This window comes from Pseudogulbenkiania ferrooxidans 2002 (assembly GCF_000174355.1).
Lineage (GTDB): Bacteria > Pseudomonadota > Gammaproteobacteria > Burkholderiales > Chromobacteriaceae > Pseudogulbenkiania > Pseudogulbenkiania ferrooxidans.
In genome coordinates this window covers 112,880-168,921 of record NZ_ACIS01000007.1, presented here as the reverse complement: position 1 = coordinate 168,921, position 56,042 = coordinate 112,880, and the positions used below count along the sequence as shown (strand labels likewise).

The 56,042-nt window shown below is 66.9% G+C and carries 53 protein-coding genes (2 of these 53 running past the window's edge); 14 read left to right on the top strand and 39 right to left on the bottom strand.

All coding sequences use genetic code 11. The features are described from left to right. From FURADRAFT_RS13470 to FURADRAFT_RS13455, 4 genes are all read right to left on the bottom strand, one after another. Positions 1 to 2,104 carry the 5' portion of an efflux RND transporter permease subunit gene (locus FURADRAFT_RS13470; RefSeq protein ID WP_008954719.1) on the bottom strand. It extends 929 nt beyond the left edge of the window, so 2,104 of the gene's 3,033 nt are visible here — the first part of the coding sequence; the start codon lies at positions 2,102 to 2,104; its stop codon lies beyond the left edge, outside the window. A 5-nt stretch (positions 2,105 to 2,109) separates the two neighbouring features. After that, a complete protein-coding gene (locus FURADRAFT_RS13465; RefSeq protein ID WP_008954718.1) occupies positions 2,110 to 3,204 on the bottom strand; it encodes an efflux RND transporter periplasmic adaptor subunit in 1,095 nt (364 codons plus the stop codon). Between the two features lie 275 nt (positions 3,205 to 3,479). Continuing rightward, a complete protein-coding gene (gene pyrC / locus FURADRAFT_RS13460; protein WP_008954717.1) occupies positions 3,480 to 4,508 on the bottom strand; it encodes a dihydroorotase in 1,029 nt (342 codons plus the stop codon). A gap of 102 nt (positions 4,509 to 4,610) precedes the next feature. After that, positions 4,611 to 4,841, bottom strand: coding sequence for a sulfurtransferase TusA family protein (locus FURADRAFT_RS13455; RefSeq protein WP_008954716.1), 231 nt, complete (start codon positions 4,839 to 4,841; stop codon positions 4,611 to 4,613). A gap of 127 nt (positions 4,842 to 4,968) precedes the next feature. Between FURADRAFT_RS13455 and FURADRAFT_RS13450 the strand changes: the two genes are divergently transcribed. The 3 genes from FURADRAFT_RS13450 to FURADRAFT_RS13440 all read left to right on the top strand — a co-directional run bounded on the left by FURADRAFT_RS13450 (position 4,969) and on the right by FURADRAFT_RS13440 (position 7,222). Next, entirely contained in the window at positions 4,969 to 5,748 is a 780-nt protein-coding gene (locus FURADRAFT_RS13450; protein WP_008954715.1) for an NRDE family protein, read from the top strand. Next, positions 5,745 to 6,260: a CNP1-like family protein gene (locus tag FURADRAFT_RS13445; RefSeq protein WP_008954714.1), complete on the top strand. Its 516-nt coding sequence runs from the start codon at positions 5,745 to 5,747 to the stop codon at positions 6,258 to 6,260. The genes FURADRAFT_RS13450 and FURADRAFT_RS13445 overlap by 4 nt, the downstream gene beginning before the upstream one ends. A 74-nt stretch (positions 6,261 to 6,334) precedes the next feature. After that, positions 6,335 to 7,222: a DMT family transporter gene (locus tag FURADRAFT_RS13440; RefSeq protein WP_008954713.1), complete on the top strand. Its 888-nt coding sequence runs from the start codon at positions 6,335 to 6,337 to the stop codon at positions 7,220 to 7,222. A gap of 45 nt (positions 7,223 to 7,267) precedes the next feature. Here the strand turns inward: FURADRAFT_RS13440 and FURADRAFT_RS13435 are convergent, their stop codons facing one another. The 22 genes from FURADRAFT_RS13435 to gatC form a co-directional block, all read right to left on the bottom strand. Next, entirely contained in the window at positions 7,268 to 7,969 is a 702-nt protein-coding gene (locus tag FURADRAFT_RS13435) for a ParB-like protein (RefSeq protein ID WP_008954712.1), read from the bottom strand. Between the two features lies 1 nt (position 7,970). Then, on the bottom strand, positions 7,971 to 8,444 hold the full coding sequence (gene moaC, locus FURADRAFT_RS13430) for a cyclic pyranopterin monophosphate synthase MoaC (protein WP_008954711.1): 474 nt from the start codon (positions 8,442 to 8,444) through the stop codon (positions 7,971 to 7,973). Between the two features lie 233 nt (positions 8,445 to 8,677). Next, entirely contained in the window at positions 8,678 to 8,860 is a 183-nt protein-coding gene (locus FURADRAFT_RS13425; RefSeq protein WP_008954710.1) for a hypothetical protein, read from the bottom strand. A 34-nt stretch (positions 8,861 to 8,894) separates the two neighbouring features. Beyond that, positions 8,895 to 9,806: a UDP-3-O-acyl-N-acetylglucosamine deacetylase gene (gene lpxC, locus FURADRAFT_RS13420; RefSeq protein WP_040652947.1), complete on the bottom strand. Its 912-nt coding sequence runs from the start codon at positions 9,804 to 9,806 to the stop codon at positions 8,895 to 8,897. A 100-nt stretch (positions 9,807 to 9,906) separates the two neighbouring features. After that, positions 9,907 to 11,097, bottom strand: coding sequence for a cell division protein FtsZ (gene ftsZ / locus FURADRAFT_RS13415; protein WP_008954708.1), 1,191 nt, complete (start codon positions 11,095 to 11,097; stop codon positions 9,907 to 9,909). A 111-nt stretch (positions 11,098 to 11,208) separates the two neighbouring features. Further along, positions 11,209 to 12,423 carry a cell division protein FtsA gene (ftsA, locus tag FURADRAFT_RS13410; RefSeq protein ID WP_201441956.1) on the bottom strand — a complete coding sequence of 405 codons (1,215 nt, stop codon included), beginning with the start codon at positions 12,421 to 12,423 and terminating at the stop codon, positions 11,209 to 11,211. A 42-nt stretch (positions 12,424 to 12,465) separates the two neighbouring features. Then, entirely contained in the window at positions 12,466 to 13,194 is a 729-nt protein-coding gene (locus FURADRAFT_RS13405) for a cell division protein FtsQ/DivIB (RefSeq protein WP_008954706.1), read from the bottom strand. Then, complete coding sequence (locus FURADRAFT_RS13400; protein WP_008954705.1) at positions 13,184 to 14,095, bottom strand: D-alanine--D-alanine ligase; 912 nt, start codon at positions 14,093 to 14,095, stop codon at positions 13,184 to 13,186. The genes FURADRAFT_RS13405 and FURADRAFT_RS13400 overlap by 11 nt, the downstream gene beginning before the upstream one ends. Positions 14,096 to 14,148: 53 nt before the next feature. Continuing rightward, complete coding sequence (gene murC, locus FURADRAFT_RS13395; RefSeq protein WP_008954704.1) at positions 14,149 to 15,540, bottom strand: UDP-N-acetylmuramate--L-alanine ligase; 1,392 nt, start codon at positions 15,538 to 15,540, stop codon at positions 14,149 to 14,151. 43 nt (positions 15,541 to 15,583) lie between these two features. Beyond that, the gene (gene murG, locus FURADRAFT_RS13390; protein ID WP_236261589.1) at positions 15,584 to 16,654 is read right to left on the bottom strand and encodes an undecaprenyldiphospho-muramoylpentapeptide beta-N-acetylglucosaminyltransferase; all 1,071 of its coding nucleotides are present in this window, start codon (positions 16,652 to 16,654) and stop codon (positions 15,584 to 15,586) included. A gap of 182 nt (positions 16,655 to 16,836) precedes the next feature. Next, positions 16,837 to 17,994, bottom strand: coding sequence for a putative lipid II flippase FtsW (ftsW, locus tag FURADRAFT_RS13385; protein WP_008954702.1), 1,158 nt, complete (start codon positions 17,992 to 17,994; stop codon positions 16,837 to 16,839). Then, the gene (gene murD, locus FURADRAFT_RS13380; RefSeq protein WP_008954701.1) at positions 17,991 to 19,358 is read right to left on the bottom strand and encodes a UDP-N-acetylmuramoyl-L-alanine--D-glutamate ligase; all 1,368 of its coding nucleotides are present in this window, start codon (positions 19,356 to 19,358) and stop codon (positions 17,991 to 17,993) included. The genes ftsW and murD overlap by 4 nt, the downstream gene beginning before the upstream one ends. Positions 19,359 to 19,367: 9 nt before the next feature. Further along, positions 19,368 to 20,453, bottom strand: coding sequence for a phospho-N-acetylmuramoyl-pentapeptide-transferase (gene mraY, locus FURADRAFT_RS13375; RefSeq protein WP_008954700.1), 1,086 nt, complete (start codon positions 20,451 to 20,453; stop codon positions 19,368 to 19,370). A gap of 12 nt (positions 20,454 to 20,465) precedes the next feature. Next, on the bottom strand, positions 20,466 to 21,827 hold the full coding sequence (locus FURADRAFT_RS13370; protein ID WP_008954699.1) for a UDP-N-acetylmuramoyl-tripeptide--D-alanyl-D-alanine ligase: 1,362 nt from the start codon (positions 21,825 to 21,827) through the stop codon (positions 20,466 to 20,468). Continuing rightward, a complete protein-coding gene (locus FURADRAFT_RS13365; protein ID WP_008954698.1) occupies positions 21,811 to 23,304 on the bottom strand; it encodes a UDP-N-acetylmuramoyl-L-alanyl-D-glutamate--2,6-diaminopimelate ligase in 1,494 nt (497 codons plus the stop codon). The genes FURADRAFT_RS13370 and FURADRAFT_RS13365 overlap by 17 nt, the downstream gene beginning before the upstream one ends. Next, the gene (locus FURADRAFT_RS13360; RefSeq protein WP_008954697.1) at positions 23,301 to 25,049 is read right to left on the bottom strand and encodes a peptidoglycan D,D-transpeptidase FtsI family protein; all 1,749 of its coding nucleotides are present in this window, start codon (positions 25,047 to 25,049) and stop codon (positions 23,301 to 23,303) included. Before FURADRAFT_RS13360 ends, FURADRAFT_RS13365 begins: the two co-directional genes overlap by 4 nt. Next, entirely contained in the window at positions 25,049 to 25,321 is a 273-nt protein-coding gene (gene ftsL / locus FURADRAFT_RS13355; protein ID WP_008954696.1) for a cell division protein FtsL, read from the bottom strand. Before ftsL ends, FURADRAFT_RS13360 begins: the two co-directional genes overlap by 1 nt. After that, complete coding sequence (rsmH, locus tag FURADRAFT_RS13350) at positions 25,318 to 26,280, bottom strand: 16S rRNA (cytosine(1402)-N(4))-methyltransferase RsmH (RefSeq protein WP_008954695.1); 963 nt, start codon at positions 26,278 to 26,280, stop codon at positions 25,318 to 25,320. The genes ftsL and rsmH overlap by 4 nt, the downstream gene beginning before the upstream one ends. Then, positions 26,277 to 26,723, bottom strand: a complete 447-nt coding sequence (mraZ, locus tag FURADRAFT_RS13345; RefSeq protein WP_008954694.1) for a division/cell wall cluster transcriptional repressor MraZ — start codon at positions 26,721 to 26,723, stop codon at positions 26,277 to 26,279. Before mraZ ends, rsmH begins: the two co-directional genes overlap by 4 nt. A 310-nt stretch (positions 26,724 to 27,033) precedes the next feature. Then, positions 27,034 to 28,461, bottom strand: coding sequence for an Asp-tRNA(Asn)/Glu-tRNA(Gln) amidotransferase subunit GatB (gene gatB, locus FURADRAFT_RS13340; protein WP_008954693.1), 1,428 nt, complete (start codon positions 28,459 to 28,461; stop codon positions 27,034 to 27,036). Positions 28,462 to 28,628: 167 nt separating this feature from the next. Beyond that, positions 28,629 to 30,080 (bottom strand): Asp-tRNA(Asn)/Glu-tRNA(Gln) amidotransferase subunit GatA, encoded by a 1,452-nt coding sequence (gatA, locus tag FURADRAFT_RS13335; RefSeq protein WP_008954692.1) that lies wholly within the window; start codon positions 30,078 to 30,080, stop codon positions 28,629 to 28,631. Between the two features lie 84 nt (positions 30,081 to 30,164). After that, positions 30,165 to 30,452, bottom strand: a complete 288-nt coding sequence (gatC, locus tag FURADRAFT_RS13330) for an Asp-tRNA(Asn)/Glu-tRNA(Gln) amidotransferase subunit GatC (protein WP_008954691.1) — start codon at positions 30,450 to 30,452, stop codon at positions 30,165 to 30,167. A 216-nt stretch (positions 30,453 to 30,668) separates the two neighbouring features. On the opposite strand from gatC, the gene FURADRAFT_RS13325 reads away from it, so the two are divergent. Genes FURADRAFT_RS13325 through rodA form a run of 5 tightly spaced genes read left to right on the top strand, consistent with a single transcriptional unit; the run spans position 30,669 to position 36,236 of the window. Continuing rightward, the gene (locus FURADRAFT_RS13325; protein WP_008954690.1) at positions 30,669 to 31,712 is read left to right on the top strand and encodes a rod shape-determining protein; all 1,044 of its coding nucleotides are present in this window, start codon (positions 30,669 to 30,671) and stop codon (positions 31,710 to 31,712) included. 43 nt (positions 31,713 to 31,755) lie between these two features. Further along, positions 31,756 to 32,643: a rod shape-determining protein MreC gene (gene mreC / locus FURADRAFT_RS13320; protein WP_008954689.1), complete on the top strand. Its 888-nt coding sequence runs from the start codon at positions 31,756 to 31,758 to the stop codon at positions 32,641 to 32,643. Between the two features lie 2 nt (positions 32,644 to 32,645). Beyond that, positions 32,646 to 33,149, top strand: a complete 504-nt coding sequence (gene mreD, locus FURADRAFT_RS13315; RefSeq protein ID WP_008954688.1) for a rod shape-determining protein MreD — start codon at positions 32,646 to 32,648, stop codon at positions 33,147 to 33,149. A gap of 14 nt (positions 33,150 to 33,163) precedes the next feature. Then, positions 33,164 to 35,161: a penicillin-binding protein 2 gene (mrdA, locus tag FURADRAFT_RS13310; protein WP_008954687.1), complete on the top strand. Its 1,998-nt coding sequence runs from the start codon at positions 33,164 to 33,166 to the stop codon at positions 35,159 to 35,161. Next, entirely contained in the window at positions 35,142 to 36,236 is a 1,095-nt protein-coding gene (gene rodA / locus FURADRAFT_RS13305; protein WP_008954686.1) for a rod shape-determining protein RodA, read from the top strand. Before mrdA ends, rodA begins: the two co-directional genes overlap by 20 nt. Positions 36,237 to 36,493: 257 nt before the next feature. Here rodA and FURADRAFT_RS20345 read toward each other — a convergent pair whose 3' ends face one another. From FURADRAFT_RS20345 to FURADRAFT_RS13280, 5 genes are all read right to left on the bottom strand, one after another. After that, positions 36,494 to 37,039, bottom strand: coding sequence for a hypothetical protein (locus FURADRAFT_RS20345; protein ID WP_008954685.1), 546 nt, complete (start codon positions 37,037 to 37,039; stop codon positions 36,494 to 36,496). 291 nt (positions 37,040 to 37,330) lie between these two features. After that, a complete protein-coding gene (locus FURADRAFT_RS13295; protein WP_008954684.1) occupies positions 37,331 to 37,645 on the bottom strand; it encodes an AzlD domain-containing protein in 315 nt (104 codons plus the stop codon). After that, positions 37,642 to 38,343, bottom strand: a complete 702-nt coding sequence (locus tag FURADRAFT_RS13290) for an AzlC family ABC transporter permease (protein WP_008954683.1) — start codon at positions 38,341 to 38,343, stop codon at positions 37,642 to 37,644. Before FURADRAFT_RS13290 ends, FURADRAFT_RS13295 begins: the two co-directional genes overlap by 4 nt. 43 nt (positions 38,344 to 38,386) lie before the next feature. Continuing rightward, positions 38,387 to 39,241: an AraC family transcriptional regulator gene (locus tag FURADRAFT_RS13285; RefSeq protein ID WP_008954682.1), complete on the bottom strand. Its 855-nt coding sequence runs from the start codon at positions 39,239 to 39,241 to the stop codon at positions 38,387 to 38,389. A gap of 130 nt (positions 39,242 to 39,371) precedes the next feature. Then, positions 39,372 to 40,019 (bottom strand): MarC family NAAT transporter, encoded by a 648-nt coding sequence (locus FURADRAFT_RS13280; protein WP_008954681.1) that lies wholly within the window; start codon positions 40,017 to 40,019, stop codon positions 39,372 to 39,374. A 153-nt stretch (positions 40,020 to 40,172) separates the two neighbouring features. Here FURADRAFT_RS13280 and FURADRAFT_RS13275 point away from each other — a divergent pair, with 153 nt between their 5' ends. From FURADRAFT_RS13275 to dinB, 4 genes are all read left to right on the top strand, one after another. Continuing rightward, positions 40,173 to 40,631, top strand: coding sequence for a copper chaperone PCu(A)C (locus tag FURADRAFT_RS13275; protein WP_008954680.1), 459 nt, complete (start codon positions 40,173 to 40,175; stop codon positions 40,629 to 40,631). A gap of 315 nt (positions 40,632 to 40,946) precedes the next feature. Next, positions 40,947 to 43,652, top strand: coding sequence for a bifunctional diguanylate cyclase/phosphodiesterase (locus tag FURADRAFT_RS13270; protein WP_236261588.1), 2,706 nt, complete (start codon positions 40,947 to 40,949; stop codon positions 43,650 to 43,652). A 239-nt stretch (positions 43,653 to 43,891) separates the two neighbouring features. Further along, positions 43,892 to 44,236, top strand: coding sequence for a SelT/SelW/SelH family protein (locus FURADRAFT_RS13265; RefSeq protein WP_008954678.1), 345 nt, complete (start codon positions 43,892 to 43,894; stop codon positions 44,234 to 44,236). Between the two features lie 19 nt (positions 44,237 to 44,255). Continuing rightward, positions 44,256 to 45,335: a DNA polymerase IV gene (gene dinB, locus FURADRAFT_RS13260; RefSeq protein ID WP_008954677.1), complete on the top strand. Its 1,080-nt coding sequence runs from the start codon at positions 44,256 to 44,258 to the stop codon at positions 45,333 to 45,335. 84 nt (positions 45,336 to 45,419) lie between these two features. On the opposite strand, the gene FURADRAFT_RS13255 is transcribed toward dinB, so the two are convergent. From FURADRAFT_RS13255 to bioB, 8 genes are all read right to left on the bottom strand, one after another. Next, the gene (locus tag FURADRAFT_RS13255) at positions 45,420 to 46,076 is read right to left on the bottom strand and encodes a glutathione S-transferase family protein (RefSeq protein ID WP_008954676.1); all 657 of its coding nucleotides are present in this window, start codon (positions 46,074 to 46,076) and stop codon (positions 45,420 to 45,422) included. Between the two features lie 130 nt (positions 46,077 to 46,206). Beyond that, on the bottom strand, positions 46,207 to 47,118 hold the full coding sequence (locus FURADRAFT_RS13250; protein ID WP_008954675.1) for a patatin-like phospholipase family protein: 912 nt from the start codon (positions 47,116 to 47,118) through the stop codon (positions 46,207 to 46,209). A gap of 61 nt (positions 47,119 to 47,179) precedes the next feature. Further along, positions 47,180 to 48,094 carry a malonyl-ACP O-methyltransferase BioC gene (bioC, locus tag FURADRAFT_RS13245; protein WP_008954674.1) on the bottom strand — a complete coding sequence of 305 codons (915 nt, stop codon included), beginning with the start codon at positions 48,092 to 48,094 and terminating at the stop codon, positions 47,180 to 47,182. Continuing rightward, on the bottom strand, positions 48,091 to 48,855 hold the full coding sequence (gene bioH / locus FURADRAFT_RS13240) for a pimeloyl-ACP methyl ester esterase BioH (RefSeq protein WP_008954673.1): 765 nt from the start codon (positions 48,853 to 48,855) through the stop codon (positions 48,091 to 48,093). Before bioH ends, bioC begins: the two co-directional genes overlap by 4 nt. Before the next feature lie 23 nt (positions 48,856 to 48,878). After that, positions 48,879 to 49,535: a class I SAM-dependent methyltransferase gene (locus tag FURADRAFT_RS13235; protein WP_008954672.1), complete on the bottom strand. Its 657-nt coding sequence runs from the start codon at positions 49,533 to 49,535 to the stop codon at positions 48,879 to 48,881. A 97-nt stretch (positions 49,536 to 49,632) separates the two neighbouring features. After that, positions 49,633 to 52,467, bottom strand: coding sequence for an EAL domain-containing protein (locus tag FURADRAFT_RS13230; protein WP_236261587.1), 2,835 nt, complete (start codon positions 52,465 to 52,467; stop codon positions 49,633 to 49,635). Positions 52,468 to 52,531: 64 nt separating this feature from the next. Beyond that, a complete protein-coding gene (gene bioF / locus FURADRAFT_RS13225) occupies positions 52,532 to 53,680 on the bottom strand; it encodes an 8-amino-7-oxononanoate synthase (RefSeq protein WP_008954670.1) in 1,149 nt (382 codons plus the stop codon). 83 nt (positions 53,681 to 53,763) lie between these two features. Continuing rightward, entirely contained in the window at positions 53,764 to 54,747 is a 984-nt protein-coding gene (gene bioB, locus FURADRAFT_RS13220) for a biotin synthase BioB (protein ID WP_008954669.1), read from the bottom strand. A 385-nt stretch (positions 54,748 to 55,132) separates the two neighbouring features. Here bioB and FURADRAFT_RS13215 point away from each other — a divergent pair, with 385 nt between their 5' ends. After that, entirely contained in the window at positions 55,133 to 55,843 is a 711-nt protein-coding gene (locus FURADRAFT_RS13215) for a ComF family protein (protein WP_008954668.1), read from the top strand. A gap of 39 nt (positions 55,844 to 55,882) precedes the next feature. Next, positions 55,883 to 56,042, top strand: partial view of a tRNA (uridine(34)/cytosine(34)/5-carboxymethylaminomethyluridine(34)-2'-O)-methyltransferase TrmL gene (trmL, locus tag FURADRAFT_RS13210; protein WP_008954667.1) — the beginning only. 305 nt of this gene lie beyond the right edge of the window; the window shows 160 of its 465 coding nt (coding positions 1–160); its start codon is at positions 55,883 to 55,885; its stop codon lies off the right edge, out of view.

Genomic DNA, 56,042 nt, shown 5'->3' with positions numbered 1-56,042 from the left:
GCTTCGGCAGGCGGTTTTCGGCACGGCGGTCGAAGCTGCCGAGCGCCGGATAGCGCGCCAGGTGGTTGGCGAAATCGTCCGCCAGCCGCCCGACCTCGTCCAGGTTCGGCCCCACCACGTTGAACTTGAACTGGCCGCCGCTGCTCTCCCCGGCGCGCGGGTAGGGATAGGCGGTGACCTTGACCCCCGGCACGCTGCGCGCCTTCTTGCGCGCCTCCTTCATCACCGCGTCCTGGCTGTGCCGCCGTTCGGCGCGCGGCTTGAGCCTGACCACCAGGCGCGTATCGTAGGCGTTGCGCCCGCTGAAGCCGCCGACCACCGCCAGCACCGCGTCCACTTCGGGGATCTGGGCCAGTTTTTTCTCGATCAGACGGGTACGGTCGTCGTTGTACGCCAGGCTCGCGCCGACCGGGACCTTCACCGACATCTGGAAGCGCCCCTCGTCCTCCTTGGGATAGAACTCGACCTTGATCTGGCTCAGCGAGGTCAGCCCGGCCACCACCAGCAGCAGGGCCGCGACGAGCACGCTCCAGGGGTGATGGAGCGCCCACGACAACATCACCTTGTAGACCCGCTCCAGGCCCTCGAACACCTGCTCGAAACCGCGGAACACCCGGCCGTGGCGCGGCTGGGCCTTGAGAAAGCGCGAACACAACATCGGCGTCAGCGTCACCGCCACCAGCAGCGACACCAGCACCCCGCACGACACCACCACGGCGAAGGTGTTGAACAGGCGGCCGACGGTGCTCGACAGGAACACCACCGGCAGGAAGATCGCCACCAGCGCCAGGGTGGCGGCCACCACCGCGAACACCACCTCGCGCGCGCCATGGATCGCCGCCGGCACCGGGTCCTCGCCGTTTTCCTCGCGGCGGTGGATCGCCTCCAGCACCACGATGGCGTCGTCCACCACCACCCCGATCAGCAGCAGCAGCGCCAGCAGCGAAATGGCGTTGAAGGTATAGCCGAGGAAATACATCACCGCGACGGCGCCCAGCAGCGACACCGGGATCGCCAGCGCCACGATCAGCGTGGCGCGCCAGTTGCGCAGGAACACCCACACCACCAGCGCCGCCAGCAGCGTGCCTTCCAGCAGGTGCTCCTGCAGCGCGCGCACCATCTCGCGGATGAAGTCGGCCGAGTTGCCGGCGATGTCGAGCCGCAGCCCGGGCGGCAGCGTCGGCCGGATCTGGGTGTCGAGCCGCTTCAGCACCGCATCGACGATGGCCACGGTATTGGTGTTGGGGATGCGCACGATGCCGATGGTGACGCAGGGCTGATGGTTGAAACGGCTCAGGGCGCGCACGTCGGCCTCGCCGTCGATCACCCGCGCCACGTCGCCCAGCTTGACCGGCGCCTGGCCGTACCAGCCGATCACCAGCCCCTTGAGCGCCGACACGCTGTGGAATTCCTGGTCGAGGTCGACCAGGTATTCGCGCGGGCCGTCGGTGAGGTAGCCGCCGGCTTCCTGGCGGTGTTCGCGCGCGAAGGCGGTCTGCACTTCCTTGGCGGTCAGCTTGTAGGCGGCCAGCTGCACCGGGTCGAGCTCGACCCGGATCACCCGCTCGCCCCGCCCGCGGATGCCGACCTCGCCGACGCCGTCGATGGTTTCCAGCTGCTTCTTCAGCACGTTGTTGGCGAACAGGTAGAGCTCGCGCTCGGTGCGGTCGCCGGTCAGCGCCAGGAACAGGATCGGCGAGGCGTTGTCGTCGGTCTTGCTGATCACCGGCGATTCCGCCTGTTCGGGCAGGCTGCGCCGCACCTGCTCGATCTTGCTCTGCACCTCGGCGAAGGCGACGTTGATGTCCTTGTCGAGATCAAACAGGATGGTCACCGAGGAACGCCCGGTGTAGGAGGTGGAATCCAGGATATCGACACCCGGTATGCCGTTGACCGCGGCCTCGATGACCTGGGTCACGCTCTGATCGATCACCTCGGGCGAGGCGCCGGGCAGGCGGGTGCTCACGGTCAGCACCGGCTGCTCGATCGCCGGGTAGCGGTCCACCCCGATGCGCTGGTAGGCCACCACGCCGAACAGCACCACCACCGCCGACAGCACGAAGGCCAGCACATGGCGCCGCACGAACAGTTCGATCAGGCGCACCTGGCTTACCCTCCGCCCGAGGCTGGCGCCGGAGCGTCAGCCGTGCCCGTCGGCTTGACGCGGGCCTGGTCGCTCAGGAATCCGGCGCCGTCCACCGCCACCGTCTCCCCCGCTTTGAGGCCGGAGACGATCTCGACCCAGTCGCCGGCTTGCAGCCCGGTGGCGACGGCCCGTTCGCGCGCCTTCCCCTTCTGCACCACGTACACCACCACCCCCTTGGGCCGCTCGACCAGCGCCGGCAGCGGTACCGCCAGCGCGGTCTTTTCGGCCAACGTCAGCTCTCCGTCGAGGGCATCGCCGACACGCCACGCGGTGTCGCCCGGCAACGGCGCGTAGGCGACGCGGGCGCGGCTGGCGACGTCGAAGCCGGCGCGCACCTCGCTCAACCTGACCTCGCGCTGGCGCGTGCCATCGCTCAGGCGCAGCGCCTGCCCGGGCTGCAGGCGCTGACCGGCTTCGCCGCCGACCGCCAGCCGGACGCGGCGCGCGCCGCTGGCGTTGATGCGGAACAAGACCTTGCCGACGCCGACGAAATCGCCGACGTTGACCAGGCGCGCCTCCAGTTGCCCGGAGAGCGGCGCCACGATCACCGCCTTGCCGGCGTCGCGCGCCTTGATCGCGGCGGCCGCCTCGGCCGCGGCCAGCTGCTGCTGCAGCGCCGCCAGCGCCGACGACGACGACTCCATCGCCGAGGGCGAGATGAAGCCGCGCTCGACCAGCATGCTGTCGCGCTTGACCTGCGACATCTGCTGCATCACCAGCGCCTGCAGGCGTTCGACCTCGGCATTGGCCATGCGCCGGGCATCGACGAGATTGGCGGCATCCAGCCGCGCCAGCGGCTGGCCGGCCGTCACCGCCTGCCCTTCCTCCACCAGCACCGCGGTGACCTGCCCGCTGACCTCGGCCGCCACCTCCGGCGCCACCGCGGCCTCGACTTCCGCATACACGCGCAGCGTCTCGTCCAGCTCGCGCGGCACCACCGTCAGCGTGCTGATGTTGAGCGCCGGTTTGTCGCCGTCGCCCGCCGCCTTGCCCGCCGGCTCGCGGCCGCATGCAGCGGCCAGCAGCAAGGCCAGCGCCATATAAACCCGAACGCGCATCGTGAATGCTCACCCCACGTGAGTTGCCGGTATTGATAAGCACAGTATGGTTCATTTCGGCTGCACTCGTGACAGGCATAAAAAAACCCGGACACGTCCGGGTTTCAGGCTGCTGGCAAAGTGCTTTGATGCGTTCTTACAGGACCCGGCAAAGCCGGGCCTCTCCACTAAGGTTGTTGATTCCGCAGCCTCCCGATCCATTCCCAATCCCCCCGCCCTTGCCCTGCAAGGGAGCCTCGCTACGCTCGAGAAGGGTTATCAAGAGGGAAAAGAACTTAGATCAGCTTCCAGCCGATGCTCTCGCCGGCACGCAGCGGCACCAGTTCCTGGTCGCCGTAAGGCAGGCTGGCGGGCACGGTCCAGCTCTCCTTCACCAGCGTGATGGTGTCGGCGTTGCGCGGCAGGCCGTAGAACGCCGGGCCGTGGAAGCTGGCGAAACCCTCCAGCTGGTCCAGCGCATCGGCGGCCTCGAACGCCTCGGCGTAGAGTTCGATGGCGGCGTTGGCGGTGTACATGCCGGCGCAGCCGCAGCTGCTCTCCTTGGTGTGGCGGGCGTGCGGCGCACTGTCGGTGCCGAGGAAGAACTTGGCGCTGCCCGAGGTGGCGGCCTTCACCAGCGCCTGGCGATGCAGTTCGCGCTTCAGTACCGGCAGGCAGTAGTGATGCGGACGGATGCCGCCAACGAAGAGGGCGTTGCGGTTCATCAGCAGGTGATGCGCGGTGATGGTGGCGGCGACATTGGCCGGCGCGGCGGCGACGTACTCGGCGGCGTCCTTGGTGGTGATGTGCTCAAACACCACCTTCAGCTGCGGCAGGCGCGCCAGCAGCGGCTGGAACACGCGCTCGATGAACACCGCCTCGCGGTCGAACACGTCCACCGCCGGGTCGGTGACTTCGCCGTGCACCAAGAGCGGCAGGCCGATCTCGGCCATCGCCTCGAGCGCCGGCATGGCCTTGTCGATGCTGGTGACGCCGGCGTCGGAGTTGGTGGTGGCGCCGGCCGGGTACAGCTTGACGCCGTGCACGAAGCCGCTGGCCTTGGCCTTGCGCACTTCCTCGGCCGAGGTGTTGTCGGTCAGGTACAGCGTCATCAGCGGCTCGAAGGCGCTGCCGGCGGGACGCGCGGCGAGCACGCGCTCGCGGTAGGCGGCGGCGGCCTCCACCGTGGTCACCGGCGGCTTGAGGTTGGGCATGATGATGGCGCGGCCCATCTGGCGACAGGTATCGGGCAGCACCGCCGCCAGCGCGACGTCGTCGCGTACGTGCAGGTGCCAGTCATCGGGGCGGGTCAGGGTCAGCTTCACGGGCAGGTCTTTCTCGGTCGGGTCCGGCCTTCTCTGGCGCCGGACGCGGGGGGTTCAGGGTAGCGACGGGGCGTCAGGGCAGAACCCCTGCGCCCGGCACGCTCACTTGCGGCGGATCACCATGCGGAACTTGCCTTCCGCCGTGGTTTCCGAAGCCAGCAGCGCGTTGCCGGTCTGGCGACAGAACGCCTCGAAGTCCTTGGGCGCCCCGGGATCGGTGGCGATCACTTCCAGCACCGTGCCGCTGTCCATCTCGGCCAGGGCTTTCTTCGAGCGCAGGATGGGGAGCGGACAATTCAGTCCGGAAAGGTCGATCAGTCTGTCTGGCTGCATAGCGGCTTCTCCGCGCCATTCACGTTACAATAATCCGCTTATTTTACGCCGTGTTGGGCACGGCCCCAAGCCTGGTTCCGCCGGACCCAGCGCTTCGGCACCGTGCCCGCCGCTACGGATTCCCGCCATGTGCCTGATCGCCTTCGCCTACAAGACCCCCGCCCTCGGCCCGCTGGTGCTGCTCGCCAACCGTGACGAATACTACGCGCGCCCGTCGGCGCCGCTCGACTGGTGGGCGCCGGAACACCCGGACACGCTGGGCGGACGCGATCTGCAGGCGGGCGGCAGCTGGCTGGCGCTCGACAAGCGCGGCCGCTTCGCCGCCATCACCAATATCCGCGAGGGCCTGGCGCGCCGCGGCGAGCGCACGCGCGGCGAACTGGTGGCACGCTTCGTCACCGGCGAGGACAGCGCGCTGGCGTTCGCCGCCTGGCTCAAGGCCGAGCACGGCCGCTACGCCCCGTTCAACCTGCTGTTCGGCCAACTCGACGACCTCTACCACTTCCACAGCCGCGGCGCACGCCTCACCCGTCTCACCCCCGGCATCCACACCCTGTCCAACGCCACGCTGGACACGCCCTGGCCCAAGGCGCAAAGGTTGGCCGAAGCCCTGCGCGGCCTGCCCCGCCCGCCCTCCGAGGCCGAGGCCTTCCGCTGGCTGGCCGACGACCACATGCCGCCGGTGGAGCAGCTGCCCAACAGCGGGGTCGGGCTGGCCATGGAAAAGCGGCTCGCCCCGATCTTCATTAATGACCGCGACTACGGCACGCGCAGCTCCATGCTGTTGACCGTGGCCGGGCGCGGCGATGTACACTTTTCGGAATTGACCTGGAGCATGGCCGGCCGCGAGGCCGGACGCCGGCACTACAGCCTGCGCCCGCTCCAGTCCCCCAGGAGACCCCTTTGAAACGACTGATCACGTTGCTGGCGCTGAGCGCCGGCACGCTTGCCGCCGGCGCCAGCGCGGGAGAAATCAAGCGCCCGAACACGAACTACGCCCTGGACGACCTGCCGGCATGGGAAGAAGGCGCGTACGCCCTGCCCGCCTACCCGGTCGACGCCGACTGGGTAGGCTTCTTCGTGCACCATACGCTGCAAAACCAGTACTTCATCGATGCCAAGAGCGTCAACGTGGCGGATGAGCAACTGGTGCGCTACGTCGTCAAGGTGGTAAGCCCGTCCGGTGCGGTCAACCTCAGCGCGGAAGGCCTGCAGTGCCGGCAGAAGCAGATTCGCAGCTACGCCTTCGGCGACACCGTGAACCGGCGCTGGATCGAATCGATGAAACCCGCATGGCGCAACATCGAATACGACGATCTGCTGCATCGCCGCCTGCGCGAAAACCTGTGTCAGGACAACTGGGCGCCCAAAACGGCCGAGGAAGCGGTGGTGCTGATGCGCAAGGCGCCGTGGCGCTGAGCCGGCCGGCCACATGACAGCACGCTGAAAAACCGGCAGCATGGCGGGATCGTTGTTTCCCCCGTGCTGCCCCGATGCCTCCCTCGCTGATCGGCCTGATCCAGGTCCTGCTTTCCGCCGTCGCCTTCGGCACCATGGCCATCCTGGCCCGTTTCGCCTACGCCGACGGTACCTCCACCACCACCCTGCTGCTGCTGCGCTTCGTCATCGCCGGCCTGGTGCTGCTGCCCTGGGTGGCGCTGCAACGCCTGCCTTGGCCGACCGGCCGTCCGCTGCTGGCGCTGATCGTGATGGGCGCGGTGGGCTACGCCGGCATGTCGGCGTGCTACTTCAACGCGCTCAACCATGCCTCGGCCGGCACCGTGGCGCTGCTGCTCTACCTCTACCCGGTACTGGTGCTGCTGCTGTCGATGCTGCTGGGCGAGCGCCTCACCACCCTGCGCCTGATCGCCCTGCTGCTGGCGCTGTCCGGCCTCGCGGTGACCATCGGCCTGGAGTTCTCGGCGCGCCCGCTCGGGCTGGTGCTGGGCGTGGGGGCGGCGCTGATCTATTCGTGCTACATCCTGATCGGCAGCCGCTTCACCGCCGGCACCCACCCGCTCGCCGCGACCTGCGTGGTGATCCTGTCCGCCGCCGCCAGCTATGCGCTGCAGAGCACCTGGCAGGGCTGGGGGCCGCCGCACTCGGCGCGCGGCTGGCTGGCGATCGGGATGATGGCGCTGATCTGCACCGTGGCGGCGGTGGCCTTGTTTCTCAACGGACTGGAAAAAATCGGCGCGACGCGCGCCTCGCTGGTCTCCACGGTGGAGCCGGTCGTCACCCTGTTGCTGGCCTGGGGGCTGCTGGGCGAGCCGATCGGGCTGTCGCAGGCGCTGGGCGGGCTGCTGATCCTGGGCGCGGTGCTGCTGGTCAGCCGCGAGGCCGACCCCAAGCGCACCGAACTGACCGAACTGCACGACTGAGGCGGCCCCCGCCCGCCTGCCGCGGCAGCCGGGCGGCAGGCCTGCTCATGGCTGGGAACAGGCCCGCCCGGGGTAACCCGGCAAGCCGGCGGCGTCCGACTGGCACGCCAGTCGGCTGGCTTCGCGCAGGCGCTGCGCCAGCGTGGCGCGCGTCACCGGCGCCCAGTGCAGCCGCTCGCCGAGGTAACGCGCCCAGGCGAACTCGACGAAATAGACTTCGTCGCGCTTGTCGAACAGCCCGGCACGCTGGGCAAACCCCGCCAGCGAACGGTAGGGATAATCGGGCAGGTCCTGGATGCGACGCGGCAGCGTCTCGGGGAGCACCGGCCTCCCCTGCTGGTCGGCCAGCCAGGCCCAGTGATGCGCCTGCATCTCGGGCCAGAACGTCGCCGGGTTCTCTAAGCGCCCCTCGATCACCACCGGCACCTCGCGCTGGCCCAGCGTCCACAGCTCGCGCGTCAGGTGATGGCCGTCCACCAGGTAATAGCCGGCATCCGGCCCGATCACCACCGGAATGCGCTTCTTGAGCATGTACTTGTGCAGCTTGGCGCGCGGCTTCTTGCCGAGATGGGCCAGGTCCTGCTCCACCTGCAGCAGGCCGATGCCGGGCTGGGTCGGGTGCAGCGCGGCGATCGCCAGCTGGCACACCGTGCCTACCGGCGTGTCGGGGGTACAGGCGTCTTCCGCCGCGGCCAGCGGTGCCGCGACCAGCAGCGCCAGCCACAGCAACAGAATCTTCAGCCGCATCTCACGCCTTCCAGTGACCCGACTTGCCGCCCTCTTTTTCCAGCAGGCGCACGCCGGTGATTTCCATGCCGCGGTCCACCGCCTTGCACATGTCGTAAATGGTCAGGAGGCCGACGTTGACCGCGGTCAGCGCCTCCATCTCGACGCCGGTGCGGCCGACGGTTTCGGCGGTCACCTCGAGGCGCACCGCCGACTCCGCGTCGAGCAGGGTGAACTCGGTGCCGACCCGGGTCAGCGCGATGGGATGGCACAGCGGAATCAGGTCGGCGGTGCGCTTGGACGCCATGATGGCGGCGATACGGGCGATGCCCAGCACGTCGCCCTTCTGGTGGCCGCCGTCGCGGATCAGCGCGAAGGTGGCGGGCAGCATGCGAATCACGCCCTCGGCCACGGCACGACGGCGGCTCTCGCTCTTGGCGCCGACGTCCACCATATGGGCCTGGCCCTGGGAGTCGAAATGGGTCAGTTCGGACACGGGGGTCTCCTGGGAATGGAAAGGGCTGGCCAGCGCGCGGCCAGGTTGGCCGAAGGCTTGGCGCAGCCGGTTAGAACCTGTTTACGATCTGCTGCGCGTCGGCGATACGACGTTAAAAACGTCTTCGGAAGGCTCATTGACCACGGGTAAACGCCGCTTCCTCAGCCGTTTTTGCCTTGTCTCGCGCTAGCTCGCGAGATCGTAAACAGGCTCTTGGAGCCGAGAGTGTGGCGCTAGCGCAAGAAACGCGCAATCAGCCAGAAGAAGGTGATCGCCCCCGCCAACAGGCCGGACCAGCGGATCAGCCGGCCGGCGCGGTGCAGGTAGTCGCGGTTGCGCGTCAGCGCGTAGCTGATCAATGCCCAGCCCAGCACCAGGATGGCGCCGTACAGCCACAAGCGCAGCACCCACAGCATCAGCCGCGCCCGCTCCGCAAGGCCGGGGCCGCCATCACACCACCTCGGGCAGGCGGTGGAAGCTCGACGGCACCTCGGCGGGGTCGCTGAAGCTGACGTACTCCCAGGCGCCGGGGGTGGCGAGCAGGCTACGCAGCAGCTGGTTGTTGAGGGCGTGGCCGGACTTGCGCCCGGAGAACGCCGCAATCAGCGGATGACCGACGATGTAGAGGTCGCCGATGGCGTCGAGAATCTTGTGGCGCACGAACTCGTCCGGGAAGCGCAGGCCCTCCGGGTTCAGTACGTATTCGTCGTCGATGACGATGGCGTTGTCGAGGCTGCCGCCCAGGCCCAGGCCGTGCTGGCGCATGTACTCGACCTCGTGCATGAAGCCGAAGGTGCGGGCACGGCTGATTTCGTCGATGTAGGAGCGCCGGGAAAAATCGATCTCCACCGTCTGCGGCGCGCGGTTGAACGCCGGATGGTTGAACTCGATGGCGAGCTCGACCTTGAAGCCGTCGTACGGCTCGAGGCGCACCCACTTGTCGCCGTCGCGCACTTCGACCGGCTTCAGCACCCGGATGAAGCGCTTGGGCACCGCCTGCTCGACGATGCCGGCGGACTGCAAGAGGTAGATGAAGGGGGCCGCGGAGCCGTCCATGATGGGCATTTCCGCAGCGGTCACCTCCACCACCAGGTTGTCGATGCCGAGCCCGGCAAAGGCCGACATCAGGTGTTCGATGGTGCCGACACGCACGCCGGTCGGGGTGACCAGCGTAGAGGAGAGGCGCGTGTCGTTCACCAGCGAGGGATCCACCTTCACGTCTTCCGACCCGGGCAAGTCGGTGCGACGGAATACGATCCCGCTGTCGGGCGCGGCAGGCAGCAGGCTGAGCTTCACCCGCTCGCCGGAATGCAAACCGACGCCCGTGGCGCTAATCGCTTGTCGTAGCGTGCGCTGCAATATCATCAGTGACTTCCTACCTGCTATCCGGACGCAAGCATTCTAGCACAGCGAAAAGCTGAGCTTTATTGATTACCCGGACCACATCGATAGCTTATGACAATCAGTCGGCCTGCTTGCGCAGGAAGGCCGGGATGTCATACGACTCGCTCACTTCCGGGTTGGAGAAGTCGGTCGAGGTCGGCGTGCGACGGCCGCGCTGGCGCATGATGGCCGGGGTATCGAAGTCGTCGTAGTTCAGCGAGTCGCCGACGCGGTCGTCGGTGCCGGTCTTGACGATCTTGATGTACTCCGGACGCTCCTCGCGCGGGGCGGCCTTCTTGGCGCTGCCCAGGCCGGTCGCGATCAGGGTCACGCGGATGGTGTCTTCCGGCATGTCTTCCACTTCGGCGGTACCGAACTTGATCTGCGCCTCGTCGTCGGCGTAATGACGCACGATGCCCATGATCTCGCGGTATTCGCTCATCTTCAGGCAGCCCGGGGCGGTGGAGATGTTCACCAGCACGCCGCGCGCACCTTCCAGCGTGATGTTGTCGAGCAGCGGGCTGGCCACGGCCTGTTCCGCGGCGACGCGGGCACGGTCGATGCCGGAGGCGTAAGCGGAGCCCATCATCGCCAGGCCCATCTCGCCCATTACAGTACGCACGTCGGCGAAGTCGACGTTGATCAGGCCCGGGCAGGTGATCACTTCGGCGATGCCGGCCACGGCACCCTTGAGCACGTCGTCGGCGGCGCGGAACGCTTCGCGCATGGTGACGTCTTCGCCCAGCACTTCCATCAGCTTCTCGTTGGGGATGACGATCAGCGAGTCGACGTGCTTCTTCAGGTCCTCGATGCCGTTCTGCGCCACTTTCTGACGCTTGCCCTCGTGGTCGAACGGACGCGTCACCACGCCCACGGTGAGGATGCCCAGCTCGCGCGCCACTTCGGCCACCACCGGTGCCGCGCCGGTGCCGGTGCCGCCGCCCATGCCGGCGGTGACGAACACCATGTTGGACCCACGCAGCATCTCGGCGATGCGCTCGCGGTCTTCCAGTGCGGCGCTGCGGCCCACTTCCGGATTGGCGCCAGCGCCCAGACCCTTGGTCAGGTTGTTGCCCAGCTGCAGCTTCTGCGAAGCGCGGTTGCGCTTGAGCGCCTGCGCGTCGGTGTTGGCGCAGATGAACTCGACGCCGCGCACGTTGTTGTCGATCATGTTGTCGATGGCGTTGCATCCGCCGCCGCCGACCCCGATGACTTTGATGACAGCCTCTTGGGCGGTCTCCTGCATTACTTCGAATACCATCGTGCTCATTTCCCTCTCCTCAATAAAGATGAGCTAACCCAAACGATTTACTGCTTGCCCGTACTGCACCGGCCCGCCCCGCCACGCGCCGACCCGCAGTCGGCACACGTGGCCAGGCCCTTAGAAGTTGCCGGCAAACCATGCCTTCATGCGCGAGATCATCTGACCCAGCCCGGCGGACTCGGTCTTGCTTCCCACGTAACTGCTGTGAATCTGCTCCTTGCCGTGCAGCAGCAGGCCGACCCCGGTGGAGAAGCGCGGCGTCTTCACCACCTCGGCCAGGCCGCCGACGTACTTCGGCACGCCGATGCGCACCGGCAGGTGGAATACCTCTTCGGCCAACTCGACCATGCCCGGCATCAGGCTGGCGCCGCCGGTCAGCACCATGCCGGACGACAGCATTTCCTCGAAACCGCTGCGGCGCAGTTCCTGCTGCACCAATTGAAAGAGTTCCTCGACGCGCGGCTCAATCACTTCGGCCAGGGTCGAGCGCGACATCTGGCGCGGTCCGCGCTCGCCCACTCCCGGCACCTCGATCATCTGGCCCGGATCGGCCAGGCTGACCAGCGCCACGCCGTGCTGGATCTTGATGTCCTCGGCCTCCTTGGTCGGGGTGCGCAAGGCCATGGCGATGTCGTTGGTGATCTGGTCGCCAGCGATCGGGATCACCGCGGTGTGCCGGATGGCGCCGTTGGCGTACACCGCGATGTCGGTGGTGCCGCCGCCGATGTCGATCAGGCACACACCCAGGTCCTTCTCGTCCTCGGACAGCACCGCCAGCGCCGAGGCCATCGGCTGCAGCACCAGGTCGGAGGTTTCCAGGCCGCAGCGCCGCACGCACTTGGTGACGTTCTGCGCCGCCGACACCGCGCCGGTGACGATGTGCACCTTGGCTTCCAGGCGCACGCCGCTCATGCCCAAGGGCTCGCGCACGCCTTCCTGGCCGTCGATGCTGTATTCCTGGGTCAGGATGTGCAGCACCTGATGGTCCGGCGGGATGGTCACCGCGCGTGCGGTTTCGATCACGCGGTCGATGTCCATCTGCATCACCTCGCGGTCCTTGATCGCCACCATGCCGTGCGAGTTGACGCTCTTGATGTGGCTGCCGGCGATGCCGGTAAACACCTCGTGGATCTTGCAGTCGGCCATCAGCTCGGCCTCTTCCAGCGCGCGCTGGATGGCCTGCACGGTGGATTCGATGTTGACCACCATGCCGCGCTTCAGACCGCGCGACGGCGTCTGCCCCATGCCGATGATGTTGAGCTGTCCGTCCTCAAGGACTTCCGCGACGATCGCCACGATCTTCGACGTGCCGATGTCGAGGCCAACCAGCATGTTCTTGCTTTCTTTCGGTTTGCTCACCTGTCGCTCCAACTGCTATTGCTTCTGTCCGTGAGCCGGCGGTGCCTTGTAATCGGGCATCCGCACGGCGAATCCATTGGGATAACGCATGTCCACGCTCTCGATGTGGTACGGCAGCGCGGCCAGCGTTCCCTTCCAGTGGGTGGCGAACAGGCCGGCGCGCTTTTCCACGTCGCCGCGTCCCAGTTCCACCTGCACCCCGTTATCCAACTCCACCCGCCATGCCCGGCGCGGCGACAGCCACAGCCGCTGCGGCTTGAGGCCGGCCGGCTGCAACACCGGCTTGAGCGCCGCCAGCATGGCGACCATGTCCTTCTGCGCCCCGGCGGGGCCGTACAACACCGGCAACGGCTGGTCGCTGGCGGCGTCGAACCACTCGCCGCGGCTGTTCACCAGGCCGTTCTCGCCCCAGCGCGCGATCGCCACATGTTCCTCGACCTCGATCTGCAGCGTGTCCGGCCACTGCCGCCGCACCTGCGCCTCGCGCACCCACGGCAGCTTGCCGAAGGCGGCACGGGTCTTGTCGATGTTCAGTGTGAAGAACGTGCCCAGCAACTCGTGCTCGGCGATATAACGCAACTGCTCCGGCGTCACCCTCTTCATCTGGCCCTGGATCTGGATCTTCTTCACCGGAAACACCGGTGAATGGGTGAGCCAGAATCCGGCGGCGTACAGCACCATCATCACCGAGCTCCCCAGCAGCAGATTCGCCAGGGTCCTGAGTGCCCGGTGGTTATCCCACATGGGCCATGTCCAGAATTGCCAGACACAGCTCCTCGTAACTCAAGCCTTCCACCCGCGCCGCCATCGGCACCAGGCTGTGGCTGGTCATGCCGGGCGAGGTGTTCACCTCGAGCAGGTAGATGCCGCCCGCCTCGTCCATCAGGAAATCCACCCGGCCCCAGCCGCGCCCGCCCAGCACCTTGAACGCGGTCAGCGCCAGTTCGCGCGCGCGCAGCTCCACCTCCGCACTCAGGCCGGACGGGCAGCGGTACACCGTGTCGTCGCGGAAATACTTGGCCTGGTAGTCGTAGAACTCGGTAGCCGGTTCGATCTTGATGGTCGGCAGCGCCTTGTCGCCGATGATGGCGCAGGTGTACTCGCCGCCGCCGACGAAGGCCTCGGCGATCACCAGCTTGTCGTAGCGGCGCGCCTCTTCGTAGGCGGCACGCAATTCGCCCGGATGCTTCACCTTGGTGACGCCGATGCTGGAACCCTCGGTGGCCGGCTTGACGAACAGCGGCAGGCCGAGCTGGGCTTCCACCGCGGCGAAATTGCTGTCGTCGGCGAGCAGCACGAAGGCCGGAATCGGCAGCCCGGCACCCTGCCACAGCAGCTTGGTGCGCCACTTGTCCATGCCGATGGCCGACGCCATCACGCCACAGCCGGTGTACGGCATGCCCATGGTCTCGAGCGCGCCCTGCAGCGTGCCGTCCTCGCCGAACGGGCCATGCAGCGCGATGAACACGCGCTCGAATCCCTCGTCCTTCAGCGCGGCGAGCGGCTTCTCGGCCGGGTCGAAGGCGTGCGCGTCCACGCCCTGGCTCTGCAGCGCCTTGAGCACCCCGCCGCCGCTCATCAGCGACACCTCGCGCTCGGCCGAGGTGCCACCCATCATCACTGCCACTTTTCCGTACTGCTTCATCGTCTATCCTTCTGCGCCCGCTGCTCGGCGGGCATCTTTATACCTTGGTCCGATCAAGCCTGAGCCGCGAGCTTGCCCGGTACCGCGCCGATCGAGCCGGCTCCCATGGTGATCACCACGTCGCCGTCTTGCACCGTGTCGAGGATGACCTGCGGCAGGTCGGCGATGGCCTCGATGAACAAGGGCTCGACCTTGCCGGTGACGCGCACGGCACGGGCCAGCGCGCGGCCGTCGGCGGCGACGATGGGGGTCTCGCCGGCGGCATAGACCTCCGACAGCAGCAGCACGTCCACCGTCGACAGCACCTTGACGAAATCCTCGAACAGGTCGCGGGTGCGGGTGTAACGGTGCGGCTGGAACGCCAGCACCAGGCGCTGGGCCGGGAAGGCGCCGCGCACCGCCGCCAGCGTGGCGGCCATTTCCACCGGGTGGTGGCCATAGTCGTCGACCAGGGTGAAGTGGCCGCCGGACGGACAGGCCACCTCGCCGTAGCGCTGGAAGCGCCGGCCGACGCCGGCGAATTCAGCCAGCCCCTGCTGGATCGATGCCACGTCGGCGCCGCATTCCAGGCCGATGGCGATGGCCGACAGCGCGTTCAGCACGTTGTGCCGCCCCGGCAGGTTGAGCACCACCGGGAAATGCAGCTGATTGCCGTTCCTGGCCACCACGTCGAAGTGCATCTGGCCGCCCACGGCGCGCACGTTGGCGGCCTGCACGTCGGCATCGTCGGAGAACCCGTAGGTGGTCACCGGCTTGGTGACGCGCGGCAGGATCTCGCGCACGTTGGCGTCGTCGAGGCACAGCACGGCGCGGCCATAAAACGGCAGGCGGTGCAGGAAGTCGACGAAGGCCTGCTTCAGCTTGTCGAAGCTGTGCTCGTAGGTGTCCATGTGGTCGGCGTCGATGTTGGTCACCACCGCCATCACCGGGGCCAGGTGCAGGAACGAGGCGTCCGACTCGTCGGCCTCGGCCACCAGAAATTCGCCCGAGCCCAGCTTGGCGTTGGTACCGGCGGCGGTCAGCTTGCCGCCGATGACGAAGGTCGGGTCGAGCCCGGCCGCCGCCAGCACCGAGGCGGTGAGGCTGGTGGTGGTGGTCTTGCCGTGGGTGCCGGCGATGGCGATGCCCTGCTTGAAGCGCATCAGCTCGGCCAGCATCATGGCGCGCGGAATCACCGGGATATGGCGTGCCTTGGCTTCGACCACTTCCGGGTTGTCGGCCTTGACCGCGGTCGAGGTCACCACCACGTCGGCGCCCTGCATGTAGGCGGCGTCATGGCCGAAATGCACCACGGCGCCCTGCGCCACCAGGCGCTTGGTGGCGGCGCTCTCCGCCATGTCGGAGCCGGACACGGTGTAGCCGAGGTTCAGCAGCACCTCGGCGATGCCGCACATGCCGACACCACCGATGCCGACGAAATGAATGTGTTTGACTCTGTGTTTCATTGCTGCTCGCTTGTCAGGGCCGCTTTCACCAGAAAACGGCCGGTCATTCTTGTACCAGGGCTTCGCACACGTCGGCGACGCGCTGTGCCGCATCGACGATGGCCAGTTGGCGCGCCTTCCTGGCCATCGCCAGACAGTCCTCGCGCGTCAGTTGCGTCAACAGTTCCGCCAGGCCGGCGACGCTGAGTTCGCTTTGCGGCAGCAGCCGCGCCGCGCCCGCGTCGGCCAGGTAACGCGCATTGCCGGTCTGGTGGTCGTCCACCGCGTGCGGATACGGCACCAGCACGCTGCCCACCCCGACCGCGGCCAGCTCGGCCACGGTCAGCGCGCCGGCACGGCAGATCACCAGGTCGGCGGCGGCGTACTCGGCCGCCATGTCGTCGATGAAGGCGCGGCAATCGGCGCTCACCCCGGCCTTGGCATAGTTGTCCTTCAGCGCCTCGATCTGCTTGGCGCCGGCCTGGTGCACCACCTGCGGCCGCCGTTCGGCCGGGATCAGCGCCAGCGCCTGCGGCAGGGTGTCGTTGAACACCTTGGCGCCGAGGCTGCCGCCGACCACCAGCACGCGCAGCGGACCGCTGCGGCCGGCAAAGCGTGGCTCCGGCGCCGGCACCTTGGCGATCTCGGCTCGCACCGGGTTGCCGACCAGCCCGTCCGGCCCGGGAAACGCGCCGGGGAAGGCGAACAAGGTACGGTTGGCGATGCGCGCCAGCAGTTTGTTGGTCAGGCCGGCCACCGAGTTCTGCTCGTGGATCACCAGCGGCTTCCACAGGAAGCGGCTCATCAGCCCGCCGGGGAAGCCGGTGTAGCCGCCGAAGCCCACCGCGATGTCCGGCCGGCGGCGGAAGATCACCGCCAGCGTCTTGGCCAGCGCCGCCGTCAACGTGAACGGCAGCAGCAGCCAGCGCTTGAGGCCGTTGCCGCGCACGCCGCCAATCTTCACCGTCTCGATGGCGAAGCCGTGCTGCGGCACCAGGCGGCTTTCCATGCCGCCGCTGGCGCCGAGCCAGAACACCGTCCAGCCGCGCGCCTGCAGTTCGTGCGCCACGGCCAAGCCCGGGAAGATATGCCCCCCGGTGCCGCCGGCCATCACCATTACCGTTCGCTTCGTCATCGTCTTTCTTGTTTCCGGCCGGCCTTCGGCCAACCTTTCGTCATTTCGTCATGCAGGCAGGACTAACCTTCTAGCCCCACCTAATCCGGCGGTTTTAGCTGTGCCCCTTACGGGGCTCCGCAGAAACAGGCGAACACGGTGCTTCGTACCTGGCCACGCCTCTGGCGTGGCTTCATGAAGGACTAAACCTTATAGCCCCTCATGATTCGCCTGTTTTCCCAATCCACGCGCAGCAGGATCGCCAGTGCCGCCATGTTGAGCAGCATCGCCGAACCGCCGAACGACATCAGCGGCAGGGTCAGGCCCTTGGTCGGCAACAGCCCCATGTTCACGCCGATGTTGAAAAAGGTCTGGATGCCGAGCCAGATGCCGATGCCCTGCGCCACCAGCGCCTGGTAATAGCGCTCCAGCTTCTTCGACTCCACGCCGATGTGGAAAGCGCGCCGCACGATCCAGGCGTAGAGCCCGAGCACCACCAGCAGGCCGGCAAAACCGAATTCCTCGGCGATCACCGCCATGATGAAGTCGGTATGCGCCTCGGGCAGGTAGAACAGCTTCTCCACGCTGCCGCCCAGCCCCACCCCGAACCATTCGCCGCGGCCGAAGGCGATCAGCGAGTGCGACAACTGGTAGCCCTTGCCGTAGGGATCGTCCCACGGGTCGAGAAAACCCAGCACGCGCTTGAGCCGGTACGGCGAGGTGATGATCAGCGTCGCCACCGCCACCACCGCCATGGCGGCCAGGCCGGTGAAGATGCGCATATTGATGCCGCCCAGGAACAACAGCCCCATGGCGATGCTCATCACCACCATCAGCGCGCCGAAGTCCGGCTCGCGCAACAGCAGGAAGGCCACCACCACCATGGCGCCGAACACCGGGGCGAAGCCTTCCTTCAGGCTGTGCAGCTTGTGCGACTTGCGCACCGTGTAGTCGGCCACGTACAGCACGGTGGCGAGCTTCATCACCTCGGACGGCTGCAGATTGATGACGAACAGCCCGATCCAGCGCCGCGCCCCGTTCACCACGCGGCCGATGCCGGGAATCAGCACCAGCACCAGCAGCACCACGCCGATGATGAACACCTTGCCGGCGTACTTCTGCCAGAACGCGGTCGGGAACTGGAACACCGCGTAGGCGCCGGTCAGCCCGATGCCCATGAAGATCATGTGGCGGATCAGGTAGAAATAGCGGTTCTGCGTCGCCGCATCCGCCTCGGCGTAGGCGATCGACGCCGAGTACACCATCACCAGGCTGATCGACAGCAGCAACGCGATCGCCCACCCCAACGCCTCGTCGAACGGCGTGATGGGGGCGTAACGGCGGGCGCTGTTGCCGATCATGCGGCGTTCCCCGCTTGCAGCGCGCGCACGCCGTCGATGAACACCTGGGCGCGGTGGGCGTAGTTCTTGAACATGTCGAGGCTGGCGCAGGCCGGCGACAGCAGCACCACGTCACCGGCTTCGGCCAACCTGGCGGCTTCGCGCGTGGCCTCTTCCAGCGTGGCGCAGTCGACTATCGGCAGCGGCAGCCCTTCCAGCACGGCGCGAATCTTGCCGGCGTCACGGCCGATCAGCAGCACGGCGCGGGCGATGCGCGCGCACGCCGGCTTCAGCGGCGAAAAATCCTGGCCCTTGCCGTCGCCGCCGGCGATCAGCACCACCGGCCGGGTCATGCCGTTGAGCGCGGCCTCGGTGGCGCCGACGTTGGTGCCCTTGGAGTCATCGATGTAGCGCACGCCGTGCACCTCGGCGACAAACTCGACGCGGTGCGCCAGGCCCGTGAACGTCTTGAGTCCCTCCAGCAGCGCCGCGCGCGGCAGGCCGATGGCCTCGGTGAGCGCCAGCGCGGCGAGCGCGTTGGCAGCGTTGTGCAGGCCCTGCAGGCTCATCTCGGCGCAGTCGAACACCGCCTCGCCGGCGACGGTCAGCCAGTAACGCCCGGCGTCCTGGCGCAGCGCGTAGTCGGCCGTCTCTTTCAGCGAGAACCAGCGTTGGGCATGGCCGGGACGCACCATGGCGCGCACCAGCGCGTCGTCGCGGTTCAGCACCTGCACGCCGCGGCCGTTGAACACCGCGGTCTTGCTATGGGCGTAGTCGAGCAGGTCGGCGTAGCGGTCGAGGTGGTCCTCGGAGATGTTGAGCACGGTGGCGGCGTCGGCATTCAGGCTGGTGGTGGTTTCCAGCTGGAAACTCGACAGTTCCAGCACCCACACGTCCGGGCGCTTGCCGCTGGCCTCGCGCTCGCCCAGGGCATCCAGCACCGGCAGGCCGATGTTGCCGGCCAGCACGGTGTCGAGCCCGGCCTGACGGCACAGGTGGCCGACCAGGCTGGTGACGGTGCTCTTGCCGTTGGAACCGGTGATGGCGATGACCTTGCTGCCCGAGCCGGCGATGGCGCGCGCGAACAGTTCCACGTCCCCCACCACCTCGCCACCGGCACGGCGGAACGCGGCGATCGCCGGGGTAGCCACCGCCACGCCTGGGCTCACCACCAGCATCTCGGCGCCGGCAAACGTCGTCGCGTCGAAGGCGCCGGTCTTCAGCGCCACGCCGGGCAGGCTTTCGGCCAGGGTCGCGGCGTTGGGCGGGTTGTCACGGCTGTCGGCTACGGTGACCGTCGCGCCGTGCGCGGCAAGCCAGCGCGCGGCGGACAACCCGGTGTCTCCGAGCCCGACGACGACGATGTGACGGTTGGCGAAGCGCATCTTCGGTCCTCAGCGCAGTTTCAGGGTGGTCAGGCCGGCCAGCACCAGCATCATGGTGATTATCCAGAAACGCACCACCACCTGCGTTTCCTTCCAGCCCTTGAGCTCGTAGTGGTGATGCAGCGGCGCCATGCGAAACACGCGCTTGCCGGTGAGCTTGAACGAGGCCACCTGGATCATCACCGACAGCGCCTCCATCACGAACAGGCCGCCCATGATGAACAGCACGATTTCCTGGCGTACGATCACCGCCACGGTGCCGAGCGCCGCGCCCAGCGCCAGGGCGCCGACGTCGCCCATGAACACCTGCGCCGGGTAGGCGTTGAACCACAGGAATCCGAGGCAGGCACCGCAGATGGCGGCGCAGAACACCACCACTTCGTGCGCGCCGGGGATGTGCGGCAGGCCGAGGTAGCGCGCGAACACGATGTTGCCGGCGACGTAGGCGAAGATCGCCAGGGCGCCGGAGACCAGCACCGTCGGCAGCGCCGCCAGGCCGTCCAGGCCGTCGGTGAGGTTGACCGCGTTGGAGGTGCCGACGATGACGAAATAGGTCAGGATGCAAAAACCGATCGCCCCCAGCGGATAGACCACGTTCTTGAAGAACGGCACGATGAATTCAGTCGACGCCGGCAGCTTGGCGGTGGTGATCAGGAACACCCCGGCACCGATGGCGATGGCAGACTGCCAGAACATCTTGGCGCGCGCCGAAATGCCTTTCGGGTCGCGGTACACCACCTTGCGCCAGTCGTCGTAGAAACCGATGGCGCCGGTGCCGAACAGCACCGCCAGCAGCAGCCAGACGTATTTGTTGGTCCAGTCCGCCCACAGCAGCGTGGTGACGCCGATCGCCAGCAGGATCAGCGTGCCGCCCATAGTCGGGGTGCCGGTCTTGACCAGATGGCTCTGCGGGCCGTCGGAACGCACCGCCTGCCCCACTTTCAATTCGGTCAGGCGCCGGATCACCCACGGCCCCATCAGCAGCGAGATGCCGAGCGAGGTCAGCGCCGCCATCACCGCGCGCAGGGTGACGTAGTTGAGGACGGAAAACGCCCGGACGTAATCTTTCAGCCAATCGGCCAGCCAAAGCAGCACGGCTACACTCCCTTAATGTTCTTGTCGTTGCCCGGTCAGATGCTCGACCACCCGCTCCATGCGCATGAAACGCGACCCCTTTACGAGCACGGTGGCATCTGCCGGCAGATGGCTGTCGAGATAGGAGAGCAGCGCATCCAGCGTATCAAAATGGTTTGCCGTGGCGCCGAAGGCGGCGGCGGCGTGACGGCTCAAATCGCCCAGCGTCAGCAGGGCGTCGAGCCCGCGTTCCCGGGCGTAGGCGCCGACCTCGGCGTGCAGTGCGGCGGCGTTCTCGCCCAATTCGCCGATGTCGCCCATCACGAACCAGCGCGGCGCCAGCGCCTGCAGCAGCACGTCGATGCCCGCCTTCATCGAGTCCGGGTTGGCGTTGTAGGTGTCGTCGATCAGCGTCGCGCCGTTGCCGGCGTGTTTGCGCTGCAGCCGGCCCCTGACCCCGGCGAAGCCGGCCAGACCGGCGGCGATGGCCGCCAGCGGCACCTCCAGCGCCAGCGCGGCGGCGGCGGCGGCGAGCGCGTTGCGCACGTTGTGTTCCCCCGGCGCCGGCAGCGCGACCGCCACGTCTCCCTGCGGCGAGCACAGGACGAAATGGGCAGCGGTATCGGACAGCGTCACGTCGCGAGCGTTCACATCGGCCTCGCCCAAACCGAAACTGAGCAGGCGACGGCCGGCGGCGGCGGCGCGGAAGATGGCGGCGTGGGGATCGTCGGCATTGATCACCGCCACGCCGTCTTCGGCCAACCCTTCGAAGATTTCGCTCTTGGCACGGGCGATGTCGGCCGTGCCGGAGAAGCCGCCGCCCAGGTGGGCGCGCAGCGCGTTGTTGACCAGCGCCACGCGCGGCCGGGCCAGCCCGGTCAGATAGCGGATTTCGCCGAAATGGTTCATGCCCATCTCGATCACCGCGTAGCGATGACCGGCATTCAGGCCGAGCAGCGTCAGCGGCAGACCGATGTCGTTGTTGAAGTTGCCGGCGGTGGCGAGCACCGTGTCGCGCCCGGCATGGGCAGCGAGGATCGCCGTCAGCATCTCCTTGACCGTGGTCTTGCCGTTGGAACCGGTGATGCCGACCAGCGGCAGCTCGAAACGGGCGCGCCAGCCGGCGGCAAGCCGGCCCAGCGCCAGCCGGGTGTCGTCCACCTGGACCAGCGCCACGCCGGGCAGCGCGAAGTCCTGGCGCACCAGGGCCCCGGCCGCGCCCTGCGCCAGCACGTCGGCGACGAAATCGTGCGCATCGAAATGCTCGCCCTTGAGCGCCACGAACAGATCGCCCGGCCCGGCGGCACGGCTGTCCGTGACCACCCGGGTCACCTCGGCATCGGCACCGGCCAGGCGGCCGCCGGCCAGTTGCGCCACGTCAGACAGCATCAGCATCGTGCACCTCGCTCCAGGCCGTGAGCGCCTCTTCGGCGATGCGGAAGTCGGAGAACGGCTGCTTCACGCCGCGGATGTCCTGGTATTCCTCGTGCCCCTTGCCGGCCACCAGCACGATGTCGCCGGCGCGGGCCGCGGCGATCGCCCAGCGGATGGCGGCGGCACGGTCGGCCTCGACGTGGCCGGTCTCACCCATGCCGGCACGGATGTCGGCGATGATGGCCTGCGGCTCTTCGCTGCGCGGGTTGTCGCTGGTCACCACCGCGACGTCGGCGATGCGGGTGGCGATAGCTCCCATCATCGGGCGCTTGCCCTTGTCGCGGTCGCCACCGCAGCCGAACACGCAGTAGAGCCGGTTGCCGGCGGGGCGGATTTCGGCCAGCGTGGCCAGCGCCTTCTCCAGCGCGTCCGGGGTGTGGGCGTAGTCGATCACCACCAGCGGCTCGTGGCCGCCGCCCAGGCGCTGCATGCGCCCGCGCGCCGGCTGGATGCGCGACAACACCGCCGCCGCGTCCTTCAGCGCCACGCCGTTGACGCACAGCGTGGCGAGGCAGGCGAGCAGGTTGGCGGCGTTGAAACGGCCCAAGAGCGGGCTGCGCAGCTCGACCTCGCCCCACGGCGTGGTCACCGTCATCTGCAGGCCATCGAGGGTGGCGGAGAGGTTCTGCGCGCGCACGTCACCCTGCTCCAGCCCGTAAGTCACCGTCTGGGTGCGCTGGCGATCGATACCGGCGGCCAGTTCGCGGCCGAAGGCGTCGTCGGCGTTGATGATGGCATGGCGCAGCCCTTCCCAATGGAACAGCCGCGCCTTGGAGGCGCCGTACTCTTCCATCGAGCCGTGATAGTCGAGGTGGTCGCGCGTCAGGTTGGTGAACACCGCGGTGGCGAAGCTGACGCCGTTGACGCGGAACTGGTCGAGACCGTGCGAGGACACTTCCATGGTCACCACGTCGGCGCCCTGGCGCTTGTACTCGGCCAGCTTCTGCTGCACCGTCACCGGGTCCGGCGTGGTATGGGTGGTCTCGGTCAGGGCGCCGTAGAAACCGTTGCCGACGGTGCCGATCAGCGCCGCCTTGTGCGCCAGCAGCGAGAACGCCTGCGCCAGCCAGTGCGAGATCGAGGTCTTGCCGTTGGTGCCGGTGATGCCGATCACCGTCATGGCGCGGCTCGGCTCGCCATAGGCGTGGCTGGCGACGATGCCGGCGCGCGCGCGCAGCTGCGGCACCGCCAGGTTGGGAACGTTCCAGGCCGGGTTCCAGTTAAAGCCGTCGGCCGGGTCCCACAGCACGCAGGCGGCACCGTTGGCGAGCGCCATCGGAATGAACTGGCGGCCATCGGCGTACTCGCCGCGGCACGCCAGGAACACGTCGCCCGGCAGCACGCGGCGGCTGTCCGTCTCGACACGCTTGAGCGGCAGCCCCAGGGTATCGAGCTCGGCCGGATCCCAGTCCGGCAGCGGGGTCAACAGACTCTTCATGTATCTTCTCGTATCTCCGGTACCTGATTGACCGGAAGCAATGAATTGTTGGAGGGAGCGTCGGGCTCGACCCCCATGATGCGCAACGCCCCGGCCATGGTGTTGGAGAAGGCCGGACCGGCCACCGAGCCACCGTAGTAACTGCCGGCGCCGGGTTCGTCGATCATCACCGCCACGATCAGGCGCGGATTGGTCGCCGGCGCGAAGCCGATGAACAGGCCGCGGTGCTTGTCGGCCTGGTAGCCGCCGTTGACCAGCTTGCGCGCGGTACCGCTCTTGCCGCCGACGTTGTAGCCCAGCACCTGGGCCCGCGTCCCGGTACCCCCGGCCTGGGTCACCGTCATCAGCATTTCGCGCATCTGGCGCGCCGCGTCCGGGGAAATGATCGGCTTGGCCGGCAACGGCGAGCTCAGCCGGGTCAGCGACACCGGCAGCAAGGAGCCGTTGTTGGTGAAGATGGTGTAGGCACGCGCCAGCTGCAGCAGGCTCACCGACACACCGTAGCCGAACGACATGGTGGCCTGCTCGATCGGGCGCCAGCTCTGCCAGTGGCGCAGGCGGCCGGCGATTTCACCCGGGAAACCGGCGTGCACGCTGCGGCCGAAACCGACCTCGTCGTAGAACGTCCACATCTGCTCCGGCGAGAACAGCAGCGCCACCTTGGAGGCACCGACGTTGGACGACTTCTGGATCACCTCGGTCAGCGTCATCGCCGGCTTCGGGTGCGAGTCGCGTACCCGCGCCGGGCCGATCGAGTACGGGTTGGTGTCGAACACCATGTTCGGATTGACCTTGCCGGCGTTGAGCGCCATCGCGATCGGGAACGGCTTCATGGTCGAACCCGGTTCGAACATGTCGATCACGGCGCGGTTGCGGCGGCGTTCAGGGTCCAGCTCCTTGCGGCTGTTGGGGTTGAACGACGGCACGTTGGCCAGCGCCAGCAGCTCGCCGCTCTTGCCATCCAAGACCACGATGCTGCCAGCCTTGGCCTTATTGACCTCCACGGCCGCCGCCAGTTCGCGGTAGGCCAGATACTGGATGCGCTGGTCGATCGCGAGATTCAGCGTCTGGCCGTCTTTCGGGTATTCGATGGCCGCCACGTCTTCGATGATGTGGCCGCGCCGGTCCTTCAGCACCACGCGCCGGCCGTTCTTGCCGGCCAGCATCTTCTCGCGCGCCAGTTCCAGGCCTTCCTGGCCGCGGCCATCGACGCCGGTGAAGCCGATCAGCTGCGCCATGCTTTCGCCGGCCGGGTAGAAACGGCGGAATTCCTGCTGTTTGGCGATGCCGGGAATGCCCAGCGCCATCACCTTGTCGGCCAGCTCCGGACTGATCTGGCGCTTGAGGTAGACGAATTCGCGCTTGCGATCGGACAGCTTGGCATCCAGTTCGGCCGGGCCGAGCTCCAGCAGCCGCGCCAGTTCGCGCAGCTTGGCCGGCGGCACCGGCTCCATGCTGGCGGGACTGGCCCAGATGGTCTGCACCGGCGAGCTGATCGCCAGCGGCTCGCCGTTGCGATCGGTGATCACGCCACGGTTGGCCTCCAGCACCAGGGCGCGGCGGAACCGGGCCTCGCCCTGATTCTGCAGGAAATCCTGCTGCGCCACCTGCAGGTAGAGGGCGCGCCCGATCAGGGCCAGGAACAACAGCGCCAGAGCCAGCAGCACCAAACGCACACGCCCTGGCGTCATGCGCAGGGCGGGGCTGGCTTTGGGGGAACGCGTATTCATTGAGTAGACGCGCATCAGGTCCCTCCCGAGGGGGCGACTACCTGGACCTGGCGTTGCTCGGGCGTTTTCATGCCGAGCCGCAAGGCGGCGGTCTTTTCAATCAGCGCATGCGCGCCCCAGGTGCTCTGCTCCAGCAGCAGCTGGCCGTACTCGACCTGCAGCTGCTGGGCCGACTTCTGCTCGCGTTCCAGATTGCTGTAGAGCTGGCGCGACACGTGCTGCGAGGTCACCACGGACCACGCGCACAGCACCAGGAGGGCCAGCAAAATGGCATTGAGCTTGTTCACACCGCCTCCTCGCGCCAGGCACCGGCGGTGCGCTCGGCGATGCGCATGATGGCACTGCGCGAACGCGGGTTGCCATTCACCTCGTCGTCACTGGCGCGCACCGGCTTGCCGACGGTGCGTAGCGGCGGCTCGGGCAGGTCGGCGCTGCGCACCATGACCCAGGAGGGCAGCTTGGCGTCGCTGCTGGCATCGCGCATGAAGTTCTTGACGATGCGGTCTTCCAGCGAATGGAAGCTGATCACGGCCAGGCGGCCGCCTTCGGCCAACCTTTGCGCCGCTTGCGGCAGCACGGCTTTCAGCTCTTCCAGTTCACGGTTGATGTAGATGCGGATGGCCTGGAACGTGCGCGTCGCGGGGTCTTGACCCGGTTCGCGAGTACGGACGTTCTGCCCAACGAGCTGGGCGAGCTGACGCGTGGTTTCGAGGGGAGCGAGCTCCCGTTGCGCAACAATGGCTGCTGCGATCTTGCGAGCAAACCGCTCTTCACCATAAGTCTTGATGACCTCCCTGATGTCTTCTTCGGCGGCCGTGGCCAGCCATTCCGCCGCGGTCAGGCCGCGGCTGGTATCCATGCGCATGTCGAGCGGCGCGTCGAAACGGAAGCTGAAGCCGCGCCGGGCGTCGTCGATCTGCGGCGACGACACGCCCAGATCCATCAGCACACCGTCGACGCGAGCGATGCCGAGCCGGTCGAGCTCGCGCGCGAGTGTTTCGAAACCTTCGTGCACCAGCGTGAAACGCGGGTCTTCCGCGGCCAGACGCTCACCGGCGGCAATCGCCTCGGGATCCTTGTCGAAGGCGACCAGCCTGCCGGCCGGCCCCAGTTGCGACAGGATGAGGCGGCTGTGCCCACCGCGGCCGAAGGTGCAGTCGACGTACACGCCGTCCGGACGAACGGCGAGCGCGGCTACAGCTTCGCTGAGCAGCACCGTAAGGTGCGAAAAAACGGGGGCACTCACAACGTGAAATCTCCGAGATGCTGAGACAGTTCGGCGGGGTCGATATCCAGGGCGTCGCTGGTCTGGTCATCCCAGTCGGCGGCATCCCACAGTTCGAAACGGTTGCCCATGCCCACCAGCGCGACGTCCTTGTCGAGGTTGACCAGACCGCGCAGGCGCGGCGACAGCAGAATGCGGCCGGCACTGTCCATGTCGAGCAGTTCGGCATGGCCCAGCACCAGCTTCTGGTAGCGTTTGAGCATGGGATTGCCGGAGGGCAGCGCCAGGAGCCGGGCCTCGACCGGGCGCCAATTGGGCTCGGGGTAGAGCAGCAGGTGGTCGCGCGCCTCCAGCGTCACCACCAGCTTGGAGCCGAACGTGGACAGCAGCGTCTCGCGGTGCCGGGCCGGAATGGCCAGACGCCCCTTGCTATCGAGAGACACGACGTTGACGCCACCAATCATGATTCGGACATTAAGCCTCTGGTTTGGAGATCACACCCCACTTTTACCCACTTCACCCCACTTTTCGCCACTATAAGAAAGAAGCGTCATAGGGTCAACCTGAGCCGGAACACAACCTCCTTTTAAGACAAGGGCTTAGAAAGACCACGCCAAGATTAGTCCTATTAAATCAGCAGCTTAAAAAAAGCGTTGAAAGTAGGCTGTGAAAAGGGGGAATACAACAGCGCAGAACGGCCAAAAAAATACAGGCGACATGCCGTGGCATGCCGCCTGTCGCCGGGTCGGGGCCCGGCCTCTGCCGCACCGGCCGTCAGGCCAGTTTATGCTTGAGGATTTCCTGCACCTGGGCCGGGTTGGCCTTGCCCTTGGAGGCCTTCATCACCTGGCCCGCCAGCGCGTTGAGCGCCTTTTCCTTGCCGGCGCGGAACTCTTCCACCGCCTTGGGGTTGGCGGCGATGGCCTCGTCGACCATCTTCTCGATGGCGCCGACGTCGGACACCTGCTTCAGGCCGTCGCGCTCGATGATGGCGTCGGCGGACAGTTCGCTGTCCCACATCGCCTCGAACACCTGCTTGGCGAGCTTGGACGACAGCGTGCCGTCGGCGATGCGCGCGATCAGCCCGGATAGACGCGCCGCGTCGATCGGGCAGTCGCCGATCTCCTTGCCGTCGCGGTTCAAGCGCGCGGCGATCTCGCCGTTGACCCAGTTGGCGGCGAGTTTGCCCTGGCCGGAAACCTTGGCCACGGTCTCGAAGTACGCCGCCAGGGCGCGCGAGCCGGTCAGAAGGCCGGCATCGTAGCCGGATACGCCGAACTCGGCGACGAAACGGGCCTGCATCGCGCCCGGCAGCTCGGGCATCTCGGCGCGGATGGCCTCGATCTGGGCGCTGTCGATGCACACCGGCAACAGGTCCGGATCGGGGAAGTAGCGGTAGTCGTGCGCATCTTCCTTGCTGCGCATCATGCGCGTCTCGCCGCTGTCCGGGTCGAACAGCACGGTGGCCTGCTGCACCTTGCCGCCATCTTCCAGCGTGTCGATCTGCCACTGGATCTCGTACTTGGCGGCCTGCTCGAGGAAGCGGAACGAGTTGAGGTTCTTGATCTCGCGGCGGGTGCCGAATTCCTTCTGACCCTCCGGGCGCACCGACACGTTGACGTCCATGCGGAAGCTGCCTTCCTGCATGTTGCCGTCACAGATGCCCAACCAGGTCACCAGCGTGTACAGCGCCTTTACGTAGGCCAGCGCCTCATCCACCGAGCGCATGTCGGGCTCGGACACCACCTCCAAGAGCGGCGTGCCGGCGCGGTTGAGGTCGATGCCCGACAGGCCCTGGAAGTCTTCGTGCAGGCTCTTGCCGGCATCCTCTTCCATGTGGGCGCGCGTGACGCCGATCACCTTCTCCTCTTCGCCGACCAGGATCTTGAGCTTGCCGTGCTCGACGATCGGCAGCTCCATCTGGCTGATCTGGTAGCCCTTGGGGAGGTCGGGATAGAAGTAGTTCTTGCGCGCGAACACGTTCTTCTGGTTGATCGTGGCGTCGAGCGCCAGACCGAGGCGGATGGCCTTATCCACTACCGCGCGGTTCAACACCGGCAGCACGCCAGGGAAGGCCAGCTCGACTGCCGAGGCCTGGGTGTTGGGTGCGGCGCCGAAGGCGGTGGAGGCGCCGGAGAAAATTTTCGATGCGGTATTGAGCTGCACGTGCACCTCAATGCCGATCACGACTTCCCATTTCATGGTCGGAAAATCCTTCTACATGAAAGAACGGAGCAAAGCACCGCCCTTCGAAAACGTAAACTTCCCGCCTGCGTGCGAACGGCCCGAAGACAAGGCGGGCGCGCAGACAGTACGTACTGGTACAGCCGGCGCGCCCAACGCCGTATTCGGGTTGTGCCGCCGCAGGCTTACAGGGCCGGCGCCTTCTGGTGCCAGTCGGTGGCCTGCTGGAACTGGTGCGCCACGTTCAGCATCTTGGCTTCGCCGAAATAGTTGCCGATGATCTGCAGCCCCACCGGGCGGCCGTTGGCGGCGAAGCCCGCCGGCACGCTCATGCCGGGCAGGCCGGCCAGGTTGACCGACAGCGTGTAGATGTCCGACAGGTACATCTGCACCGGATCGTCCGACTTCTCGCCGATATTGAACGCCGCGGTCGGCGCCACCGGCCCGAGGATCACGTCGCACTGTTCGAACGCGGCCTTGAAGTCGTTGGCGATGAGGCGGCGGATCTTCTGGGCCTTGAGGTAGTAGGCGTCGTAGTAGCCGTGCGACAGCACGTAGGTGCCGACCATGATGCGGCGCTTGACCTCGGCGCCGAAGCCCTCGGCACGGGTCTTCTCGTACATGTCGACCAGGTCCTTGTACTCGGCGGCACGGTGGCCGTAGCGCACGCCGTCGTAGCGGCTGAGGTTGGTCGAGGCCTCGGCCGGGGCGATCACGTAGTAGGCCGGAATGGAGAGCTGGGTGTTGGGCAGGCTGATCTCGACCACCTCGGCGCCCAGCTTCTTCAGCTCGGCGATGGCGCCGTCGACCACGCCAGCGACGTCCGCGGACAGGCCCTCGGCGAAGTATTCGCGCGGCAGGCCGATCTTCAGGCCGCTCAGTGGTGCGTTCAGGTCACGGCTGTAGTCTTCCTTGGCGCGCTCGAGGCTGGTCGAATCGCGCTGATCGAAACCGGCCATGACGTTGAGCAGCAGCGCGCAGTCCTCGGCGGTCTGCGCCAGCGGGCCGCCCTGGTCGAGCGAGGAGGCGTAGGCCACCATGCCGTAGCGCGACACCACGCCGTAGGTCGGCTTGATGCCGGTCACGCCGCAATGCGAGGCCGGCTGGCGGATCGAACCGCCGGTATCGGTGCCGGTGGCGATCGGGGCGAGGCGCGCCGCCACTGCCGCGGCAGAGCCGCCGGACGAGCCGCCGGGAATCGCCGCCAGGTCCCACGGATTCTTCACCGGGCCGTAGAAGCTGTTCTCGTTGGACGAGCCCATGGCGAACTCGTCCATATTGGTGCGGCCGAGCGTCACCAGGCCGGCGGCGCGGCACTGCTCGATGACGTGGGCGTCGTAGGGCGAGACGAAGTTGTCGAGCATCTTCGAGCCGCAGCTGGTCTTCCAGCCCTGCTGGCAGAAAATGTCCTTGTGCGCGATCGGCACACCGGTCAGCGGGCCGGCCTGGCCGGCGGCGCGCAGCGCGTCGGCGGCGCGCGCTTCGGCCAGGGTCTTGTCGCGGTCGACGCTGATGAAGGCGTTGAGCGTCGGGTTGAGCGCCGCGATGCGGTCGAGGTAGAGCCCCGCGAGTTCCTCGCTGGACACGGCTTTTGCCGCCAGTTGCTGCGACAGCGCCTTGAGGGTGGCGTTAATCATGGTGTCGTAAAATCTCGATAAGCTCGGCAGATTGACCGAAACGCGCGCGCGCCGGGAACCAACCGTGCCGGAATCAATCTCTGGTTATTCGATGACTTTGGGGACGAGGAACAGGCCGTTCTCGACCTGCGGGGCGATGGCCTGGAAGGCAGCGCGGCGGTCCGATTCGGTCACCACGTCATCGCGCAGGCGCAGGCTCACGTCCTGCGGATGGGCCATCGGTTCGATGCCATCGGTATCGACGGCCTGCATCTGCTCGATCAGGCCGAAAATATTGTTGAGTTGCGCGCCCACCGCCACGATTTCTTCGTCGGTTACGGCGATGCGGGCCAGCTTGGCGATCCGCGCGACATCCTGATGCGTCAGCGACATGGTGTCCTCGTTAAAACCTTTAATAATTCAAGGCTGATAGGGTATCATAGACTGTTTGATTCACCCAAGATTCGACGCTTCGCCACACCGTTCCGCCGGGGGTCATTTGACGGTTTATGCCGTCCTTCCGGCGACCAGGGGAAGCCGCTAGACCACGACCATTAGCGCCATTGCGGGCTCGTCCCGACAACACGAACACTGAACCAGGACCACCCCATGTTTCGTTCCCTCACCGGATACTTCTCGAACGACCTCGCCATCGACCTCGGCACCGCCAACACCCTGATCTACATGCGCAGCAAGGGCATCGTGCTGGACGAACCGTCGGTGGTGGCGATTCACAGCGACTTCCCGACCAACAAGAAGTCGATCCTGGCCGTCGGTCTGGAAGCCAAGCGCATGCTGGGCCGCACCCCGGGCTCGATCCAGGCGATCCGCCCGATGAAGGACGGCGTGATCGCCGACTTCACCGTGACCGAGCAGATGCTCAAGCAGTTCATCAAGAAGGTGACGCCGAGCCGCTTCTTCTCCGCCAGCCCGCGCATCGTGATCTGCGTGCCGTGCGGTTCGACCCAGGTGGAACGCCGCGCCATCAAGGACTCGGCCCTGGCCGCCGGCGCGCGCCGCGTCGAGCTGATCGAGGAGCCGATGGCCGCCGCGATCGGTGCCGGCCTGCCGGTGGAAGAGCCGACCGGCTCGATGGTGGTGGACATCGGCGGCGGCACCACCGAAGTGGGCGTCATCTCGCTGGGTGGCGTGGTGTACTCCAACTCGGTGCGCGTCGGCGGCGACAAGTTCGACGAGGCCATCATCAATTACATCCGCCGCAACTACGGCATGCTGATCGGCGAGACCACCGCCGAAGAAATCAAGAAGACCATCGGCTCGGCCTTCCCGGGCGCCGAAGTGAAGGAAATGGAAGTCAAGGGCCGCAACCTGGCCGAGGGCATCCCGCGCGCCTTCACCGTGTCGTCCAACGAGATCCTCGAGGCGCTCACCGAGCCGTTGAACCAGATCGTCTCCGCGGTGAAGATCGCGCTGGAGCAGACCCCGCCGGAACTGGGCGCCGACATCGCCGACAAGGGCATGGTGCTGACCGGCGGCGGCGCGCTGCTGAAGGACATCGACCGCCTGCTGGCCGAGGAAACCGGTCTGCCAGTGATCGTCGCCGAAGAGCCGCTGACCTGCGTGGTGCGCGGCTCGGGCAAGGCGCTGGAAAAGATGGACAAGATCGGCACCATCTTCACCAACGTACCCTGAACCGGATTCGCGTCCGGCCTGAACCGGCCGGACGTCCTGCCAGATGGACTTTGCCAACAATCCCAGCTTCATCCGCCAGGGCCCGCACCCGGCGGTGCGTCTCGCGTTGTGCGTGCTGCTGTCGATCGCGCTGTTGATCGGCGACAGCCGCTACGGCCTGATGGAGCACGTGCGCGAAGCGCTCTCGGTGGCGCTGTACCCGGTACAGCGCGCGGTCAACGTGCCGTTTGCCGGCGCGCGCCACGTCATCGACTTCTTCACCGCGCAGGCGGAGCTGAAGGCCGAGAACGACGCGCTGAAGAGCCAGCGCCTGCAGATGTCGGCGCAGCTCGCACGGCTCGCCACCGTGGAGCGCGAATACCGCGAACTGCGCCAGCTCAACGAGCTCAAGTCGTCGCGCGCCGAGGGCGGCCAGCTGGCCGAGGTGCTCTATACCGGGCGCGACCCGTTTTCCTACAAGCTGATCATCGACAAGGGCGCGGACGCCCAAATCAGTCCGGGCCAGCCGGTGATCGACAGTCAGGGGCTGATCGGCCAGGTGACGCGGGTGCAGCCGCTGACCGCCGAGGTGACGCTGATCATCGACAAGAACCACATGGTGCCGGTGATGATCGAGCGCACCGGTGCGCGCGCCATCCTGTATGGCTACGGCGGCGGCGTCGAAGTGCGTTACCTGCCGAACCACGCCGACGTGCAGGAGAAGGACTTGCTGGTGACCTCGGGCATCGACGACCTGTACCCGGCCGGGCTGCCGGTGGCGCGCGTCGGCAAGATCGAGCGCAACACCGGCGCCGCCTTCGCCCGGCTGTCCACCAGCGTGGTGGCCGGGGTGCAGGAGAGTCGTTTCGTGCTGGTGCTGAACCCGAAGCAGCACGTGCCGGCCGCGCCACCGCCGCCACCTGACGCCGCCCCGCCCCGCCGCACGGAGTAACCATGCCGTTTGAGCGCCCCAAAGAACTGCTGAAGCCGGTCAAGCGCCGCTTCATCTTCCTGACCTTCGTCATCGCCGTGCTGGTCGAACTGATCCCGCTGCCGGCTGGCTCCACGCGCTGGCTGCCCGACCTGATCGGGCTGCTGCTGCTGTACTGGGTGATCAACCAGCCGCGCCGCGTCAATATCGGCAGCGCCTTCCTGCTGGGGCTGGTGGCGGATGCCGCCACCGCCGGGTTGTTCGGCCAACATGCGCTGGCCTATTCGATCACCAGCTACCTGGCCTTGCGCCAGCAGCGGCAGCTGGTGATGTTCAACCTCGGCCAGCAGGCGCTGGCCGTGCTCGCGCTGATGCTGGCCAACCAGGCCATCATGGTGGTGGCGCGCATGATCACCGGTGCCGCCTTCGTCGGCTGGAGCTATTTCCTGCCGCCGCTGGTCGGCGCGCTGCTGTGGCCGCTGCTGACCAAGCTGCTGTTGCTGCCGTACCGGCAGCATTCGGTCTAGTGGTAGCGCCCGGCATGTCCCGTCCCACCCGTTTCAAGAACACCCAGGCGGAAGAAGGCCAGTTCCAGCTGCGCCTGGTGGTGGCCTACGCCATCATGGTGCTGCTGTTCCTGCTCCTGGTCAGCCGCTTCGTCTGGCTGCAGGTGATGCAGCACGAGCATTTCTCCACGCTAGCCCAGAACAACCGCATCTCGCTGGTGCCGATCCTGCCCAACCGCGGCCTCATCGTCGACCGCAACGGCGTGATCCTGGCGCAGAACTACTCGGCCTATACGCTGGAACTCACCCCGAGCAAGATGGCCGACCTCGATGCCACCGTGGCCGAGCTCTCCAAGCTGGTCAACGTTACCCCGCGCGACCTCAAGCTGTTCAAGAAGCTGCGCGCGGAATCGCGCAACTTCGAGGCGATCCCGCTCAAGGCCAAGTTGAGCGAGGAGGAGGCCGCCCGCATGGCGGCGCACGCCTGGCGCTTCCCCGGGGTGGAGGTCAAGGCGCGGCTGTTCCGCGACTATCCGTTCAAGGAGCTGACCAGCCACGTGCTGGGCTATATCGGCCGCATCAACACCAAGGACGTGGAGCGGCTGGAAGAGGACGATCAGACCACCAACTACCGCGGCACCACCTATATCGGCAAGACCGGGCTGGAATACACCTACGAGACCCAGCTGCACGGCACCGTCGGCTTCGAGGAAATGGAAACCGACGCCGGCGGGCGTGCCATCCGCACCCTGCGCCGCACCCCGCCGATCAACGGCCAGAGCCTGCACCTGGCGCTCGACATCCGCCTGCAGGAGCTCGCCGACAAGCTGTTCGGCAAACGCCGCGGCGCGCTGGTGGCGATCGACCCGCGCGACGGCGGCGTGCTGGCCTTCCTGTCCAAGCCCGGCTTCGACCCTTCGCTGTTCATCGACGGCATCGACAGCCAGACCTGGAAGGAGCTGAACGAGGACTGGGAGAAGCCGCTGGTCAACCGCGCGCTGCGCGGCCTGTACCCGCCCGGCTCCACCTTCAAGCCGTTCATGGCGATGGCGGCGCTGGAGACCGGCGCCATCGGCCCCAACGACATCCGCCCAGCGCCGGGCTACTTCACCCTGCCCGGCAGCAGCCACCAGTTCCGCGACTCCAAACCCTCCGGCAACGGCATGGTCAACCTGGCCAAGGCGATCCAGGTATCGAGCGACACCTTCTTCTACAAGCTGGCGTGGGATATGGGCATCGACCGCATCCATCCGGTGGTGGCGCAGTTCGGACTGGGTAGCAAGACCGGCATCGACCTCGACGGCGAGGCCGCCGGGGTGCTGCCCTCCAAGGAATGGAAGGCCAAGCGCTTCGCCAAGTACCGCCCGGAGGTGGGGCGCTGGTACCCCGCCGACGTGGTCAGCATCGGCATCGGCCAGGGCTTCAACGCCTACACCCCGCTGCAAATGGCCAACGGCGTCGCCACCCTGGCCAACGACGGCGCGATGTTCAAGCCGCACCTGGTGCAGCAGGTGGTGGACGATCGGCACGCCAAGGCCACCCCGATCAATACCAACCCGGTGCGGCGCCTGGCGTTCAAGCCGGCCCATTTCGAGTACGTGAAGCGCGGCATGCAGGCCGTGCTGCAGCCCGGCGGCACCGCGGCGCGCATCGGCGTCAACCTGCCCTACACCATGGCCGGCAAGACCGGCACGGCGCAGGTGGTGCAGATCAAGCAGGGTGCCAAGTACAACGCCGGCGCGCTGGCCGAACGCTACCGCGACCACTCCTGGTTCGTCGCCTTCGCCCCGGTCGAGGCGCCCAAGATCGCGTTGGCGGTGATCGTCGAGAACGCCGGCTTCGGTGCTGCCGCGGCGGCCCCGATCGCGCGCGCCCTGACCGATTTTTACCTCACCGGCAAGGTGCCGGCCGACCTGTCCGGCCAGCTGCAGACGGTGAAGACGGAAACCCGCAGCGCGGCGGAGATTGCCCGGGCCCAAGCCGAGCGCGCCGCCGAAGAGCAGGAGGGCCACGATGCAAACCCCGCTCCTTAAACGCCTCTGGCAGTTCGTGCGCGAACCGCTGGACGGCTGGCTGATGCTGTTCCTCGGCCTGGTGTTCGTGCTCAGCATGCTGGTGCTGTACTCGGCCTCGAACCAGAGCTTCGACAAGATCGACAACAAGCTGGTCTACACCGTGCTGGGCCTGGTGGTGATGTGGGGCGCGGCGCGCATGCGTCCGCAGTCGATCATGAACTTCGCGCCGCCGCTCTACGCGCTCGGGGTGCTGCTGCTGCTGGCGGTGCATTTCAAGGGGGTGACGGTGAACGGCTCGACGCGCTGGCTGGAACTCGGCATCACCCGCATCCAGCCATCGGAGATCATGAAGATCGCGCTGCCGATGATGGTGGCGTGGTTCTTCCAGCGTTTCGAGCTGAGCCTGCGCTGGTGGCATTACCTGGCCGCCATGGTGCTGATCGTGATTCCCGGCGGACTGGTGCTCAAGCAGCCCGACCTAGGCACCGCCACGCTGATCATGGCGGCCGGCTTCTTCGTGCTGTACTTCGCCGGATTGTCGTGGAAGGTGCTGATCGGCGGCGCGGTGGCGTTTGCCGCCAGCCTCCCGGTGGTATGGAACCTGATGCACGACTACCAGAAGAAGCGCGTGCTGACGCTGATCGACCCGATGGAAGACCCGCTCGGCGCCGGCTACCACATCATCCAGTCGATGATCGCCATCGGCTCGGGCGGACCGTTCGGCAAGGGCTGGCTCAACGGCACCCAGACCCACCTCGACTACATCCCGGAGCGCACCACCGACTTCATCTTCGCGGTGTACTCGGAGGAGTTCGGCCTGATCGGCAACATCATCCTGGTGGTGCTTTACCTGCTGATCGTCAGCCGCGGCCTGATGATCACGGCGCGCGCCCAGACCCTGTACGGCCGCCTGATGGGCGGCACCATCACCATGTCGTTCTTCGTCTACGCCTTCGTCAACATGGGCATGGTGGCCGGCATCCTGCCGGTGGTCGGCGTCCCGCTGCCGCTGGTTTCCTACGGCGGCACCGCCACCCTGACGCTGATGCTGGGGCTCGGCATGCTGATGAGCATCGGCAACACGCGGCGCTAGACAGCGGGCAACGTGCTCTGGGGGGGGGGTTTTACAGGCCCCGGCGAAGCCGGGCCTCTCCCCTCAGGTATTTGTTCCCGCAGCCTGCCCATTCATTCCCCATCCTTCGCTGAGCGCATTCCTGCGTGCCAATCCATCGCTGAGCAAATCGAAGATTTGCACGCAGAGATTGGCCCAGCGATGGATTCGCACGCGGCCCGCCCTTGCCCAGCCAGGGAGCCTCGCTACGCTCGAGAGAATTTGCCAGCCATCTCCCCTCAGCCCCCCAGCGGCAGTAGTTGACCATCCACGCCGGCCAGCGCCGTGGCGAAGCCGTGACGACGGTAGTTGCCGCCAATGGCCGCCAGTCGCTCCGGCTGCTGTTGCAGCGCCTCCGGCAGCAGGATGCCGAAACGGTGTTCCAGCCCCAGACGGTTGAGGATGTCGCGGAACACCTTGCCGTGCTCGGCTTCCACCCCGGCCACCAGGGTCAGCGACACCGGCAGGTACAGCGTGTGCCATGGGCAATCCAGCCGCAGGTAATTGAGCAGGTGGATGACGCGCACGAAACGGTCCAGCACCAGCGGCGACTGGCTGGCCTGGCACAGGCCCAGCAAGCGCTCGATCTCGATGGTGTGCCCGGCCGGGCTCAGGCACTGCGTCATGGCCACGGCGCTGCCATCCTGCTGCGGCTGGAAGCGGCTTGCCAGGCGGTGCTTGATGAAGGTGCCGAAAAACTCGCCCTGTTCGGAGAGATGAATCGGGAAGCCGCTGAAATACAGGCTGTGCACCCGCTCGGTGAAAAAAGTCAGTAGTTTGCTCATGCCCGTCTTCCTCGTTGCCCCGTAGAGAGCTTGGACCAGTCCATCCCGCGCGCCCCGACCAACTCGGCATCCCGGTCACGGCCGACCCCGCCTTGCTCGCCTCCTCGCCATGCCCCCGCCGGTTCAAGGCGGGACGATCGAACAGGGTAGCCGCGCCCGTGATATTCCATCAAGTTAGAATTTTTCCATTGCTCATCACGGAATCGAATGAGGCGACCCTCCCGGCGCGGGAGGCAAAGCAAAGCGGCCTCCCCAGCGGGGAGGCCGCGTACGGCGGCGAGCGTCGAGCCCTCAGCCCAGCCAGCGCAGCGCGCCGTACAGCGCGAAGCTGACCACGATGGCGAGCAGCGTGCGCCGCGTCAGCAACGCCACCGCGCCGGCCACCAGCGTGCCGACCAGGTAGGGATTGGCCGGCGACAGGTCGAGCGTGCCCTGCGGCGCCAGCGCCATCGGCACCACCAGTGCGGTCAACACCGCCGCCGGCACATAGTGCAGCGCGCGGTTGAGCCAGGCCGGAAAGCTCAACCGTTGGCCGAACACCAGGAAACTGGCACGGATCAGCACCGTCAGCAGCGCCATGCCGGCAATCGTCAGCCAGATCGTCATGCTGCCGCCCTCCTTTCGGCCAACCTTTCACACGCCACCCCGGCCAGCACGCCGACCAGCGCCGCCAGCATCAGGTCGAGCTTGTAGGGCAGGCCGCGCGCCAGCAGCGCCACCGCGCCAGCCGCCGCTGCCGCCGCCAGCGCCGGGCGCTTTTTCAGCTGCGGCGCGACGATGGCGGTAAAGGTCGCCACCATGGCGAAGTCCAGCCCCCAGCCGGCCAGACCCGGCACCGCCTTGCCGAGCCACACCCCCACCACGCTCCACAGGAACCAGTTGAGGTACATCGCCAGCGAGGAGCCGAGCTGGTACCACTGCCCGCCCGCCGCCCCCTGCGAACGGAAGCGGTGTTCCACCACGGCAAAGGTCTCGTCGGTGAGCCAGAACGCCAGCGGCCAGCGCCAGCGGGCGCTCCAGTCGCGCGCGTAGGGCAGCAGCGTGGCGCTGTAGAGCGCGTGGCGCAGGTTGACGACGAAGGTGGTGAGCCAGATCACCGGCAGCGCCGCGCCGGCGCCGATCAGGCTGACCGCGACGAACTGCGAGGAGCCGGCGAAGACGAAGGCCGACATCGCCAGCGTGGCGCCGGCCGACAGCCCGGCACCGACCGCCAGCGTGCCGAAGATGACGCCGAACGGCGCGGCGCCGACCAGCATCGGCAGGCTGTCGCGGGCGCCGGCCAGGAGCAGAGCGAAAGGTTTCATCGGAGGGGGCCGCGAGAAAAGTGGGTGACGTGCCCAGTCTGGCTCAGGCGTCGTTGCCGGTCTTGAACGATCTTGCGCCGACGGCACGCTGGTAGGCTGCCGGGGTCACGCCCAGCGCATGGCGGAAAGCCCGCGTCAGATGCGCCTGGTCGGCGAAGCCCAACTCGGCGGCGGCATCGGACGGTCGCCAGCCGCGCCCCAGCAGCGTGCGCGCCCGCGCCACCCTGAGCTGGTTGCGCCACGCCACCGGCGGCAGGCCGAGGTGCTGCCGGAACAGACGATTCAGATGATAGGGCGACAGCTCGACGGCGTCCGCCAGCTGCTGCAGCGACAGGTTGTCCGCCAGGCGGTCGGCCAGCAGCGCCCGTACCCGCTCCACCGCGACCGGGTGCGATGCCAAGGGCTGGCTGGCAACGCTCATGTGCCGCCGCAGCACCGTCGAGAACACCGCGTACAGCGCCGACTCGCGCTGCAGCCGGTCCTGGCTCGCGCTCAGCAGCAGATGCAGCTGATTGAGCCGCTCTGCCAGATCGGCGTCGTGCAGCACGGTGGCCCGGAAATACGGCACCGCATCGGCACGGCCGCTGATTTCCTGCGCCAGCCGGCGCATGAAGGCCGCCGACGGATAGAAACCGCGATAGGCCCAACCATTCTCCTCGCCCGCCTCGCCGGTGTGCACCTCGCCCGGATTGATCACGATCAGCTGACCGCGCCCGGCCTGATGCGCGCTGCCGTGGTAGTGATAGCGCTGGGAGCCCTGGATCAGGGTGTTGACCACGTATTCCTCGTGGAAATGCGGTGCAAACACATGCTCGACGTAGCGCGCGTCCAGGCACTCCAGCGGCGCGATGTCGTCGGCGCGGAAAAAACGGGCGTACTCGGCGGCGGAATGACTCATGGCGGGGGCGTCGGGAACGATACGTCGATTATGACGGCAAGCGCGCCAACGCGACAGGCCGAAACCGCGACGGGCGGCGACAAAAAACCCCGCCGGCGGACGGGGTGGTCGTGATGCCCGGCGCGCCGGCTCAGGAACCGGCGAGGAAGGTGCGCACCCCCGAGCCGATGAACTGCACGCCGACGCAGATCAGCAAGAAGCCCATCAGCCGCGTCATCACCTCGCGCCCGGAACGGCCCAGCTTCTCCGCGATCAGCGTCGAGGAGCGCAACACCAGCCAGGTGCCGAGGCAGGTCAGGACGATGGCCAGCACCGTCATCGCCATCGCCAGCGCCTTGGCCGGCACGCCGTGCAATTCGGCGATCTCGGTGGCGATGCCGATCACCACGGCGATGGTCCCCGGCCCACTGATGCCGGGCATGGCCAGCGGGAAGAAAGCGTAATCCTCCTTGCCGTCCGAGGTCTTGGGCGCCATGCCCGGGTCCTGCGACAGGAACAGCATGCGGTACCCTAGCACCGCCACCACCAGACCGCCGGCGATACGCAGGGCGCCGTAGGAAATGCCGAACAGCGCCAGGATCAGGTTGCCGGCCAGTAGCGACACCAGCATGATGCCGGCGGCGAACAGGCAGGCGCGCCGCGCCTGATGCGCCCGCCCCTCGTCGCTCATGTCGCGCGTCAGCGTGATGAACAACGGAATCTTCGACAGCGGGTTGGTGATGGTGATCAGACTGATCAGGCCGCCAAACAGAAACTGCAGATACAGGTCTTTCAGCATGGAAAACAGCCGGGAATATCGGGGGTCGCCATTCTACCCGCTTGCGGTCGGCTTGCCAGCGCAACGTGGCACGCCACTGCGGCAATCTGTCGCAGCCACGCCCGGTCGGCGCTATGCTACGGTTCGTTTTTCGAGACCGCACCCATACCCGTCATGAAACACCTCCGCATCCTGACCGCCCTCCTTCTCGGCCTGCTCGCCCTGCCGGCACTGGCCCACCACTACGTGCTCGGCACACTGCATATCGGCCACCCGTGGAGCCGCGCCATGCCGGCCATGATGAGCAGCGGTGCGGTCTACCTGAAGCTCGACAACCAGGGCAAGACCGCCGACCGCCTGCTCGCGGTCAGCACCCCGCGCGCCGCCAGTGCCGAATTGCACCAGAACCTCAACGATCACGGCGTCATGCGCATGCGCGCGCTGCCCGAAGGGATAGAACTGCCCCCCGGCCGTGGCATCGCGCTGGCCCCGGGCGGGACGCACATCATGCTGATGGGGCTCACCGCGCCGCTCAAGGCCGGCGAACGCTTCCCTCTGACGCTACGCTTCGCCCGCGCCGGCACGATCGCGGTCGAGGTCAAGATCGAAGAAGGCATGATGCCCACCCCCTGAACAGCATCCCACCGCGTCGCGACGCCCGCACGGCGTCCGACGCCCCGGCCGTGTCCCGACATGGCCCCCTCCTCCCCCCATCGCCCGCTGCCCGCCCGCCACCTTCGTTCGCCCCTCCCGGGTCGCCCTGCTACAGTCAACGTGTCAAAAAAATGACATTGCGCTGGCCATGAAGCCAAATCGGGTAAAAACCGCTTTTACTGTTAAATAAAAGCGTCTTATTATTCACATGTGCTTACACATCAAGAGTGGATATTCATGCTGCGACGCCTGCTGATGCGACTAGCACACGCTTTAGGCAACCCGACCCTACTCATGACGTTGCTCATGGTACTGGGGCTGGTCGGCACCTGGCGCCTGCTGGACAGCACCATCGCGCAAAGCGATCGGGGCTATCTCCAGCTGACCGGCGAACTGCTCGAGCGCAACCTGCTTAAACAACGCAACACGCTGGGCCACAACCTGACCGAATACAACGCCTGGGACGACATGTACCACGCGGTCAGCGGCCCCTCTCTCAATATCGCCTGGCTGCGCACCAACCTCACCGGATCGATCTACCGCACCCTCGATATCCAGCTCGGCGTCATCACCGATGCCCAGGGCAAGCCGCTGTACGCCGTGCGCAACGGCGCCATCGAGGAAACGCCGAACCTGGCGCTGCCGTTCAGCGCCCGGCAATGGCAGCACCTGGTACAGATGGCCGCCCGCTTCGAGCCACTCGGCAACGAAGGTTACCCCACCACCTTTTTCCGCGACACCGCCCCCAACCCGCTCACCCACCAGACTGAACCGCGTCTGCTGATGCTGGCGCTGCAGCGCATCGTGCCGGAAACCACGGAACCGGACGCCGCCCTCCCGGCACGCTACCTGCTGTTCGCCAAGGACATCGGCCCCGCGCAGCTGGAAGACATCGCCGGCGATCTGCGCCTGGAGCAATTGCAGGTCGACTTCTCCGCCGCCGCCAAGCGCCCCGGGGCGCTCGCGGTACCAGGTACGGAAGGGCAAACACTGGCTTACCTCACCTGGCAGCAGGAGCTGCCCGGCAACCGTCTGCAAACGGCACTGCTGCCACGCGCGCTGCTGTTGCTGGTGGTGCTGATCGCCATCGCGCTGCTGCTGCTGCGGGTATCGCGCCAGCTGACACTGCGCCACCAGCGCACCACCGCGCGCCTGATCAGCCAGGGGCAAGTGCTGCGCGAACTGGTTGCCGAACGCGAGAACAAGAGCGACCCGCTCGACGTCTACCTGAAGTTGCTGTGCCAGAAACTGGCCGCCACCCTGGACGTCTCCCGCGTCAGCGTCTGGCGCTACCAGCCCGATCACCAGGAGCTGGAGTGTCTGATCGGCATCGACCGCGACGCCGATCACCACTTCGCCGGCGCCTTGCTGCACTTCGCCGCCCACCCCGACTATTTCTCCGCGCTGCACCGGGAGCGCTACCTCAGTGCCAGCCACGCCACCAGCGACCCGCGCCTGGCCAGCATGCGCGACTACCTGCTGGAACACACCGTCTGCTCGATGCTGGACGCGGCCGTTACGCTGGCCGGCACCCACTACGGGGTGATCTGCGTGGAAGACCGCAACAAGCGCGAGGCCTGGCACCCCGACGAGATCAACTTCGTCTGCTCCAGCGCCGACGTGGTGGCGCTGATGATGGAATCGGGCGCACGGCTGCAGGCCGAGGGCGAACTGCATCGCCACGCCTACTACGACCGCTTCACCGGCTTGCCCAACCGGGCCCGGCTCTTGATGCAGCTCGACGAACTGGCGCAGAGCCGCAGCGAGAGCCCGGTGTTCGGCTGCCTGATCCTGGCGCTGGACGCCCTGCCCAACCTCAACGAGCTGTACGGCCACGACACCGGCGACCAGGTCATCCTGCTGCTGTGCGAGCGCCTGGCGCGCCTGGCCGAGCCGGGCGAGCTGGTGGCACGGGTGGCGGAAAACCGCTTCTGCCTGATCCTGCTGGGCAAGGACGAAAGCAGCATCAACCGCCGCGTCACCGCCATCAACGAAACGCTCAACCTGCCGCTCGACGTCAACGCCCAGCTGATCGGCGTGCGCGTCAGTGCCGGACTGGCGCTGTCGCCGCAGGACAGCAAGGAACCGTTGCGCCTGCTGGAACACGCCGAGCTGGCGATGCAAATCTCGCGCAGTTCGATCCAGGGTGGCTGGGTGCGCTTCCACGAAGACATGAGCACCGACTGGCACCGCCGCCACCTGCTAATCAACGAACTGCGCCAGGCCATCGGCACGCACCAGCTGTTCCTCTGCTACCAGCCCTACCACGACCTGAAAACCCGCCGCACGCGCGGCGCCGAGGCGCTGCTGCGCTGGCACCACCCCGAGCACGGCTTCATCTCCCCCGGCGAGTTCATCCCGCTGGCCGAAGACAGCGGCGTGATCGTGCCGCTCGGCGAGTGGGCGCTGCGCGAAGCCTGTCAGCAGACCGCCAAGTGGCGGCAGGGTGGGCAGCCGGAGTTCACCATCTCGGTCAACGTCTCGCTGCTGCAACTGGAAGACCCGCACTTCGCCGACCTGGTCGCGGGCATCCTGGCCACCGCCCACCTCCCCCCCTCGGCGCTGGAGCTGGAAGTCACCGAAACCCTGGCGCTGCGCCAGTCGGGCAGCATCGAAGACAATATCCGCCGCCTCAAGGCGCTGGGGGTGAGCCTAGCGATCGACGACTTCGGCACCGGCTACGCCTCGTTCAGCTACCTGCGCCGCTTCCCCGCGGAAAAGATCAAGATCGACAAGCAGTTCCTCGACCAGGTACCGGACAACCACCAGGACGCCGCCATCGTGCGCATGATCGTGGCAATGGGGCATTCGCTCGGCGCCATGGTCACCGGCGAAGGCATCGAGAACGAACGGCAACTGGCTTTCCTCGCCGAGATCGGCTGCGACTACGCGCAAGGCTTCCACCTGAGCAAGCCGCTGGAGCAGCACGCCATGAGCCGTTACCTGTCGCACAACGCGGTAGTAGTGTCGAACGGCCAGCAAACGCCGACAACGTTGTAGTTATGTGACACATTGCAGTGCAACAAAAAATGTCGAAAGGCCATTTCGCTTTACCGATGCCCCATTAATGGGCACACTCGCCGAGGGAATCAAAACCGCCGGTCCCCGCATATACCGCAGCGTCAAGTTTGCACCCGACAGAAGTCTAAGATGGAGGAGCGGGCCCCAAGGGCCCGTCATACAATAAAGCGACTCGCGGGACCGGCGGCTTCCCCTCCTTGAAGACAGCACTTTCCGCTATGCTGTACGGCGTATTCCATCACCCCGATACGCCCACCATGACGACCCCGGATCGACTCCCCCGCCTTGCCATCCAGTACTGTACCGGCTGCCGCTGGCTGCTGCGCGCCGCGTGGATGGCTCAGGAACTGCTGACCACCTTCGAGAAGGAACTGGCCGAAGTGGCGCTCCAGCCGGGCTCGGGCGGCGTGTTCCGCATCACCCTCGACGGCGAGCAACTGTGGGACCGCAAGGCCGACGGCGGCTTTCCCGACATCAAGGAACTGAAGCAGCGGGTACGCGACCGTGTCGCCCCGGACAAATCGCTCGGCCACAGCGACGCCGTACCGACCCCGCCGCTCTGAAAGCGAGGTTGGCCGCAGCATGGCCCTGCCGCAACGCAAGATCATCCACGTCGACTGCGACTGCTTCTTCGCCGCAGTGGAGATGCGCGACCAGCCCGCCTGGCGCGACATCCCGCTGGCAGTGGGGGGACAGCCCGACAGCCGCGGCGTGATCGCCACCTGCAATTACCTGGCGCGGCGCTACGGCGTGCGCTCGGCGATGTCGTCGGCGCGCGCGCTGCATCTGTGCCCACGGCTGTTGATCATCCCCCCCGACTTCGCACGCTACAAGACGGCCAGCCAGCAGATCCTGGCGATCTATCAGGATTTCACCGAACTGATCGAACCGTTGTCGCTGGACGAGGCCTACCTCGACGTCAGCGGCCGGCCGCACTGCCAGGGCAGCGCCTCGCTGATGGCCGAAGCGATCCGCAGTCGCATCCGTGACGAGATCGGCATCACCGCCTCGGCCGGCATCGCTCCCAACAAATTCCTGGCCAAGGTGGCCAGCGACTGGAACAAGCCTGACGGCCAGTTCGTGATCCGGCCCGAGGACGTCGACGCCTTCGTCCGCGCCCTGCCGGTGGGGAAGATTCCCGGTGTCGGTGCCGTCACCGCGTCACGCCTGCACGCGCTCGGGGTGCGGCATTGCGAAGACGTGCGCGGCTGGGAACTGGCGGAACTGGTGCGTCACTTCGGCCGCTTCGGCGAGCGCCTGCACGCCCTGGCACGCGGCATCGACCCCCGCCCGGTCAGCATCGAGCGTTTGCGCAAATCGATCAGCGTGGAGGAAACCTACGCGGTGGACCTGCCCGACCTCGATGCCTGCCTGGCCAAATTGCCGGAACTGCTGGAGCGCTTGGCGCACCGCCTGGAGCGTGCTGGCCAGCCCGCGTTCCGCGGCCTGAGCGTCAAGCTCAAGTTTGCCGACTTCAGCCAGACCACGGTGGAACAGGCGGGCCAGCAACTGAGTCGCGACACGCTGGCGGCATTGCTGCAGGTCGGCCACGCCCGCGGGGCGCAGCCGGTCAGATTGCTGGGGGTGGGCGTGCGGCTCGCCGCGGACGAAACCGAACCGCGCCAGCTGGCGCTGTTTCACGGCGACGAGCAGACCGGCTGAGCAGGCCAGGGTTGGCCGAAACCGGACCCCAAGGGCCGAGCCGCCCGGACACGGCGGCCCAGCGGGAAGGAGGAGGGTATGGGCTCAGCCGGCCTGCCGCGCGTCCTGGAACGCGGCGACGGCGACGTCACGCTCCTGCCAGGTGCGTGCCACGCTCGGGCGCTGCGCCAGCGCCTTCAGGTAGGCCGCCAGCTCCGGCACCGCCTGCACCGGATCGCGCTGGAGCGTGCGGCGACACGCCTGCGACACCGACGGCAGCAGCGCGGCGGCGCTGATGTCGGCATGACTGAACTCGGCCCCGCTGAGCCACGGGGTCAGCCGCGCGCGACGCATCACGGCGGCAATGCCGGACTCGATGGCGCCACCGGCGAGCTCGCGCTCGGCCTCGCCCAGTGCGGAGCCGAACAGCACATGGTCGAACAAGGGCTTGGCCGGCGTCAGCACGTAATGCTCCAGCAACAGCGCCAGCTCGCGCGCGTGAGCCCGGCCATTGGGCGTCGGCGGCAACAGCGCGGCGGTCGGGTAGGCGTCTTCCAGCCACTCCAGGATGGCGCCGGATTCGGCCAGGGCGTGGCCGTTGATATCGACGTAGGGAATCTTGCCCATCGGGCTCAACGCCAGCACCTCGGGGGCCTGCGTCGGCGCGGCGGGCTGCTCGCGAAAGTTCACCCCTTTTTCGATCAGGGCGATCTTTACCTTGTTGTAATATGGAGAGAGGGCGACACCGTAGAGCGTGATCATCGGATTCTCCTGTCGTCGGGCGGGCGCGTGGAAGCGGCAGTGATGCCCATGGCCGCGACCGCGGCCATGCAGAAGTCATTATGAAGCCATTTGCCCAGGCGGGCGAGCCGAGTGCGCCACCCTACCGACCTCAGCGGGCGGCCGCCATCGCCACCGACTTCTGCTGCACCAGCTTCTGGATCAGCGGCAAGGCCTGCAACGCTACCTTTTCGCCCTCCAGGATCGCCTGGTGGCGATCTTCGAACGAGGTCGAACCCATGTTTTGCACCTGTGGCCGGATCACCACGTCGGCCTGCTTCAGCTCCTGCGCCAGCGCGGTGACGTTCATGATGTTGATGCTCTGGTCGAAGATCGACAGGAAGCCGGTGGCCGAACCGGCGCGTGGCCGGGCGGAAATGTCCACCGCGATGACAAAGTCGGCCCCCATCTCGCGCGCCGCGCTGACCGGCACCGGGCTGACCAGACCGCCGTCGACGTAGCGCTTGCCGGCGATCAGGGCCGGCAGGAACACGTTGGGAATACTGGCCGAGGCGCGCACCGCCTGGCCGGTGTTGCCCTGACGGAACACCACGCGCTGGCCGCTGTCGAGCTCGGTGGCCACCGCGCCGAACGGCTTGCCCAGTTTTTCCAGCGGCCGATTGCCCACGGCCTGGTTGACGAAGGCGGCCAGCTTGTCGCCCTTGATGAAACCGCTGGTGGACAGGGTGAAATCAGTCAGATTGCTCTCGTCCAGCTTGATCGCCATGCTCTGCAGCTGCAGGCCGTTGTAACCGGCGGCGTACAGGCTGCCCACCACGCTCCCGGCACTGGTGCCGGTGACGATGTCGGGCACGATGCCGTGCGATTCGAGCACCTTGATCACACCGATATGGGCAAAGCCCTTGGCTGCGCCACCGCCGAGTGCCAGGGCGATTTTCGGCCTGGGCAGCGGCTTGGCCGGCACGGCGACCTCGGGCTTGGCCGGTCCCATCACGGAGCAGGCGCTCAGAGAGACCAGCGCCAGCAGTGGCACGAGCCGGAACAGGGTTCGACGTGCAATCATCCTTTACCTCATATCCAAAACAAACGGGCGGCCACGCCGCCCGACAAACACAGAGACCGCCCTATTTGACGCCCGGACGCGCGCCGGGTTTCATGAACTCGATCACCTGGCGGCCATCCGGCAGCTGATTGGCCTTTTTCTTCGGCTCACCCTTCCAGGCGTGGCCGTATACCACTTCGTAGGTAGCCGGCAAGGCGCCGTCCTGGCGACGCAGTTCGTACGCCGCCTCGACCTTCTGCCAGCTGTGCTTGCCCATCAGGCCGCGCCCGCGCCCGGCGGTGGCGTTGTGTGCGCCGATGGCCTTCAGGTCCTGCATCACGTCGCGTACCCGCGGGTAGGTCAGCACGATCTTGTCCATGTCCATCACCGGCTCGGCAAAACCGCTCTTGAGCAGTGCATCACCCAGATCGTGCATGTCGATGAACTGGTTGACGTGGGTGGCGCCGTCCACGCCGGCGAAGGACTGGCGCAGCTCGAACAGCGTGTCCGGCCCCAGCGTCGAGAACATCAGCATGCCTTCCGGCTTGAGCACGCGCTGGAATTCGGCGAACACGCCGTCCGGAATGTTGACCCACTGGATCGCCAGGTTGGACCAGATCATGTCGACGCTGGCGTCGGCCAGCGGCAGGCATTCGACGTCGGCGCACAACTGCCACGGTTGGGCACGCTTGAACAGCTTACCCAGCAGGCCGCCGCCCGCCTGTTGCTTCTCGCGCGAGGCTTGCAGCATGGTGGTGGCGAGATCGAGTTCGATCACGCGCGCCTCGGGATAGCGGCGACGCAGCTCGGCCGCACCGTAGCCGGTGCCGCTGCCGGCGTCGAGGATCACCTTGGGACTGAACTTGATGTAGTCGAGGCGGGCCGCCATGCGGTCCGACACCTCGCGCTGCAGCACCGCGGCCGAGTCGTAACTCGGCGCGGCGCGCTCGAAGGCGGCGCGCACGCGGGACTTGTCGGTATAAAACGCTTCACTCATGCGTGTTGGTCCAGGTGGGCGGCAAGCCGCGCCACGAACTCTTCCTCGTGCGACAGGAAGGGGGCGTGCGAGGCCTGCGGGAATTCGTAAAGGGTGGCATCGGCCAGCGTCTCGGCCAACCAGCGCCCGGCACCGATCGGGGTGATGGCATCCTTGGCGCCGAAGAACAGCCCGACCGGGCAGTGGATGCGCGGCGCCAGCGCGCGCGCGTCGGCCATCAGCAGCAGTTCCAGCGCCGGCAGCAGGCCCTGCGGCCGACCGTGCGCGAACAGTTCCTCGCGCAGCGCCTTGAGCGTGTCGCGGGCGCCCGGCGCGCCCAGCATCTGCAGCGCCAGAAAACGCTCCAGAGTCAGCTCGAAGGCGCTGTCGAGGCTGGCGCCGACGCCCTCGATGGCTTTCTTCTCCTGGGCGTGCGGCCAGCCATCCTGCTTGACGAAACGCGGGCTGCTGGCGATCAGCGCCAGGCTCTTCACCTGCTCGGGGTGGCGCGCCGCCCAGTGCTGGGCCAGCAGCCCGCCGAGCGACCAGCCGACCACGTGCACCGGCCAGGGGAGCTGCGCCGCCAACAGGTCGGCGATGTCGTCGGCGTCGAAGGGATGACGGCTGGCGGAGGCGCCGTGCCCGGGAAGGTCGACCAGGTGCAGGCAATAGCGCCCGTCCAGGCGCTCGGCGACGCGGCTGAACACGCCGCCGTGCAGGCCCCAGCCGTGCAGCATGACGACGTCCGGGCCGCGTCCGAGCGATTCGATATACAGACTCATGCGAAGCCAGATGAGGGAAAACGCTATTTTCGCAAGAGTGCGATGCGAAAGAAACCACCCACCCCGGCCGATTCGTCATGCTCGATGTGCAAAGTGGTCTGATTGACGATGACGCCGAGCTGACGGTTGATGTCGGTGGCGATGATCCGGGTCAGCTGGTTGGCCGCCACGCGCCACCAGACGGGTCGCTGGCGGTCGGCCAGGAACTTGTCGAACACCACGGCGCGCCCACCGGGCTTGAGCACGCGCTCGACCTCGCGCAGGCAGGCCACCGGGTCGGGAATCACCGCCAGGATCAGGTGCAGGATCACGGCGTCGAAGCAGGCGTCGGGGAACGCCAGCCGCTGGCCATCCATCACGCTCGCCTCCACCTCGAGCCCGAGCCGGGCGGCCCGTCGGCGCAGCCGCGCCAGCATGCCGTCGGAGACGTCGATGGCGGTCAGCTGGCGGCAACCCTGGAGGTAGTCGAGGTCGAGCCCGGTGCCGGCCCCGAGCAGCAGGATGCGCTCGTCCGGGTTGGGTGCCAACAGCGCAATGGCGCGGCGCCGGCGCGGCGCAAAGAACGCGGCGACAACGCCGTCGTAGACCGGGGCGTACAGGTTGTAGCGCCAGCGGTTGTAACGGGTGGCAAACCCGGAGCCGCCCTCCGGCCGGGGGGCGCGTTCCTGCTCACCGCTCATGGCTGGCTCGACATCCCGAGGCGCAGCGTCCCGCCCCGGCCATCTGCACGGCGGATCGAGGAACGGTTGCACGCTCACGGCGGATCATCATCCGGACTCAGGCAACCTGGCGGAAGCTGCTGGCGAAGCCGGCCAGGCGGTCCCAGTCGATGCGCGCGGCAGGTGCCGGGGTGGCGAAGTAGAACCCCTGCAGCTTGCTGCAGCCCATGTCGCGCAGCGTGCGCAGCTGCATGCCGGTTTCCACCCCCTCGGCCACCACGTCCAGGTCGAGCGCTTCGGCCAACGCCAGGATGGCGCGTACGATGGCGGCCGACTCCTGTTTCTGGTCGAGGTCGGCGACGAAGGACTGGTCGATCTTGAGCACGTCGAAATGGTAGCGATGCAGATAGGACAGCGCCGAATAGCCTGTGCCGAAATCGTCCAGAGCCAGCCGTACGCCCATGTCGTGCAGCCCCTGGATCACCTCGGCCGCCACGTCCGGTACGTCGATCAGCGCGCTTTCCGTCACTTCCAGATGCAGCATGCCGGCCGGCAACGCGTAACGCCGGATCAGCGCCTGCATCCAGTTCAAGAGTTCAGGGTCGTGGAAGTTGGCCGAAGACAGGTTGATGTGCAGCGACACCTCGTCGGTCAGCCGCCCTTCGTCCATCCACTGGCGCAACTGGCGCGCCGCGGCCTCGATCATGTAGCGGTCGACGCGCATGATCAGGCCGCTCTCCTCGGCCATGGGCAGGAAGATGGCCGGGGAAATCAGGCCGCGCGTCGGGTGCTGCCAGCGCACCAGGGCCTCGAAGCCCTGCAGCGCACCGCTGCGGGCGTCGATGAAGGGCTGGAAGAACGGCGTGAGCTGGTCGTCCACCTCCAGCGCGCGGCGCAGCTCCGACTCCAGCGCCAGCTGGTCGGCCTGGTTGAGGCGCAGCTCGTGGTTGAACAGGGTGTAGCCGTGGCGCCCCTGCTGCTTGGTGCGGTACATGGCGTGGTCGGCGTCGCGCAGCACGTCTTCCGAGCGCTGATAGTAGGACTTGTCGGCGATCACCACGCCGACGCTGGCGGTGGTGAACACCTCCCGCCCCATCAGCACCACCGGGCGATCGAACTCGCCCACGATCATGCGCGCGGTCTGCTCACAGCCGGGCGCCTCGATGCCGAACAGCAGCGCGGCGAACTCGTCGCCCCCCAGCCGCGCCACGAAATCGCTGTGGCGCAGGCAGCTGCGGATGCGCGCGCCGGCCTCGAACAGCAGGTGGTCGCCGGCGAGGTGGCCCAGCGTATCGTTGACCAGCTTGAAGCGGTCGAGGTCGATGAACAGCACCGCGAAGCGCTCGCCGCTGCCGTTGACGTAGGCATCCCAGCTGCGGCGCAGCGCGCGCGCGAAGTAGGTGCGGTTGGGCAGCTTGGTGAGCGGGTCGTGCAGGCTGTCGAACTCGAGCTGGGCATTGGCGGCGTCGAGCTCGCTGGTGCGCTCGCGCACCCGCTCTTCCAGCTCCAGGTAGGCCGCCTGCAGCGCTTCCATGGCATGGATGCGCGCCAGCGCGGCACCAATGTTGTTGGCGACGAACTCCAGCAGCTCCTGCTCGCGGAAACCATACTGGACCTGTTCGTCGTAGCTCTGCACCGCCAGCACGCCGAGCAGTTCGTGGCCGTGGTAGAGCGGCACCCCCAGCCAGCTGCGCGGCAGCGTGGCGTCATCGCCGCTGGCGCGCGAGGAGTTCACCTGCAGCGCCTGGCCGCTGTACAGCACCTGCTCGATGTAGCCCTTGCCGGGCTTGCGCGCCTTGTGCGACGGGCAGCGCTCATCCTGGTAGTAGGGGAAGGAAATCAGGTCGTGATCTTTGTCGTACAGCGCCACAAGGCAATTGCGCGCCGGCAGCAACTCTCCCAGCAGGCGGTGCACGCCGCCCAGGAAGGCCTCCAGCGACAGGCTGGTATTGGACAGCTCGGCGATCAGGAACAGCACGCCCTGACGCTTCTCGGCCAGCTGGCGTTCGGCGACTTCGTTGCGCAGCCGGGTGTTGGCCCCTTCCAGCTCGCAGGTGCGCAACCACACCTGCTGCTCCAGCTGGTTGCGTACCATCACGCGCGCCAGCACGTGGCCGATATGCAGCGCGACGAACTGGAACAGCGACTGCTCGGTCGGGCTGTAGCTGTGCCCCGCCTGGTAGCTTTGCAGCGCCGCCGCGCCGATCGGCTGGCCGGCGATATTGTTCAGCGGCACCCCCATCCAGCTCTCCGGCACCGGCCCGTGAATCTGGAGATCACCATTCTGCTGCAGGGTTTCCAGCATGCGCCGCGACAGCACCAGCGGTTTGCCGCCGGCCATCAGGTAAGCGGTGAGCGACGGCGGCTGGCCGCCCATCGGGAAGCGCTGCTCCGGCTGCGGCCACTCGCTGGCCGGCTCGCGCAGATCGGCATAGAGCGGAAAACTGAGCGCGTTGGCCTGTTCGTCCAACAGCGCAATATAGAAGTTGCGGGCATCCAGCAGGCGCCCGAGAAGACGGTGCAGGCCCGGCAGGAAAGCCTCCAGACTGGCGCATTCGCTGGCCAGCCGGCTCATCTCGAGCATGGTCTCGTGGGTGATGCGGGAGATGGCCTGATCCGAGTGCAAGCGCGCGGCCAGCAAGTGGCCGGTGAGCAGCAGCGCCACGGGAGACCAGTTGTCCGGGCGCGGACCGCGCCAGATCAGCCAGCCCAACAGCTCGCCGCCGCTCTTCAGCGGCTCGGCCCCGCCATCGGGCCCAGGCAGCCGTCCCCGCTGCAGCTCATCGGGGGACACCAACCCGTCGACGGCACCGCGCCAAGCCAGGCATTGCCACACCGTGCCGACCTTGGCCCAGACCGCCACCTGCAGCGGGCGCTGGTGCACGCCTAACAGGGCCAGGGCCGCCTCGGCGGCGGCCTGCGGCGCATAGAGATAGTCTACCGTGCTATTCATGTCATTATCGTAGTAGGTATCGGCCGGGATATCCGGCAAAACACGGCAGGCGCCCCCTAAAACCTCATGACATGGCGACGATGGCCTCAGCCAGACGTTGCACCTGTCCGGCCTCGTGTGCGGCCGACAGCGAAATCCGCAATCGGGCGCTCCCTTCCGGCACGGTGGGCGGGCGGATCGCCGGCACCCACAGACCCGCCTCGCGCAAGCGGGCGGATAATGTCATGACCTGCTCGTTGCCGCCTATCATAAGCGGCTGGATCGGACTGCGGGAAGCGTGTAATGGATATTTAACGTCAGAAAGGGTATGCCGTAGCATTTCTATATGCTGTACGAGTCGCTCGCGTCGCCACGGCTCGCCGGCAATCAGCCCCAGACTGGCCCGTACCGCCTCGGCCAAGGCCGGCGGCTGGGCGGTGGTGAAGATATAGGTACGCGCCTTGTTGACCAGCCAGTCGATCAGCTCGGCCGAGCCGGCAACGAAGGCGCCCGCGACGCCTGCGGCCTTGCCCAGCGTGGCCATGTAGATCACCCGCTCGCCGGCGATGCCCTGCTCCGCCATGCTGCCGCGGCCGTCGCCGAACACACCGAAGCCGTGCGCATCGTCCAGATACAGCCAGGCGTCGTAGCGCTCGGCCAACGCCAGCAGCTCGGCGAGCGGCGCCTCGTCGCCGTCCATGCTGTACACCGCGTCGACCGCGATCAGCCGGCTCTTGGCCGGCGTGCTCTTGAGCAGGCTTTCCAGATGGTCGAGATCGTTGTGGCGGAAGCGTTTGAAGGCGGCGCGGGACAACAGGCAGGCATCGTTCAGCGAGGCGTGGTTGAGCCGGTCGGCGAACACCGCGTCGTCGCGCCCCATGAGGCTGGTGATCACCGCCAGGTTGGCGGCGTAACCGGAGCCGAACAGCAACGCGGCCGCGGTGCCGACAAAGGCGGCGAGTTCGTCCTCGGCCTGCTGGTGCACGCCGAAATGCCCGGCCACCAGGTGCGAGGCGCCGCCGCCCAGCCCCCAGCGCGCGAGACCCTCACGGGTCGCCTCGATCAGCGCCGGGTGGTTGGCCAGCCCCAGGTAGTCGTTGCTGGCGAACGCCAGGTAATCGCGCCCGCCGACATGGATCAGCGGCCCCTGCGGGCTCTCCAGCGTGAGCCGGGTCCGCCGGCTGTGACTGGCGTCCAGTTCCGCCAGGGCGGCGGACAGTTGCTGTGGCTGCATGGCAACTCCATATAAAGGCATGGCCGAAGGCGGCGGGATCCGACCCGCACGGCTTCGGCCAACGTTGTAGCGTGAAGAGACCCTTATAAGGGGGCCAGATCCAGCTTCTCCATCAACGCCCGGTCGGCGTCGACGTCGGGGTTGCCGGTGGTCAACAGCTTGTCGCCATAGAAGATGGAGTTGGCGCCCGCCATGAAGCACAGCGCCTGCATCGCCTCCGGCATCTCGCGCCGGCCGGCCGACAGCCGCACGTAGCTCTTCGGCATGGTGATGCGCGCCACCGCGATGGTGCGCACGAACTCGGTCCAGTCCAGCGGCTCGGCGCCGTCGAGCGGCGTGCCGGTCACCTTCACCAGGTTGTTCACCGGCACCGATTCCGGTTGCGGATCGAGGTTGGCCAGCTGGGCGATCAGCCCGGCGCGGTCGGTGCGGGTTTCGTTCATGCCGACGATGCCGCCGCAGCATACCGACAAGCCGGCGCCGCGCACCTTGCCCAACGTGTCCAGACGATCTTCGTACTCGCGCGTCTGAATGATGTCGGCGTACTTCTCCGGCGCGGTGTCCAGATTATGGTTGTAATAGTCGAGGCCGGCATCCTTGAGCTTTTCCGCCTGGCCATCCTTCAACAGGCCGAAGGTGGCACAGGTCTCCAGACCCAGCGCCTTGACCCGTTTCACCATATCCAGCGTCTTGTCCAGATCGGCGTCCTTCGGACCGCGCCAGGCGGCCCCCATGCAGAAACGGCCAGCGCCGTTCTGCTTGGCCAGGCGCGCGGCCTCGACCACCTCGTCCACCGTCATCATCGGCTGGTTTTCCACCGGGGTATCGTGATGCACCGACTGCGGGCAGTAGCCGCAGTCCTCGGGACAGCCGCCGGTCTTGATCGATACCAGGGTGGAGAGCTGGACCTTGGTCGGATCGAAGAACTGGCGGTGGATTTCGGCGGCACGAAACACCAGTTCCATGAACGGCAGCGCCAGCAGCGCCTCGATTTCGTCGACGGTCCAGGCAGCGGACTCGGGATGCGGGGTGGCTGGGCGTTGGAATGCGATGGTAGACGGTTGCATGGGCTCTATCCGTAGCGCCGGCACGTCGCCGGCGGGGAAGCGCGCTCGACCGCGCTCTCTTCCCGCCCGGCGGCGGCTGACATAGGGTGAAGATCACCAAGGCGTGTCATCCATTGTTTCCCACCCCGCGCCGGGATCTGTTTTTGCACGCGACGTTTGGTGATTCCAAACGAGCGCCAAGTAACGCCGTGGCGCGCAAAAGCAGACTCGGCCCGAAGGGTTGCGCCGCGAAAACGGTCAGGCGGCGTTGCCGGTCTTGGCAAGGGGGCGGCCATTGCCTTCGCCCGGCGCCTTGCCTGACCGTTTTCGCGGCAGTAACGCGGAGGGGAAACAATGGGTGACACGCCCTAGATTTTTGTTGAACGCATCTTGTCGCGGGGTCGCCATGCTGTCAAACCTTTTTGGACGATTAATTGACAACAGATTATTTTTTAATCAACCCTGCCTACTATGCGGCACTTCCGGAACACGCCACGGCTTGTGCCCGCCGTGTCACGCCTGCCTGCCGCGCCTGCCGGCGGAACGCTGCCCGCACTGCGCCGAACCAGTCGCCGCCGGCAGCCTGTGCGGGGCGTGTCAGCGCCATCCGCCTGCCTTCGACGCGCTACACGTTTCCTACCGTTTTGACTACCCCCTGGACGGCCTGATTCACGCCTTCAAGTACGGAAAACGCCTGGAAATGGCCGGTGCGCTGGGCCGGCTGCTGGCGGAACACGCCCCGCTTTCCGCCCCTGCCATCGACCTGATCGTACCCGTTCCACTGGCAAAAGAACGACTTGCCGCACGCGGTTTCAACCAAAGTCACGAGCTGGCACACGCACTCGCTGCTACAATGCAAGTCCGGTTTGACGCCGACCTGTGTTGGCGAAAATACAACACTCGCAGTCAGACCACGCTTGACCGTGCCGAACGGCACCGCAACACGAAACATGCATTTGGCGTAAAACGCTGCTTGGACGGGCTTTGCATCGCCATCGTCGACGACGTGGCGACCTCCGGCGCCACCCTCTCCGCGCTCGCCGCCACCCTCAAAAAACAGGGGGCGAAACGGGTCGAGGCCTGGGTGCTGGCACGGGCAATTAGCCTAAAAACTTGACCAACTTTTTGATTCCTTGGAACAATCCGCCTGCCAACGATGTTCACAGTTGTTCTCTTTCAGCCGGAAATACCGCCCAACACGGGCAATGTGATTCGATTATGTGCCAACACCGGCTGTGAACTGCACCTGGTCAAACCGTTGGGTTTCCCTCTGGACGACGCCAAGTTGCGTCGTGCCGGTCTCGACTACCACGAGT

Excerpts from the sequence above, each read along its gene's own strand:
- FURADRAFT_RS13465 (WP_008954718.1), bottom strand. The coding sequence starts at position 3,204 with ATGCGCGTTCGGGTTTATATGGCGCTGGCCTTGCTGCTGGCCGCTGCA.
- FURADRAFT_RS13455 (WP_008954716.1), bottom strand. The coding sequence starts at position 4,841 with ATGCAGCCAGACAGACTGATCGACCTTTCCGGACTGAATTGTCCGCTC.
- FURADRAFT_RS13450 (WP_008954715.1), top strand. The coding sequence starts at position 4,969 with ATGTGCCTGATCGCCTTCGCCTACAAGACCCCCGCCCTCGGCCCGCTG.
- FURADRAFT_RS13440 (WP_008954713.1), top strand. The coding sequence starts at position 6,335 with ATGCCTCCCTCGCTGATCGGCCTGATCCAGGTCCTGCTTTCCGCCGTC.
- FURADRAFT_RS13435 (WP_008954712.1), bottom strand. The coding sequence starts at position 7,969 with ATGCGGCTGAAGATTCTGTTGCTGTGGCTGGCGCTGCTGGTCGCGGCA.
- FURADRAFT_RS13425 (WP_008954710.1), bottom strand. The coding sequence starts at position 8,860 with ATGCTGTGGGTGCTGCGCTTGTGGCTGTACGGCGCCATCCTGGTGCTG.
- ftsZ (WP_008954708.1), bottom strand. The coding sequence starts at position 11,097 with ATGAGCACGATGGTATTCGAAGTAATGCAGGAGACCGCCCAAGAGGCT.
- ftsA (WP_201441956.1), bottom strand. The coding sequence starts at position 12,423 with ATGCTGGTTGGCCTCGACATCGGCACGTCGAAGATCGTGGCGATCGTC.
- FURADRAFT_RS13405 (WP_008954706.1), bottom strand. The coding sequence starts at position 13,194 with ATGTGGGATAACCACCGGGCACTCAGGACCCTGGCGAATCTGCTGCTG.
- FURADRAFT_RS13400 (WP_008954705.1), bottom strand. The coding sequence starts at position 14,095 with ATGAAGCAGTACGGAAAAGTGGCAGTGATGATGGGTGGCACCTCGGCC.
- murC (WP_008954704.1), bottom strand. The coding sequence starts at position 15,540 with ATGAAACACAGAGTCAAACACATTCATTTCGTCGGCATCGGTGGTGTC.
- murG (WP_236261589.1), bottom strand. The coding sequence starts at position 16,654 with ATGACGAAGCGAACGGTAATGGTGATGGCCGGCGGCACCGGGGGGCAT.
- ftsW (WP_008954702.1), bottom strand. The coding sequence starts at position 17,994 with ATGATCGGCAACAGCGCCCGCCGTTACGCCCCCATCACGCCGTTCGAC.
- murD (WP_008954701.1), bottom strand. The coding sequence starts at position 19,358 with ATGCGCTTCGCCAACCGTCACATCGTCGTCGTCGGGCTCGGAGACACC.
- FURADRAFT_RS13370 (WP_008954699.1), bottom strand. The coding sequence starts at position 21,827 with ATGCTGATGCTGTCTGACGTGGCGCAACTGGCCGGCGGCCGCCTGGCC.
- FURADRAFT_RS13365 (WP_008954698.1), bottom strand. The coding sequence starts at position 23,304 with ATGAAGAGTCTGTTGACCCCGCTGCCGGACTGGGATCCGGCCGAGCTC.
- FURADRAFT_RS13360 (WP_008954697.1), bottom strand. The coding sequence starts at position 25,049 with ATGCGCGTCTACTCAATGAATACGCGTTCCCCCAAAGCCAGCCCCGCC.
- mraZ (WP_008954694.1), bottom strand. The coding sequence starts at position 26,723 with ATGATTGGTGGCGTCAACGTCGTGTCTCTCGATAGCAAGGGGCGTCTG.
- gatB (WP_008954693.1), bottom strand. The coding sequence starts at position 28,461 with ATGAAATGGGAAGTCGTGATCGGCATTGAGGTGCACGTGCAGCTCAAT.
- gatA (WP_008954692.1), bottom strand. The coding sequence starts at position 30,080 with ATGATTAACGCCACCCTCAAGGCGCTGTCGCAGCAACTGGCGGCAAAA.
- gatC (WP_008954691.1), bottom strand. The coding sequence starts at position 30,452 with ATGTCGCTGACGCATCAGGATGTCGCGCGGATCGCCAAGCTGGCCCGC.
- FURADRAFT_RS13325 (WP_008954690.1), top strand. The coding sequence starts at position 30,669 with ATGTTTCGTTCCCTCACCGGATACTTCTCGAACGACCTCGCCATCGAC.
- mreC (WP_008954689.1), top strand. The coding sequence starts at position 31,756 with ATGGACTTTGCCAACAATCCCAGCTTCATCCGCCAGGGCCCGCACCCG.
- mreD (WP_008954688.1), top strand. The coding sequence starts at position 32,646 with ATGCCGTTTGAGCGCCCCAAAGAACTGCTGAAGCCGGTCAAGCGCCGC.
- mrdA (WP_008954687.1), top strand. The coding sequence starts at position 33,164 with ATGTCCCGTCCCACCCGTTTCAAGAACACCCAGGCGGAAGAAGGCCAG.
- rodA (WP_008954686.1), top strand. The coding sequence starts at position 35,142 with ATGCAAACCCCGCTCCTTAAACGCCTCTGGCAGTTCGTGCGCGAACCG.
- FURADRAFT_RS20345 (WP_008954685.1), bottom strand. The coding sequence starts at position 37,039 with ATGAGCAAACTACTGACTTTTTTCACCGAGCGGGTGCACAGCCTGTAT.
- FURADRAFT_RS13295 (WP_008954684.1), bottom strand. The coding sequence starts at position 37,645 with ATGACGATCTGGCTGACGATTGCCGGCATGGCGCTGCTGACGGTGCTG.
- FURADRAFT_RS13290 (WP_008954683.1), bottom strand. The coding sequence starts at position 38,343 with ATGAAACCTTTCGCTCTGCTCCTGGCCGGCGCCCGCGACAGCCTGCCG.
- FURADRAFT_RS13285 (WP_008954682.1), bottom strand. The coding sequence starts at position 39,241 with ATGAGTCATTCCGCCGCCGAGTACGCCCGTTTTTTCCGCGCCGACGAC.
- FURADRAFT_RS13280 (WP_008954681.1), bottom strand. The coding sequence starts at position 40,019 with ATGCTGAAAGACCTGTATCTGCAGTTTCTGTTTGGCGGCCTGATCAGT.
- FURADRAFT_RS13275 (WP_008954680.1), top strand. The coding sequence starts at position 40,173 with ATGAAACACCTCCGCATCCTGACCGCCCTCCTTCTCGGCCTGCTCGCC.
- FURADRAFT_RS13270 (WP_236261588.1), top strand. The coding sequence starts at position 40,947 with ATGACGTTGCTCATGGTACTGGGGCTGGTCGGCACCTGGCGCCTGCTG.
- FURADRAFT_RS13265 (WP_008954678.1), top strand. The coding sequence starts at position 43,892 with ATGCTGTACGGCGTATTCCATCACCCCGATACGCCCACCATGACGACC.
- dinB (WP_008954677.1), top strand. The coding sequence starts at position 44,256 with ATGGCCCTGCCGCAACGCAAGATCATCCACGTCGACTGCGACTGCTTC.
- FURADRAFT_RS13255 (WP_008954676.1), bottom strand. The coding sequence starts at position 46,076 with ATGATCACGCTCTACGGTGTCGCCCTCTCTCCATATTACAACAAGGTA.
- FURADRAFT_RS13250 (WP_008954675.1), bottom strand. The coding sequence starts at position 47,118 with ATGATTGCACGTCGAACCCTGTTCCGGCTCGTGCCACTGCTGGCGCTG.
- bioC (WP_008954674.1), bottom strand. The coding sequence starts at position 48,094 with ATGAGTGAAGCGTTTTATACCGACAAGTCCCGCGTGCGCGCCGCCTTC.
- bioH (WP_008954673.1), bottom strand. The coding sequence starts at position 48,855 with ATGAGTCTGTATATCGAATCGCTCGGACGCGGCCCGGACGTCGTCATG.
- FURADRAFT_RS13235 (WP_008954672.1), bottom strand. The coding sequence starts at position 49,535 with ATGAGCGGTGAGCAGGAACGCGCCCCCCGGCCGGAGGGCGGCTCCGGG.
- FURADRAFT_RS13230 (WP_236261587.1), bottom strand. The coding sequence starts at position 52,467 with ATGAATAGCACGGTAGACTATCTCTATGCGCCGCAGGCCGCCGCCGAG.
- bioF (WP_008954670.1), bottom strand. The coding sequence starts at position 53,680 with ATGCAGCCACAGCAACTGTCCGCCGCCCTGGCGGAACTGGACGCCAGT.
- bioB (WP_008954669.1), bottom strand. The coding sequence starts at position 54,747 with ATGCAACCGTCTACCATCGCATTCCAACGCCCAGCCACCCCGCATCCC.
- FURADRAFT_RS13215 (WP_008954668.1), top strand. The coding sequence starts at position 55,133 with ATGCTGTCAAACCTTTTTGGACGATTAATTGACAACAGATTATTTTTT.